48 protein-coding genes are annotated in these 54,918 nt (G+C 60.0%); 6 read left to right on the top strand and 42 right to left on the bottom strand.

Annotation, left to right across the window (positions count from 1 at the left end):
• From VGP39_RS07080 to rfbC, 31 genes are all read right to left on the bottom strand, one after another.
• Positions 1 to 764 (bottom strand): ABC transporter substrate-binding protein (locus VGP39_RS07080; protein WP_327567394.1); only part of this gene is annotated, 764 nt, incomplete at its 3' end.
• 242 nt (positions 765 to 1,006) lie between these two features.
• Positions 1,007 to 1,573, bottom strand: coding sequence for a sugar transferase (locus VGP39_RS07075; protein WP_327567393.1), 567 nt, complete (start codon positions 1,571 to 1,573; stop codon positions 1,007 to 1,009).
• 3 nt (positions 1,574 to 1,576) lie between these two features.
• Complete coding sequence (locus VGP39_RS07070) at positions 1,577 to 2,518, bottom strand: NAD-dependent epimerase/dehydratase family protein (protein WP_327567392.1); 942 nt, start codon at positions 2,516 to 2,518, stop codon at positions 1,577 to 1,579.
• Positions 2,519 to 2,653: 135 nt separating this feature from the next.
• Positions 2,654 to 3,874 carry a glycosyltransferase family 4 protein gene (locus VGP39_RS07065; protein WP_327567391.1) on the bottom strand — a complete coding sequence of 407 codons (1,221 nt, stop codon included), beginning with the start codon at positions 3,872 to 3,874 and terminating at the stop codon, positions 2,654 to 2,656.
• A gap of 49 nt (positions 3,875 to 3,923) precedes the next feature.
• Positions 3,924 to 5,006: a non-hydrolyzing UDP-N-acetylglucosamine 2-epimerase gene (gene wecB / locus VGP39_RS07060; RefSeq protein WP_327567390.1), complete on the bottom strand. Its 1,083-nt coding sequence runs from the start codon at positions 5,004 to 5,006 to the stop codon at positions 3,924 to 3,926.
• A 49-nt stretch (positions 5,007 to 5,055) separates the two neighbouring features.
• On the bottom strand, positions 5,056 to 6,321 hold the full coding sequence (locus VGP39_RS07055) for a class I SAM-dependent methyltransferase (RefSeq protein WP_327567389.1): 1,266 nt from the start codon (positions 6,319 to 6,321) through the stop codon (positions 5,056 to 5,058).
• Between the two features lie 106 nt (positions 6,322 to 6,427).
• Positions 6,428 to 7,453 carry a polysaccharide biosynthesis protein gene (locus tag VGP39_RS07050; RefSeq protein ID WP_327567388.1) on the bottom strand — a complete coding sequence of 342 codons (1,026 nt, stop codon included), beginning with the start codon at positions 7,451 to 7,453 and terminating at the stop codon, positions 6,428 to 6,430.
• Positions 7,453 to 8,319, bottom strand: coding sequence for an SDR family oxidoreductase (locus VGP39_RS07045; RefSeq protein WP_327567387.1), 867 nt, complete (start codon positions 8,317 to 8,319; stop codon positions 7,453 to 7,455). Before VGP39_RS07045 ends, VGP39_RS07050 begins: the two co-directional genes overlap by 1 nt.
• Before the next feature lie 27 nt (positions 8,320 to 8,346).
• A complete protein-coding gene (locus VGP39_RS07040; protein WP_327567386.1) occupies positions 8,347 to 9,132 on the bottom strand; it encodes an AglZ/HisF2 family acetamidino modification protein in 786 nt (261 codons plus the stop codon).
• 2 nt (positions 9,133 to 9,134) lie between these two features.
• Complete coding sequence (gene hisH, locus VGP39_RS07035; protein ID WP_327567385.1) at positions 9,135 to 9,749, bottom strand: imidazole glycerol phosphate synthase subunit HisH; 615 nt, start codon at positions 9,747 to 9,749, stop codon at positions 9,135 to 9,137.
• The gene (locus tag VGP39_RS07030) at positions 9,746 to 10,885 is read right to left on the bottom strand and encodes an N-acetyl sugar amidotransferase (RefSeq protein WP_327567384.1); all 1,140 of its coding nucleotides are present in this window, start codon (positions 10,883 to 10,885) and stop codon (positions 9,746 to 9,748) included. Before VGP39_RS07030 ends, hisH begins: the two co-directional genes overlap by 4 nt.
• 68 nt (positions 10,886 to 10,953) lie before the next feature.
• On the bottom strand, positions 10,954 to 11,808 hold the full coding sequence (locus VGP39_RS07025) for a hypothetical protein (RefSeq protein ID WP_327567383.1): 855 nt from the start codon (positions 11,806 to 11,808) through the stop codon (positions 10,954 to 10,956).
• 77 nt (positions 11,809 to 11,885) lie between these two features.
• A complete protein-coding gene (locus VGP39_RS07020) occupies positions 11,886 to 12,962 on the bottom strand; it encodes a glycosyltransferase family 2 protein (protein WP_327567382.1) in 1,077 nt (358 codons plus the stop codon).
• Positions 12,959 to 14,146, bottom strand: a complete 1,188-nt coding sequence (locus VGP39_RS07015; protein WP_327567381.1) for a hypothetical protein — start codon at positions 14,144 to 14,146, stop codon at positions 12,959 to 12,961. The genes VGP39_RS07020 and VGP39_RS07015 overlap by 4 nt, the downstream gene beginning before the upstream one ends.
• Positions 14,147 to 14,248: 102 nt before the next feature.
• Entirely contained in the window at positions 14,249 to 15,052 is an 804-nt protein-coding gene (locus VGP39_RS07010) for a 2OG-Fe(II) oxygenase (protein ID WP_327567380.1), read from the bottom strand.
• Between the two features lie 106 nt (positions 15,053 to 15,158).
• The gene (locus VGP39_RS07005; protein ID WP_327567379.1) at positions 15,159 to 15,881 is read right to left on the bottom strand and encodes a TylF/MycF/NovP-related O-methyltransferase; all 723 of its coding nucleotides are present in this window, start codon (positions 15,879 to 15,881) and stop codon (positions 15,159 to 15,161) included.
• Positions 15,882 to 16,064: 183 nt separating this feature from the next.
• Positions 16,065 to 16,895, bottom strand: a complete 831-nt coding sequence (locus VGP39_RS07000; protein ID WP_327567378.1) for an NAD(P)-dependent oxidoreductase — start codon at positions 16,893 to 16,895, stop codon at positions 16,065 to 16,067.
• Positions 16,892 to 17,962 carry a hypothetical protein gene (locus VGP39_RS06995; RefSeq protein ID WP_327567377.1) on the bottom strand — a complete coding sequence of 357 codons (1,071 nt, stop codon included), beginning with the start codon at positions 17,960 to 17,962 and terminating at the stop codon, positions 16,892 to 16,894. Before VGP39_RS06995 ends, VGP39_RS07000 begins: the two co-directional genes overlap by 4 nt.
• Before the next feature lie 65 nt (positions 17,963 to 18,027).
• Positions 18,028 to 19,269: a class I SAM-dependent methyltransferase gene (locus VGP39_RS06990; protein ID WP_327567376.1), complete on the bottom strand. Its 1,242-nt coding sequence runs from the start codon at positions 19,267 to 19,269 to the stop codon at positions 18,028 to 18,030.
• Positions 19,266 to 19,826: a dTDP-4-dehydrorhamnose 3,5-epimerase gene (locus VGP39_RS06985; RefSeq protein ID WP_327567375.1), complete on the bottom strand. Its 561-nt coding sequence runs from the start codon at positions 19,824 to 19,826 to the stop codon at positions 19,266 to 19,268. Before VGP39_RS06985 ends, VGP39_RS06990 begins: the two co-directional genes overlap by 4 nt.
• Entirely contained in the window at positions 19,823 to 20,947 is a 1,125-nt protein-coding gene (rfbG, locus tag VGP39_RS06980; RefSeq protein WP_327567374.1) for a CDP-glucose 4,6-dehydratase, read from the bottom strand. Before rfbG ends, VGP39_RS06985 begins: the two co-directional genes overlap by 4 nt.
• Positions 20,911 to 21,681 carry a glucose-1-phosphate cytidylyltransferase gene (rfbF, locus tag VGP39_RS06975; protein ID WP_327567373.1) on the bottom strand — a complete coding sequence of 257 codons (771 nt, stop codon included), beginning with the start codon at positions 21,679 to 21,681 and terminating at the stop codon, positions 20,911 to 20,913. The genes rfbG and rfbF overlap by 37 nt, the downstream gene beginning before the upstream one ends.
• 166 nt (positions 21,682 to 21,847) lie before the next feature.
• Positions 21,848 to 23,734 carry a sulfate adenylyltransferase subunit CysN gene (gene cysN, locus VGP39_RS06970; RefSeq protein WP_327567372.1) on the bottom strand — a complete coding sequence of 629 codons (1,887 nt, stop codon included), beginning with the start codon at positions 23,732 to 23,734 and terminating at the stop codon, positions 21,848 to 21,850.
• Positions 23,734 to 24,666 (bottom strand): sulfate adenylyltransferase subunit CysD, encoded by a 933-nt coding sequence (gene cysD / locus VGP39_RS06965; RefSeq protein WP_327567371.1) that lies wholly within the window; start codon positions 24,664 to 24,666, stop codon positions 23,734 to 23,736. Before cysD ends, cysN begins: the two co-directional genes overlap by 1 nt.
• Positions 24,666 to 25,520: a 3'(2'),5'-bisphosphate nucleotidase CysQ gene (cysQ, locus tag VGP39_RS06960; protein WP_327567370.1), complete on the bottom strand. Its 855-nt coding sequence runs from the start codon at positions 25,518 to 25,520 to the stop codon at positions 24,666 to 24,668. Before cysQ ends, cysD begins: the two co-directional genes overlap by 1 nt.
• A gap of 130 nt (positions 25,521 to 25,650) precedes the next feature.
• On the bottom strand, positions 25,651 to 26,463 hold the full coding sequence (locus tag VGP39_RS06955) for a sulfotransferase (RefSeq protein ID WP_327567369.1): 813 nt from the start codon (positions 26,461 to 26,463) through the stop codon (positions 25,651 to 25,653).
• 32 nt (positions 26,464 to 26,495) lie between these two features.
• Complete coding sequence (locus tag VGP39_RS06950) at positions 26,496 to 27,932, bottom strand: polysaccharide biosynthesis C-terminal domain-containing protein (protein WP_327567368.1); 1,437 nt, start codon at positions 27,930 to 27,932, stop codon at positions 26,496 to 26,498.
• Entirely contained in the window at positions 27,877 to 28,764 is an 888-nt protein-coding gene (gene rfbA, locus VGP39_RS06945; RefSeq protein ID WP_327567367.1) for a glucose-1-phosphate thymidylyltransferase RfbA, read from the bottom strand. The genes VGP39_RS06950 and rfbA overlap by 56 nt, the downstream gene beginning before the upstream one ends.
• 159 nt (positions 28,765 to 28,923) lie before the next feature.
• Complete coding sequence (gene rfbD / locus VGP39_RS06940) at positions 28,924 to 29,823, bottom strand: dTDP-4-dehydrorhamnose reductase (protein ID WP_327567366.1); 900 nt, start codon at positions 29,821 to 29,823, stop codon at positions 28,924 to 28,926.
• Positions 29,820 to 30,911: a dTDP-glucose 4,6-dehydratase gene (gene rfbB, locus VGP39_RS06935; protein ID WP_327567365.1), complete on the bottom strand. Its 1,092-nt coding sequence runs from the start codon at positions 30,909 to 30,911 to the stop codon at positions 29,820 to 29,822. The genes rfbD and rfbB overlap by 4 nt, the downstream gene beginning before the upstream one ends.
• A 29-nt stretch (positions 30,912 to 30,940) precedes the next feature.
• On the bottom strand, positions 30,941 to 31,504 hold the full coding sequence (gene rfbC / locus VGP39_RS06930; protein WP_327567364.1) for a dTDP-4-dehydrorhamnose 3,5-epimerase: 564 nt from the start codon (positions 31,502 to 31,504) through the stop codon (positions 30,941 to 30,943).
• A 173-nt stretch (positions 31,505 to 31,677) separates the two neighbouring features.
• On the opposite strand from rfbC, the gene VGP39_RS06925 reads away from it, so the two are divergent.
• Positions 31,678 to 33,357 (top strand): hypothetical protein, encoded by a 1,680-nt coding sequence (locus tag VGP39_RS06925; RefSeq protein WP_327567363.1) that lies wholly within the window; start codon positions 31,678 to 31,680, stop codon positions 33,355 to 33,357.
• A gap of 89 nt (positions 33,358 to 33,446) precedes the next feature.
• Complete coding sequence (locus VGP39_RS06920; RefSeq protein ID WP_327567362.1) at positions 33,447 to 34,400, top strand: hypothetical protein; 954 nt, start codon at positions 33,447 to 33,449, stop codon at positions 34,398 to 34,400.
• 9 nt (positions 34,401 to 34,409) lie between these two features.
• Here the strand turns inward: VGP39_RS06920 and purU are convergent, their stop codons facing one another.
• Positions 34,410 to 35,273: a formyltetrahydrofolate deformylase gene (purU, locus tag VGP39_RS06915; protein WP_327567361.1), complete on the bottom strand. Its 864-nt coding sequence runs from the start codon at positions 35,271 to 35,273 to the stop codon at positions 34,410 to 34,412.
• A gap of 256 nt (positions 35,274 to 35,529) precedes the next feature.
• Between purU and VGP39_RS06910 the strand changes: the two genes are divergently transcribed.
• On the top strand, positions 35,530 to 36,378 hold the full coding sequence (locus tag VGP39_RS06910) for a uroporphyrinogen-III synthase (RefSeq protein WP_327567360.1): 849 nt from the start codon (positions 35,530 to 35,532) through the stop codon (positions 36,376 to 36,378).
• 161 nt (positions 36,379 to 36,539) lie between these two features.
• Here VGP39_RS06910 and VGP39_RS06905 read toward each other — a convergent pair whose 3' ends face one another.
• The 3 genes from VGP39_RS06905 to VGP39_RS06895 all read right to left on the bottom strand — a co-directional run bounded on the left by VGP39_RS06905 (position 36,540) and on the right by VGP39_RS06895 (position 40,265).
• Complete coding sequence (locus VGP39_RS06905; protein ID WP_327567359.1) at positions 36,540 to 38,645, bottom strand: hypothetical protein; 2,106 nt, start codon at positions 38,643 to 38,645, stop codon at positions 36,540 to 36,542.
• Positions 38,642 to 39,337: a class I SAM-dependent methyltransferase gene (locus tag VGP39_RS06900; protein WP_327567358.1), complete on the bottom strand. Its 696-nt coding sequence runs from the start codon at positions 39,335 to 39,337 to the stop codon at positions 38,642 to 38,644. The genes VGP39_RS06905 and VGP39_RS06900 overlap by 4 nt, the downstream gene beginning before the upstream one ends.
• Before the next feature lie 157 nt (positions 39,338 to 39,494).
• Complete coding sequence (locus tag VGP39_RS06895) at positions 39,495 to 40,265, bottom strand: class I SAM-dependent methyltransferase (protein ID WP_327567357.1); 771 nt, start codon at positions 40,263 to 40,265, stop codon at positions 39,495 to 39,497.
• A gap of 360 nt (positions 40,266 to 40,625) precedes the next feature.
• On the opposite strand from VGP39_RS06895, the gene asnB reads away from it, so the two are divergent.
• Positions 40,626 to 42,581 carry an asparagine synthase (glutamine-hydrolyzing) gene (gene asnB, locus VGP39_RS06890; protein WP_327567356.1) on the top strand — a complete coding sequence of 652 codons (1,956 nt, stop codon included), beginning with the start codon at positions 40,626 to 40,628 and terminating at the stop codon, positions 42,579 to 42,581.
• A 5-nt stretch (positions 42,582 to 42,586) separates the two neighbouring features.
• Positions 42,587 to 43,486, top strand: coding sequence for a glycosyltransferase family 2 protein (locus VGP39_RS06885; protein ID WP_327567355.1), 900 nt, complete (start codon positions 42,587 to 42,589; stop codon positions 43,484 to 43,486).
• A gap of 26 nt (positions 43,487 to 43,512) precedes the next feature.
• Here VGP39_RS06885 and VGP39_RS06880 read toward each other — a convergent pair whose 3' ends face one another.
• From VGP39_RS06880 to VGP39_RS06860, 5 genes are all read right to left on the bottom strand, one after another.
• Positions 43,513 to 46,740, bottom strand: a complete 3,228-nt coding sequence (locus tag VGP39_RS06880; RefSeq protein ID WP_327567354.1) for a hypothetical protein — start codon at positions 46,738 to 46,740, stop codon at positions 43,513 to 43,515.
• An 88-nt stretch (positions 46,741 to 46,828) separates the two neighbouring features.
• Positions 46,829 to 49,396, bottom strand: coding sequence for a hypothetical protein (locus tag VGP39_RS06875; protein WP_327567353.1), 2,568 nt, complete (start codon positions 49,394 to 49,396; stop codon positions 46,829 to 46,831).
• Positions 49,397 to 49,398: 2 nt separating this feature from the next.
• The gene (locus tag VGP39_RS06870) at positions 49,399 to 50,148 is read right to left on the bottom strand and encodes a class I SAM-dependent methyltransferase (protein ID WP_327567352.1); all 750 of its coding nucleotides are present in this window, start codon (positions 50,146 to 50,148) and stop codon (positions 49,399 to 49,401) included.
• A gap of 15 nt (positions 50,149 to 50,163) precedes the next feature.
• On the bottom strand, positions 50,164 to 51,693 hold the full coding sequence (locus VGP39_RS06865) for a bifunctional class I SAM-dependent methyltransferase/glycosyltransferase family 2 protein (protein ID WP_327567351.1): 1,530 nt from the start codon (positions 51,691 to 51,693) through the stop codon (positions 50,164 to 50,166).
• A 254-nt stretch (positions 51,694 to 51,947) separates the two neighbouring features.
• Entirely contained in the window at positions 51,948 to 52,790 is an 843-nt protein-coding gene (locus VGP39_RS06860; protein ID WP_327567350.1) for an FkbM family methyltransferase, read from the bottom strand.
• A gap of 187 nt (positions 52,791 to 52,977) precedes the next feature.
• Here VGP39_RS06860 and VGP39_RS06855 point away from each other — a divergent pair, with 187 nt between their 5' ends.
• Positions 52,978 to 53,379, top strand: a complete 402-nt coding sequence (locus tag VGP39_RS06855; protein ID WP_327567349.1) for a hypothetical protein — start codon at positions 52,978 to 52,980, stop codon at positions 53,377 to 53,379.
• Between the two features lie 31 nt (positions 53,380 to 53,410).
• On the opposite strand, the gene VGP39_RS06850 is transcribed toward VGP39_RS06855, so the two are convergent.
• Positions 53,411 to 54,355, bottom strand: a complete 945-nt coding sequence (locus VGP39_RS06850) for a GDP-L-fucose synthase (RefSeq protein WP_327567348.1) — start codon at positions 54,353 to 54,355, stop codon at positions 53,411 to 53,413.
• Positions 54,336 to 54,918, bottom strand: a 583-nt coding sequence (locus tag VGP39_RS06845) for a GDP-mannose 4,6-dehydratase (RefSeq protein WP_327567347.1), incomplete at its 5' end; no start/stop codon positions are given. The genes VGP39_RS06845 and VGP39_RS06850, both read right to left, overlap by 20 nt.

Below are 54,918 nucleotides of genomic sequence, written 5' to 3'. Positions count from 1 at the left end.
ACGTCGCCGGGGCCGATCACCTTGATGCCAGCCTTGTCGAGCCCGCGCTCGGCATATTGCTTCATGAAGCTGCCGCCCTGCCCCGCCGGCACGAACACGAACATGGCGTCGGGCTTGGAATCCTTCATGCGCTGCAGGAACGGCGCGAAGTCGGGATTGGCCAGGGGCACCTTGACCTCCTCGACGATCTCGCCGCCGCCGGCGGTAAAATGCTCCTTGAAGAACAGCAGCGCGTCGTTGCCGGGCGCAAAATCGGAGGTCAGTGTCGCGACCTTCTTGATGCCGTTCTTGACGGCCCAGTCGCCGATGATGGTGGACGACTGCGCCAACGTGAACGAGGTGCGCACGATATAGGGCGAGCGCTCGGTGATGATCGAGGTGCCCGCCGCCATCACGATCTCAGGCACCTTGGCCTGGGTCGCCAGCGGCGCTGCGGCCAGTGCCGCCGGCGTAACGCCGAAGCCGGCGATAATGGCGACCTTGTCGTTGACGATCAGTTCCTGCGCGAGACGCTTGGTATTGTCGGGGACAGCACCGTCATCCTTCAGGATGATCTCGATCTTCCTGCCGGCGACGGTATCGCCTTTCTGCTGCATGTAGAGCTTGACCGCGTTGTCGATCTGCTTGCCGGTCGAGGCCTGGCCGCCGGTCATGGGCAGGATCAGGCCGATCTTCACCACCTCCTGCGCCTGCGCGCCGGCGGACGCCGCCACGAACGCGACGCCTGCAGCCAGCCGCAAGACCATTTGATTTCGAATGAACATGAACGTTCTCCCCTGATCGGATTGATCATTGAGCCGAGTCCCCGGCCCTTGCCGCCACCATAGCCGAAATCCGCGACGGTATATCAGCGCGGCATGGCGTCCGAGCCGCGTCAGTTTGTCAATCGCGACGTTGGCCTTGGGCCCGCGCCGCCGTGACGGCGATGGCTGCATGGTTGCCACGATATCCGCCGGGTATTTGATCCCAGCGATTTCGAAGGCAGCACTGGGTGTTATAGTACCGCTTACGTGCTATGGCGGACAACCTGATCGATGCCGACGCCCCGGCCGCGCAGGGTGGCCCAGATCAGCTTCAAATCCCCCGAGAAACTTTGTGACCGGACATATTGCGCATCGACTTTGGCGAGGCGATTGGCGTCCGACATATCGATACCGCTGACCTGCGCCAGTCCGGTGATGCCGGGCCGCACTGCAAGAACGCCCAGCTGGCGCCGCGCCTCGACAAGCTCGGTCTGGGACGGCAGGCATGGCCTCGGACCGACCAGGCTCATGTCGCCGGACAGCACGTTGTAGAGCTGCGGGAGTTCGTCGATCTTGAAGCGGCGAAGATGGTCGCCGAGCACGGTGACCGATGACGCCTGCACCTCGTGCGTCGGCAGGTTCGCGGTTCCCGAATACATCGTCCGCAACTTGTAACAGGTAAACGGACGCCCGTCTTTTCCGACCCGGACTTGCTTGAAGATCGCCGGGCCCGGGCTCTGCAGCCGGATGGCGGTGATGACGATCAGAAGTATCGGCCAGAAGAACAGCAGGAACAGGGCGCAAGCCGAGACGTCGAAGGCACGCTTCATCTTTCAATTGCTCCGATGAGCGTCAATCGTGGCCCTCACCATAGCGCGTATACCGGCTTTGGTCTCAACTTGAGGCGACCAGCCCGCTTTCTGAAGACTGGCCGAGCTTGCCACAAGTTCCCGGCCGATCCGGTCCCAAAGCGCGTGCCGCCCCGCGGCGATGACCATCGCCCTGACCGCCAGCGGTGGAACCGGAATAAGCCGCGGCGGTCGCCCAGCCGCTTCGCGCATCGTGGCGAGCATTTCGGCCAACGTAATCGGCTCGCGATCGCAGGCGATAAAAGTCTGATTCAGCGTCGTCGGGCTGTCGAGGCATATGGTGATCGCCTGCACCAGATTATCGATCGAAAGCAGCGAGCGTTGATTGGTGAAGGCGCCAAACGGAAGCGGCAGGGGTAGCGCCGCAATGCGCATGATCAAGGCAATATTGGCCTTGGCCCCCGGACCGTAGACGATCACGGGCCTCAGGATGGTAAAGGGTACGCCCGAGCGGCGGATTTCCTCCTCGGCCGCGAGCTTGGCCCGGTCATAGGCGGTGATCGGCCAGGGTTCGTCGAGTTCGGTGACGACATGGTCGGCCGCCGAGCCGGCCTGCGCGCCGATCGACGACATGAAGATCAAGCGGCTGATCGCCTGGCGGCGGCAGGCCTGCGCCAAGCTCGCCGTCGCGACACGATTGGCGCGCGCATAGTCGCCGCTGTCGGTATGGCTGCGATGGGCGATGGCGGCAAGATGCACGACGATATCCATGCCCTCAAGCAGCGGCGCCCAGTCGACCTCCTTTTCGAGATCGGGCAATTCCACCCATTCGAGACCGTCCCGGCTTGGGTTTCTGTTCGGTTTGCGCGAGGCCGCCCGAACAGTGTGGCCGGCTGCCACCAACGCGGAACTGACGGCCGAGCCGATAAAGCCCGAAGAGCCGGTGACCAGTATCCGAAATGACATCCTATGACCTGACCAGATTTAGTTTGCCGCCGCAGCGCCCGGGGGCAAGATTCGACCTATGATAGAGTTCCGGCGCGGGGCGGACAACCGCGCTCCCCGCGAACGAACCCCGCAATAAACCTGTTCCGACCACGATCATTCGCTAAGTCGGTTGCCGGACCAATCCGGCAGTGTGACGATCTGCCTGGCGGCCGTCTCAGGCGAAAACATCCGGCCGCCCAGCTGCCTGCCCCGCTCGGACATTGAATGGCGCAGCATATCGTCGTCCGCGAGTTCCTCCGCCAGACGTTTCAGCTCGCCGACCGAATTACCGACATAGACCCTGCCCACTCCCTCATCCTCAATAATGCGTTCGAGGTCCGTCCCACCGTTAACGCGGGCCAGCACCGGGAGTCCATACTGAACATAGGACACGAACTTCCCGGGAATATTATGCGTTTTGTGATCCGGGTGGAGCGCCACCAGCCCGACGTGACATTGCGCGAGCAGGCCGGGGATTTCCGACGAATCGATCTCGTCGAAAAACAGCACGTTGTTCAAATCGCGTGCGGTTTTTTCCGCCTCAAGCTTTGCGAATTCCGAGCCGCGGCCCACGAACAGGAACCCGATATCCCCGCGCTGACGCAGGCTCTGGATCAGCTCCATGAAAATGTCCATGCCCTGGGCGACGCCCATATTGCCGATGTAGACGAAGATCTTGCGGCCGCCCAGCGCGGTCCTTTCGATTGCGATGCTGCATCCGACATCGGGGGTAACCACGAGCCAGTTGTGCAGCACCTCGATGCGCCGGCGCGGCGATGCCCACCTCGACAGATAGGCGAGATTTGACGGCGTCTGCACGCCTATCACATCCGATACGGCGTACTGAAATGCCGCGATCGCCTTGAACACCAGATAGACCGGGCCTTTCCGGACGAGGCCGAGGTCGACCGCCCATTCGGGGAAGATGTCGCGCAGGATCAGGTAGGTTCGTGCGCCCGAATTGCGGCGCAGTTTCCAGATCAGCGGCCCAAAGAAGATCGGCGGCGAATACCAGGTGACGATATCCCACTTCGCCCGCCGCAACGGGCTCTTGCGGATGTTGCGATACATTGCGAACGGCAGCCACATCTCGGCGAGCGCGCGGCGGACAAACGACGGCGCGCGGGTCGGGGGCGCCGCGACGCGCAGCACTTCGATGCCGTCGAGCCGTTCCACCATCCAGGATTTATCCGACATGGACGTCGGAACGATGACGACGGGCCGATGGCCGAGTGCGGCGAACTGTTGCGCCAGATCCCGCAACTGAACCGCCGCGGAAGTCCGCAGCGGCGGATAATCCGTCGAGATCAGGGCGATCAACAGGCTGCGGCTCATGTCATGTTCACAATATCGGAACTCGGCAATGCGGCGCGAGAGGCGAAACCTAGAAGAAATTGGTGATCTTGGTCCGGATCGCGTTCACGACGACGGCGGATGGTGAATAATCTTCCTCGAATTCGTAGCGGGCGCTCCAGGGCAGGCTGATCGCCAGCGTCACCGCCTCGACGATATTTTCCGCTTCCATGCCCGACACGATGGTGGCGCCGCTCTCCAGCGTCTCCATGCGCTCCGTCGCCATCCGCAGGCTCACATTGGGGACCTTGTAGAACAGGCCTTCCTCGGCGGCGGTGCCGGAATCGGACAGCACGCAGAACGACTGCTTGAGCAGCTGGTTGAAGTCGTAAAAGCCGAGCGGCAGCATGATCCGGATGTTGGGCGGGACGTCTATACCCTTCAGCTTGCTGGTGGTGCGCGGATGCATCGGGAAAATGATCTCGCGCTTCAGGCGCTGGTTCAACACGCCGAGCGCCTTGAAAATATTCGCCAGGTTCTCGGGATTGTCGACGTTCTCGCTGCGATGCGCCGTCACCAGGATATAGTTCTTCGGCTCCAGTTTGAGCCGGTCAAGGATGTCGCTGGCCTCGATTTCCGGCGCGAAGGCGCGCATCGCCTCGAAGGTGGTGTTGCCGGTGACGATGATTTTTGCCGGGTGAATGCCTTCGCGAAGCAGGTTTTCGCGGTGATAGCGGTTGTACGGCAGCAGGATGCTGCTGATGTGATCGATCAGGATGCGGTTGCGCTGCTCCGGCATGCGGCGGTCCCATGCCCGAAGTCCGGCTTCCATGTGGAAAATCTTGATGCCGCGATGCGCCGCCGGCAGCACGCTGAGGCCGCTGTAGGTGTCGCCGAGGATCAGCAACGCATCCGGCTTGACCTTTTCCATCAGCGCGTCCGACTTGAGGATGACGTCGGCGACTTCCGGCCCGTAGCCGGAGGTGTCGATGTCCAGCTCATAGTCGGGCTTGCGCAGCTTCAGGTCCTTGAAAAAGAAATCGCGAAGCTCGGGGGTGAAATTCTGCCCGGTGTGGACCATCACGTGGTCGAAATTCAGCTCGTCGAGCTTCTTCAGCGTCGCCCACATCTTGATCATTTCCGGGCGCGTACCGAAAATCGACATCACCTTCATTTGCATGTTCCGTGCTGGCTTTGTTGAATCGTCGCCCGTTGACTGGGTATCACGGCGCGCGCGGGGGAAAAATCGAAACCTCGGGCAGAGGAAGGATCATCCGGCCGCCTTTGGCCAGATAATTGCCGTTCTTCTTGCGGATTTCGTTGAAGAAACTCCAGGCGAAAATCAGCAGGTAATCCGGCGGGTCGTCGCGATCGAGAATCGAGCCCGGAAAAATCTCGAAATGCGATTTTGGCGTATAAAACCCCGCTTTGGCCGGGGCATCGTCGATCATGTAGTCGAGGTGATCGCGGTTGATGCCGCAATATTGGATCATGGTATTGGCCCGGCCCGAAGCGCCGTAGCCGGCGATCCGCTTTCCGCGGCTGCGCAGCTCGCCGAGCAGTTCGACCAGTCTGTCGCGGTGGCCGGCAACGGTGCTTGAGAATTGCAGGAAGGTCTCGTAGCGATCGAACCCACGCGCCCGTTCCTCGGCCTCCAGCGCCTTGACGGCCGGCGATACCGATCCGCTGTGCTTGCTGCCCTTCTTGCACGTGTAAAACCGGATCGAGCCTGCATGGATCGGGATCGGCTTGAGGTCGAACACCATCATGTCATAACGGGCGAGATGACTGATCACCGACAGCAGCGAATAGTAGTAAAGGTGCTCGTGATAGATCATGTCGTATTGCAACTCGTCGATCACCTTGCCGAGGTAGTGCACCTCGAAGGCGAACACGCCATCCGGGGCCAGCGCTTGGGCGACCGCGCGCGTGGTGCCCTGGATGTCGGGGATGTGGGCGTAGACGTTGTTGGCCATGATCAGGTCGACCTTGCCGTAGTCGGCAACGACCTTCCGGGCAACCTCCTCGGTGAAGTAATTGTTGATCACCTTGACACGGGGATCGGCGATAGTGCTGACGACGTTCGTGGCCGGGTCGACGCCGATCACGGTGCGAATGCCCCGATCGGCCAGCGGCCTTAGCAACACGCCGTCGTTGCATCCGAATTCCAGCACCGTGGCCTTGGCCGGATCGAGAAACCGTTCGCTCACCTCGGCGGCATATTCCCTGAAATGGTCGCGAAGGGTGCCGATCGAGGACGAGAAATAGAAATAACCTTCCTTGAATATGACGTCGGCCGGAACCTTGTCGGTAACCTGCACTGCGTAGCAATCCTTGCAGAAGTGCAGCCGCATCGGAAACGTCCGCTCGGTGGCGAACTGCTCCGGCTTGAGGAACGCGCCGGCCAGGCCAACCTCGCCGAAATCCATCACCAGCCCCAGCCGCTTGCTGTCGCAGAACGCGCAGACAGGCTCATCTGAGCCACGCATTTCCATGTAAGTTCCCCTATCCGGCGTTTCCGGACCGGGTCCGGACAGATTCCCGGCAACCGCCGGGCTGCCTGCGGGCTAGCACACTGGCGATGACTGAAAAACCCTAGATTTCCACCGTCTCTCCCCGCAGGTGACGCTGGATGAAATCGAGCTTGAGCAGCAGTTGCTTCATCCCCTCCACGCTCAGCCGCTCGGTATTATGCGAGGTGTAGTCGTCGAGATCGGATATCTGCTTCTCGCCCTGGGTGAAATACATCGCATAGTTGAGGTCGCGATTGTCGGCCGGGATGCGGTAATATTGCTGCATGTCCTCGACCCGCGCCATTTCCTCGCGGGAGACCAGGGATTCGTAGAGTTTCTCGCCATGACGGGTGCCGACGATCTGCACCGGATTGTCGGCGTTGAACATCTCCTTCAGCGCCTGCACCAGAACCGCGATGGTCGCGGCGGGAGATTTCTGCACGAAGATGTCGCCCTGGCGGCCGTGACCATAGGCGTGCAGTACCAGATCCACGGAGTCGTCGAGCGACATCATGAACCGGGTCATGTCGGGGTCGGTAATGGTCAGCGGCTTGCCGGCCTTGATCTGTGACACGAACAGCGGAATCACCGAGCCGCGCGACGCCATCACGTTGCCATAACGCGTCGCGCACAGCAGCGTCTCGCTTGCAGACAGCGTGCGCGCCTTGGCCACCATGACTTTTTCCGCCAGCGCCTTGGTCTGGCCCATGGCGTTGATCGGATACACCGCCTTGTCGGTGCTCAGCACCACGACCTTTTCGACCCTGTTTGCGATCGCCGCGCTCATGACATTCTCGGTGCCGAGGATATTGGTTCGCACCGCCTCGAGCGGATAGAACTCGCAGGACGGCACCTGCTTCAGCGCGGCGGCATGAAATACATAATGCGCGCCCTTCAGGGCCTGGTGGATGCTGTCATAGGCGCGGACGTCGCCGATATAGAATTTGAGCTTGGCGTTGTTGAACGCCGAGCGCATCTCCTCCTGCTTCTTCTCGTCGCGGCTGAAGATGCGGATCTCGGCCACATCGGTTGCAAGAAAGCCCTTCAGGATATGCTGCCCGAATGATCCGGTGCCGCCGGTGATTGCTACAACCTTGTCCGTAAACATTACGCCCCCGTCGAACCAAATCGGTCGCGATACATCAAGTCGACAAGTGTCGGCCAGTCCGGCGCAACATAACCGGTGGCTTTCTCGAACCGATCCGCGACCAGCGAACGATCCGGACTTGGCCGGTCGTCGGGTATCAGTTCGATCGTCTTGCCGTAGCGCTCGGCCACCAGCCGCAGCAGATCGAATTTCGAAATCGGCCGGGTAGCCACGTGATAGACGCCATGCAAATCCGGACGCGGGATCACGACATCCCTGATGAGGTCAGCGAGCACGATGGTGGGAAATCCTGAGAAAATCGCCCGGGTGTAGCAGCGGCACTGGTCCTGCTGCGACAGAAACCACTCTAACAGCCCAGTGCCGGATTGCAATTCATGGCCGATGATCGAGGTTCTCAAGGTGATGGCGTGCGGTTCCGCAACCTCGCCCAGCAGTTTGGATATTCCGTAGATATCCTCCGCATCGGGCGCATCGTCTTCGCTGTAGCCGCCCCGCGATCCTGAGAAAACGCCGTCCGAGCCGATCTGAACGAGACGGGCTCCGGAACGCCGGCACAGATGCGACAGGCGCCGGGGCAGCACCGAATAGACAGCAATCGACCGCATCGGATCGGCGGGCGCCGGCCGTCCGACGGCGACGCAGTTGACCACCACGTCCGGAGCTGTGGCATCGAACAACCGCGCGAGCTGTTCCGGATTTTCGATATCGCCCACCACGGTCAGGCGCGATGAATGCTCAGGCGCAAACAGCCCGCGAGCAGCGTCTTGCCGTATGGTGCCCTCGACCCGCGCATGCGGCGCCTTCGACAATCCGCGAAATACGGCGTTGCCCAGCAGACCCGTCGCACCGAGAACCAGGATTTTCACTGCGCTATCCGCCCCATAGGTCTGGCATCAGGCGACCTGCTTGCTGACGTGGTGAAGCAGCTGGTCCCGCTCCTTGATGCTGGGATAGTTGACCAGCACCGCGCGGTAAACGCCCTTGAATACGAACAGGCTGCCGGCGGCGGCGCCGATCACGCCGAAATTGCGAATCAGTTCCTCGATATGCGCAAGCGATCCCGCACCGCCGAGTATCGTGACCGGCACCTTCGCCGCCGAATTGATCTGCCGCGCCAGCTCCAGGTCGTAACCCTTCATCTGGCCATCCCTCTCGATCGCATTGACGACGATCTCGCCGGCGCCGAGTTTTTCCACTTCCGCAGCCACCTGCGACATCAGCCGGCCGGTATTGACCGTCCCGTTGTGGGTCCAGACCTCGTAGATGGTGCTGCGCGGACGCGGCTTGACGTCGAGCACAACGACGACGCTCTGATTGCCGACCGCCTCCGCGGCCTCGGCAATCAACCGCGGGTTGGCCACCGCCGCCGAACTGATCGCCACCTTTTCGACCCCGAGCCCGATGATGGTCTTGACCTGTTCCACGGTCTTGACCCCGCCGCCGTAGCACAACGGCATCCGCGACTCGAAGGCGAGATTTTCAAGCATCTTATAATCGGGGCCGTGACCGCGTACCGTCGCATCGATATCATACACGGCGAGTTCGTCGACCGCCTTCTCGTTGAAAATCTTGACCACGTTGATGGGGTCGCCGACGTATTTCGGACTGGAGAATCCGACCGTCTTGACGAGGCCTTTGTCCTGGACGAGCAGGCAGGGGATGATCCGGGGGCGCAGCACGATCAGAGCTCGGCGAAGTTTTTCAACAACCGGACGCCGTAGTTGTGGCTCTTCTCCGGATGGAATTGCACGCCGTAAATATTGTTCGAGCGGACCGCGCAGCCGAATGCGATGCCGTATTCCGAGGTCGCCAGCACATTCTCGCTCGAAGCGCAGTCGAAATAATACGAGTGAAGAAAGTAAAAGCGGGAGTCCTGCTCGAGCCCGCTGAACAGCCTGGCGCCACTCTTCGGGGTCACGTCGTTCCACCCCATATGCGGCAGGCGGGGCGGCTGACGCAGGGTCTTTTCGTCGAAGCGGCGAACCCGTCCATCGATCCAGCCCAGTCCCGAAAGCTTCCCCTCCTCGCTGGAGGGTGCCAGAATCTGCATGCCGACGCAAACGCCGAGAACCGGCATGCCCTGCTTGAGAACCAGATCGTCGATCGTCTCACGCATCCCCGAGGCATCCAGCAATTCCATCGCGTGATCGAAGGCTCCGACGCCAGGCAGGATAAGTTTGGTCGCGGCGCTGAAATCGGAGTGGCTTGTCGCGATCGCCGCTGCAATGTTCAGCCTCTTGTACAGGTTGGCGAACGCCTGAACATTGCCGAGCCCGTAATTGATGATGGTGATCATCGGAAGATTCGGTTGTCCAGTCCGAGCAGATTGAAAATCTTTGTGCCGAGCGTAATCAGGAAAAGGTTGTTCTTATAGTCCCTGAAGGACTTGTTCTCTCCGCGGAAGATCTCCTGGAACTCGGCTACCGTCCAGCCGAGCTTGGTCGCGACGTATTCGAATTCGTGCGCCATGGTCTCTTCGTCGAGTTCGGGCGTGGCAAGGTGCGCCAAGGCCTGGTCGCGCGTCAACTGGCCGGTCAGGATCTCGCTCGACAGGTAGGCGCGCCGCTTGTCGTAGCCGAACTTCTTCGGGGTCCAGTAGGATTCGTAGAAGCGCGTGAAACGGGATTCGTAATGCTTCTGCGGATAAGGCTGCCAGCCGAATTTCTCGCTGAGCGTGCGAACGGCGTCCTGCTTGATATAGGGCACGTAATCGAGCAGCTTGATGACGCGCATGCCCTTTATCCAGCGGTAGTAGATCCGGTATTTCAGTATATCGCAGGTCGGGAACGTCTTCAGGGGCCGGGTGCCGAACTTGCCATGAATGTCGCGGACATGGACCATGTCGGTCGAATAATAGGTCCACTCCAGCGACTCGCGCACGCATTCGGTGGAATTGTTGCCGCCGGTGATGACGTATTTGAAACCATTCGCGGCGGCGAAATTGTACATCGCCGAGAACAGCGCCAGATCCTGCGGCTGGTCCTGAAAGGAAACCTGCGACTTGAAGAACGCGCGCTGCAGATCCTTCATTTCCTCCCAGTTGACCACCTCGGTGACCAGATCGAGGCCGAGGCCGTGAATGATCTTCTCGATGTTGCTGACTCCGAGGTCCGAGTTCCAGCCGGTGTCGCAGTGGAACATCAGGGGCCGCAGGCCGAATTTTTCCCTAGCGACATAGGTGACATAGGAACTGTCGAGGCCGCCGCTGATGCCGATGATACAGTCGTGGTCGCGCCCTTTGCCATCCGCCTTGATCTTCTCGATCACCGGCATGATCCGCTTCAGGCCGCGCTCGTCAGAGTGCCAGTTCGGCAGGATATTGCTGTGGTAGTTGCAGCAATACTGGCACCAGCCGCGCGCGTCGAACTGCAGCGTCGAGTCGCTGGTGTCCATCACGCAGTTGGTGCAGATTTGATACTTTCGGGCAGTCATTTCATCAAAAACGTTCGAGAACCTCAGGGAGCGCGCATGGTTGGCTGCAAGGATCATTCCGTCCTGGCCTAGCCTGGCCTCGCACCGGTCACCCCCTTTAGTCCGTCTCGCATGGCAGATAAATACGCCTTGAGGTAATCAGGGCGATTTTCAACCCGAAATAGGAGAACGATCCTGTTGAAGAGGACCGAGGCGATCTGTTGCAGGGAAAAGACCAAGGGAACGTGACGCTTCCGCAGAAGCAGAAAGCTGTTCCGTATCTGATAGTAACATCGAGTGGAACTGTGGACAAGGATGGTCAAAGGCCCGAACTTGAAGTGGCGGCTGCCGATGCTGTGACGCATGATCGCAGTTGGAACCACATAGATCGGAATCTGCTTGCTGCGGCATCGCAGACACCATTCGGCATCGACGAAATCGATGAACAGACCATCGTCGAAGGAACCGGCGAGGTCGAACGCCTGCCGGGTCGCAACCGTTCCCGAGGAGATTACGATATCGACGGGGTAGCGGTTGGGCGAATCGACCTGGTGCACCGGTATCGGCAATCCGTACCGACCGACGCGCACCGACGGCAACGCGATGTCGGTGACATCATCGACACACAGCGGCGCGACAATTTCCGGAGTTCCAACCGCAATGGCCGCAACCAGGCGATTCAGGAATCCCGGACCGATTTTCGAATCCTGATCGAAAAACGCCAGAATGGTTGCGCCCGCCGCGAGCGCCGCGGCCACGCCGACGTTCTGGGCATGGGCGATACCGGAATTGTAACCGAGGGCGATCAGGGTGCACCCATCGGGCAAGCTCTCGCGGACCAGGTAAGGCACTTCGGTATTGTCGACGAGAATGACTTTCGCGCCGTCCCCCAGAACGTGATTGCAAAGCCCGGCCAACTGCGCGACGTCCGGCCGGTAGCACACGATAATACAGCAGGTCATGCCAGCGCCTCGTCGTCACGAGGCAACGCGTCGATCTTCACGTCGGACCCGGGACACATTCAACGTGACCGCGTTTTCAAACGGTAATACATGTTCCACAATCTGGGAACCGCGGACCGCAGCGGAGATGCATTGAGCGCCTCCACGGCGGCGACCTTCGGCGAACGGCGGAGTTTTCCGGCCGCGGATGGCGCGGCATTGGCCAGCGAGGTTTCGATACGCTCAATGATGCCCCGGTCGATCCGGCGGCCGGCCTGGGACGCTTCAACCAGCGCAAAGATGTAGATGTTGCGATGGTAGGTCAGCATGAAGCCGGCGCCATATTCGTCAAAGACGCAACGCGCTTCGGGATCGGCCTGAATGTAAGTCTTCAGAAAGCCCGAGAACTGCTCCAGCCCGGTCAAGATCGAAGGCCACGCCGACAGCGTCGATCCCGACTCGCTATTCGGATGGATTCGAACCGAAAAGTGTTCACCGAGGTCGGCAGCCTTGTACGATCGGCTGAACAGCGACAGCCAAAGGGCATCGTCGGCAAAGAACAATTTCTCGAACCTCGGCAGGCCTCCGATGCGGTCGTAGTCGGCCGAACGCATGACAAACCCGGTGCCAAAGGTGTCGCGCCGGAACGTGAAACGGGTCTTCAGATATTGCGCGGCGGTTTCCCGCTGCGGCACGGGGATGCAACTGCGAATGGTCTTGCCTTCCGAGTTGATGAACCGCGAGCCGGTCTGGTAAAGCGCGGCGTCGGGATAGCGGCCGATCAGCGCCTTTACGGTCGCTAGGAAATCGGGATCGAGCATGTCGTCATGACCGATCAGGGTCATGTATTCGTGTTTCTCGACATCCTTGACGCGGCCCCAGCTTTCGACGATCGACAGCGGCTCCGCCGAGGCGTACAGCCGGATCCGGCTGTCGCTTTTGGTGCTCAGCCAGGCAACCGTGTTATCCGTGCTCTGGTTGTCGAGCACGATCAGATCGAAATGCGGATAGCTTTGCGCGAGCACGCTCTCGACGCATTCCTCAACATAAGGCCAGCCGTTTCGGACCGCCAAAACGACACTGAACCTTGTCACGCTATTCCGTCGCTCGGCATTGGGTGTCGCGTCGGCCGCAGGTGCTGCGGCTTGCAGGATCATTGTGAGGATTCCTGTAGCCGAGAAAAAGCCCCGGCGCCATCGACCCGGTCGGAAGGTGCCGCCGGCTGCCGGGTCGGCAGGAACAGCGGCCAAACCAACTGAAGAATCAGGCCTGAGAACGCAATCATGTTCTGAAAAGTGCAGAACACGATGAACATGTTGAGCTGGGCCAGGCACGGCTCGCGGTAGGCTGAGCGGCGTATCAGTTGCAGATACACGACGATCAACGCGGCAAACAGCGTGAACAACAGGGTCGGCCCGATCCATCCCGCATAGACATAGGAGCGGCCGAACATCGTTGCGACATTGAGGCCGCGGGAAACCTCCGGCGTCTTGACGCGCTCGGCACCGAGCGACGGCAGGATTCGCTTGGAAACGAAGTCGGGCAACATTTCGCTGACCGCAAATTCAGCAAGAGTCCTCCGCTCCAGACTTGGCGCATCGACGGCTGTCTGCAAGTTCGCCAGCGGCGACGTCATGTAGACATAGGCCCACAGATAGGTCTTCGGAATCCAGGACTCCTGGAACGCCTGGCTCGGCCTGCCGACCTTTTCAATCGCCGATTCATCCCCTTCGCGCAAATTCCCGAACACGCCGAACAGATGCAGAATCAGGAGCGCGAAAGCCACGATCAGCGAGCCGCGCAGGAGGCCAAGCCGGCCGCGCTTGATGAAGATCACGAACGCCCAGGCCACCATGCAGATCATCACCGGGCCGCGGTAGAAGATCAGGATGAAATAAACGATCGGAAGCAATGCTTCGGCCAGATAGCGCAGCCGCTTCGAATACAGATAATCGGAGAACCGGATCGTCGAAAACACGCTGCCGAAGGTTACCGTGAACACGTGCAGATGCGGAACGCCCAGATCTTCGCCAGCATAGTCGAATTTCCCGGCGATCACCAGGATCAGGGGAATGCCGCCGGTATAGATCAGATCGGCGGCAGCGCCGGCCAGCACCAGCAATACGGTGTATTTCGGCAATCGACCGGGCTGATAGCCTCCGGTCTCCCGCATCACGCCCGAGACTGCGAAGGCTAACAGAATTGATACAAGAAAAGTCAGCCCGAAAAATGCCAACAGATCGGATGATAGCGCCGGATAAGCTTCAGACCAGCGCAATTGATAAACGGCGAGCACCCCTCCGAACGACAGAATGTAGATGACGAATGGGTTTTTGAGCATGGTTTCTAGCGCGAACACCCGATGTCAGCGGGTGTCGCGCGGCTCCTCTCGACGTTGCAAGCCTCATATCGCCGCCGGACGGCCGCATCGCGGCGTCGACCGCTAGGCGACGCTGTCCTTGGCCGCCTTTTCATACTCGCTGCGAAGACTCATCGAGTATGGCGAATTCTCGGGTTTGTACAATGTGAAGTGCGGCGCATTCCATTCGGCGTCGTCCTTGCGCGCGGTGTAGTAGAACGCGCTGAAGACCCGCCGGAATACGCCCGGAGGCGTCTTCAACGGCTCGGGCTGGCCGTGATTCGAATCGTCGGCGACCTCGAACACGATCAGGCGGTTGAATTTCGGCTCGATGCTGTGGACCTTCCGGGTCATGTCCTTCGACCAGAGCTCGAGGTTGCCACCCCACTCCGGTTTCCAGTCGGGCGCCAGATACAGCAGCGCATTGAGACGCCGATGCGCCTGCAGCTTGTGATGCCAGTTGAAGTCGGCGTGGATCTTGAGGAACTCGCCCGGGCCGGTCGCCATGGCGCCGCCACCGATGAAATACGGATCGGCGAGCAGACAGTCGATACCGGACAGCGTCTCCAGGAACAGCAGGAACTGTCTGGAGATCGTGGCATTGGCCAACAGTCGCAACGGAAGCGACATGGAAGCGGTATCCTCCACGAACTTCCTCAATACGTTGGCGTTGGCGTGGGTTTTCCATTTCACCGACGCATCGTTCGGATCCGGATAGCCGTTGGCGACGGCGGTTGCGATGTCCTGCGGCAGGAAATTGTCGATCACCGCATGCGGAAACGGGTCGGCATTGCGAAATTCATCGCGACGCTCGACTGCGAGCCGAGCGAAACTGTCGTCGTCGAGGAACGTCGCGAGCCGCTCGCACATGTCCTTGGAACCGGTCATGATGGCCTCTTATTCGCCTGGACACTGATGCTTTAGCCACGGCAGTATGATGCGTCAACATACTGGCCGTCATAGCTGCTTTTGTGCCCGGAAACGCCGGATACCCTCAAATCCTGAAGTAGCCGACGGAACCTTCGTAGGGGAAGCGCTTGAGCTCGACTTTATTGAGGTCCAGCACCTCCTTGAGGGCCTGGGTCTCGCCGGCGAAGTTCCGATAGCAAACCTCGTCGAGAACCACGATGGCCCCCTTGGGCATCAGCGGCAGGAAGGTTTCGAGCGCAACCTTGGTCGGCTGATACAGATCGGTGTCGAGGATCAGCATGGCGACACAAAGCTCCGGCTTGTCCTTGACGAATTCAGGCACGGTCTTCACGATATCGCCTTTGACCAGTTCGCAGCGGGGAATGCGATTGACCGGCCGGATCAAATCATTGAGCAGGATGCTCTGTTCGAGGATCGAAGCATCGGTTTCGGAAAACATCTGCTCGTTGATATCGGCGGGATCGAACTTGCCGTCGATGCTGCGGAAACCTTCGAACGTGTCAAATCCATAGAGCGACCGGTTGATCGCATAAGGCTCCAGCAGCAGCGAAAGCTGCAAATACAGCATCAGCGAATTTCCCTTGTAGACGCCGCATTCGATGATGGCGCCGGGAATGTCCATCACCATTTTAAAGAGTTCGACCCGCGACAGCATCGAGGCGGTCTGGATGCGGTTGGCAAACAGAAACGGCGCGTCGGCGATGTATTCGGGTTTGCAGCGGGCGATCAGTTCCGAACGCTCGCGATTGTAAGCCTGTTCTTGTTCGGTCAGCCTGCGTTTGGTCATTGTCTGCAATCCTAAGGGCGATACCCGGTTAACGAGCATGTTTTTTCGCGCGCGACGCAGGCCAATTGGTTTTGCCGAATTTCAGCGAGAGGGGTCAACCGGTCGGGGCCCCCTTTATCAAGTTTTGCACCGCACCGTTACTGGTTTTTTGCCCGGGAGCGCCAGCATTTGCCACCCGCGCCGTTAACGCCGGGCATCGGCGGAGTCGCCCCAGAACGCCATCGGTTCATAGTCGGGATAAGGTAATTCGCCGTATTTGGCCTGAATCTTCCAGCCGTTTTGCCCGATCCAGCCCTCGACCAGGCGGCGAACCGAAACCGGTTGTCCGGAGCACAGGTTGATTGGCCCGGGATCGCCGGGATTGATCGCCAGATCGACCAGACGCCGCGCCACCTCGCTCACCGGCAGATAGTCGCGCAGTTGTTCTCCTCCCGACATCGGGAATTCGCTGTGACCGGCGGCGACCGCCGCTTTCAGCGCCGCAAACAGCGACGTGGCGGGCTGGTCATCCCCGTACATGTAAAACAGCCGCGCCCATGTCAGCTTGTAGGGATGAACCGCCTTCAGGTACTGCAGCTGCTTGCGCAGCACGTCCTTGGCAAATCCATAAGGATTGGTCGGCCGCGTCTCAAGATTTGCAGCGAGAGCGCCCGACTGCCGGCCGTATTCAAAGCAGGTCCCGGCGGTGACCAGCGCCGGCAGGCCGCCTCGGATAACGTTGCTCAGGAAACCGTATTGCCGTGGCAGCTCGGATTCGAAGTGATGAAGGGAACGATAGTTTGGCAGCCCGTTCCAGGCGAGATGCAACAGCACGTCCGGATTTGCAAGGGCGACGAACGGATTCTCTGGCGGACGCGCCATATCGAGCGCGATCCATCGAACATTTGCTTCTGCCGGTCGCTCCCGGACGACGTCCGGCCGCTCCGTCGCGATCACCTCGACGTCCCGGCGCGCCAACTCACCGAGCACGTGACGGCCGATAAAACCCCGCGCCCCGGTGACGGCCACTTTCATCGGGTGAACTCCACCACTTCTTCGACAAATCCGCGTCTCATCCAGTAGGGCATCCGGCTTGTCCGGACGGCTGTTGCCTCTCTGATCAGCTGCGCGACGGTGAATTCATTGGCCTCGTGGTTGATCGAAAGGAACTTTCCTGCCCGGCTCCGGATTGCCGACCAGTATTGATCGGCCGCGGCACGACCAATTTCCGTCAGCGAGTCGACATTGACAACGAGATCATAACGCTCCGTTCCATCGATGAAAAATCCCGGCGGCATGATCTTGATTTGGTGCTCCGCGGCGTTCTCGCCGAACAGCGAGACGGCTTCCTCGCCGAGGGCTCGGCCGAGGAAATATCCCTGCGCCAGCGAACTGACGGGAATGTCGATGATGGTGTAATTTCGAATGCCGAACTGCCGCGCATAGAATGCTGTGCGGCCAAGTCCGCCGCCGATTTCAAGGACTTTCGGATTGGGCATGCCCTCGACAAGTTTCGAGATGCGCCACGCCTGGTAAAGTGCCTGCGGCACCCGGTACGAGACGATGCCGCGGTTGGAGATCAAGCCGTATTCGGCGGGAAACGGGTTTGGAACCGGGATCTTGAATCCTACCGCTCGATCGATCTGATCAAGCAGCTCATCGGCGTGGATGGGGACGATGCGCCAGATGTAGTAATTTTCGGGAAGCTCCATGTTTCGCGTGCCGAGAGCTTCGGCCAATGCGGCAAGCGCGTCCAGCGCAAGGCCCGGCGAACGGCGATCTTCAATCCGCTGGCCTCCGATCCGCAACGATTTCGCGGTGCTGTCGAAGCCAAAGAAAATATCCGAGCTTGCCGGGTTACGAAGAATTCGCTCGATCCGCGGCCGGTCCTTCGCAGCGAAGGCTTCGCTGATGTCGGCATGCCGATCCAGAAAAATATCCGACCATTGACCGGAAGGATTTTCGCGCCGAAGCGAATAGCTTTGGATCAGCCGGTCGATCAGGCGCTCGTCATTGCAGCTCTCGCCTAGCGTGTATCCGCCTTTGGCATTCAGGGAATATGGCCTTCGTTGATAGCGGTAGCGAAAGGTCGGTGCCTTCATCGCGCTTCGTAGCACCTGAAGAACCCGGGGAAAGTGTTTTTCGAGAGTCTGGCTAATGCGCTCCTTCATGCGCCCCCCGGATCGGAAATCTCGAGTTCAGGAACCGCGGTCACATAGCGTGCTTCTGAAATGCCGGCATGCCTCAACTGCTGCATCACTTCCGCCTTCAAGTTCCAGGGCAGGATGATCACGTAGTCGGGCGCGTCCCGATACAGCACCTCCTCGCTGAGGATCGGGATGCGGCTGCCCGGCAGAAATTTCCCCTGCTTGGCCGGATTGCGGTCGACCACGTATGAAATGAGGTCGCGGCGGATGCCCGCGAAATTCAGCAGCGTATTGCCCTTGGCTGCGGCGCCGTAGCCGGCCACGCGTCTGCCGCGACGTTTCGCATCGATCAGGAACGACACGAAATCGTCCTTGACCTTTTCGGCGCGCGACTGCAAGCCGTGATAACCTTTTGCCGTCGACAGCCCCGCTTCGGATTCCCGTGCGAGCAGAGCCGCTACACGCGCGCTGACCGGACGCCGGCCGGACGCCGCGCGCTGCGCGAACACGCGCAGACTTCCCCCGTGGGTCGCAATCTCCTCGACATCGAACACCGCAAGGCCATTGGCCTTGAATATTTCCTCGACCGCCGTCAGCGACAAATAGGAGAAATGCTCGTGATAGATGGTGTCGAACTGATTTTCGGCGAGCAGCCGCAAAAGGTGCGGAAACTCGAAGGTCGCAGCGCCATCAGGCTTTAACAGGTTGGTGAAGCCAACGAGAAAGCCGTTGATGTCGGGCACATGCGCCAGAACGTTGTTGGCGGCCATCAGGTCCGCTTGCCTGCCCTCCGCCGCCAGACGCGAAGCGAATTCGGCGCCGAAAAACGCCTCGACGGTGTCGACCCCTTTTTGCCGCGCGGCGCGCGCCGTGCTTGCCGTCGGCTCGATTCCCGTGCAGGGAATGCCGCGCGCCTTGACATATTGCAGCAGATATCCGTCGTTGGACGCGATCTCCACGACATGGCTGGCGGAATTGAGCCGGAAACGTTCGACCATCTCGGCGACATAGCGCTCGGCGTGCTCAAGCCATGTCGTCGAGAAGCTCGAGAAATAGGCGTATTCGCTGGAGAACAGCTCGTCGGCATGGGTGAAATCCAGCGTCTGCACCAGCCAGCATTTTTCGCAGACCATGATCCGGAGCGGATAGGTTTTCTCGGGCGCGAACAACATCTCCGGGGTCAAATAGGCGTTTGACGGCGGGGAACTGCCGAGATCGATCAATTCCAGACCGAGCGGTGCTGAGCAATGCCGGCAACTCATGCCAAGATTCCCTGAAAGGCCGGCGACAACATCGGATGGCCGCGATCGCGGGTCGACAGTTCGGCGACGGCCTGTGGCCACTGGATGGCAACGCGCGGCTCTTCGGGATGAAGCGCGCCCTCGCTGGCCGCATGATAGGCGCAGGTATGAAAGTAGATCAGTTCGCAGTCTTCCATGAGCGCCTGAAATCCGTGAGCAAATCCTTCCGGAATGAGCAGCGCCTGGCCGTTCTGCGCCGACAAGCGCGCGCCGAACCATTTCAGGAATGTCGGCGAGCCGCGGCGTAAATCCACCGCGACATCCCACACCTCGCCGCGAATGCAATTGACGAGCTTCATCTCGGCATGCGGCGGAAACTGGAAGTGCATGCCGCGAACCGCGCCGGGGCGGCGGGTCAATGTCTGATTGATCTGTGCTATCGGCTTGCTCCAGCCGGCCGGCGCCAGTTCCTCGGCGCAAAACAAGCGCGCCAGGAAACCGCGCTGGTCCGATTGCCTTGAGCGTTCGACAATCTTCAGACCGGCGATCGGCGTGTCAACGATCCGAAACCGGCTCATGATGGCGAACCCGGTGCAGCATCCGCCTCAAAATCCGCGATATCCCGCGCGCAAAGCTCGCGCGCGTCGCTGCCTTCGTGCTGACGGCGATACCAGTTCATGGTCCGCTGCACGGCGGTCTGCAGCGACCAGCGCGGCGCGATGCCCAGCACATGCTGTGCCTTCGCGGTTTCGAGCGCGAGCCAGCCGGCTTCATGCGGGCCCTCGTCCCCCTCGCCCCAGCTGACTTCGCCGCTGCCGTAGCATTGCTGTGCCAGCAGCACCACGTCGCGCACGCTGGCCGCCTCGTCGGTGCGCGGACCGAAATTATACGCCCCGGCCAGTCCAGGGTCCGCCCATAGCCGCTCGGCGAGCTTGAGGTAGCCGGCGAGAGGCTCCAACACGTGTTGCCAAGGACGAAACGCCTGGGGACGGCGGATGGCAAGAGGCTGCCCCTTGCTCCAGGCCCGAACCGCATCCGGGATCAGGCGATCCTCGGACCAATCGCCGCCCCCGATGACGTTACCGGCCCGCGCCGAAGCCACGGCGACGCCTTTGTCCGCGAGATAGGCGTCGCGATAACTTGCGATCACGATCTCGGCCGCGGCCTTGCTGGCGCTGTAGGGATCATGCCCGCCGAGCGCATCGGTTTCGCGGTACGGGTAATGCTGCTCGATATTGCGGTAGACCTTGTCGGTGGTGATCGCGACCACGACCCGCGCCGTATCGATGGCGCGGACGGCTTCCAGAAGGTTCGCGGTGCCCTGAACGTTGCTGCCGAATGTCAGCAGCGGGTCGCTGTAGCTTGTCCGCACCAGCGCCTGCGCGGCCAAATGAAGCACGACTTCTGGAGACGTCGCCCGGACTTGCCGCGTGAGTTCGCCGGCGTCGCGAATGTCGATGAAGCGGCTGTCGATCAGCCCGTCGATTCCGGCAAGGCCGGCGATGCTCGGCGTGGTGGCGGGCGGCAGGCCGATGCCCATCACCCTTGCGCCGAGCCGGTCGAGCCAGAGCGCCAGCCACGCCCCTTTGAAGCCGGTGTGACCGGTAAGGAGGACGCGCTTGCCCGCCCAGAACGACGGATCTGGATTGGCCCGGCTGCGCATCACCAGACTTTCCACGGCGCCTTGCCGCTCGCCCACAGCTCCTCCAGCAGGTTCTTTTCCCGAAGCGTGTCCATCGGCTGCCAGAAACCAAGGTGCTGGTAAGACATCAACTCGCCGCGCGCGGCAAGCTCGGTCAACGGAAAACTCTCCCAGCTCACGTGATCGCCCTCAATGAAGTCGATGCATGCCGGCGAAAGCACGAAAAACCCTCCATTGATGAACCCGCCGTCGCCGCGCGGCTTCTCCGCAAAGCCGGTCACCCGATCTCCCGTCTGCTCGAGCGCGCCATACTTCCCCGGCGGCTTGACGGCCGTGACGGTTGCGAGCTTGCCGTGGCCGGCATGAAAATCGATCAACGCCCGGATGTCGACATCGCTCAAGCCGTCGCCGTAGGTCAGGCAGAAAGCCTTCTCGTCCTTCACATAGTCGCCGACGCGCTTCAGGCGGCCGCCGGTCATCGTCTCGTCGCCGGTGTCGATCAGGGTGACCCGCCATGGCTCGGCCTTGCCCTGGTGAACATCCATCCGGTTTCGCTCCATGTCGAAGGTGACATCGGACATATGCAGGAAGTAGTTGGCGAAATACTCCTTGATCACATAGCCCTTGTAGCCGCAGCAGATCACGAAGTCGTTCACGCCGTGCGCCGAATACAGCTTCATGATGTGCCACAGGATCGGACGGCCCCCGATCTCGATCATGGGCTTCGGCTTGACGGAAGTTTCCTCGGATATTCGTGTGCCGAGTCCGCCGGCGAGAATGACCGCTTTCACAGATCGCATCCGCTCGTTTTTGAAGAAGATTTGTCCCGCCAGCCCGTCATTTTGCGGTTCGGGCAATCTACAGGCGCACTACGTCCGCACCAAGATAAATCACCACAAGAGGTAAATTTGCCAGAATTGCCAGAGCCTTATCATGATTTCGTCGCGGCGACAGGGGCTAGAACGGAGTTATGATTTCCCGCGCGATCAGGGCCTTGATGACGCGGTCGGCCATTTGGTCGGGTTTTTCCTCAAGCGTCCGCAAGTGGATTTCCGGGGTTTTTGGCGCCTCGTAGGGCGCATCGAAACCGGTGAAATTCTTGATCGTGCCCGCCTTGGCCTTGGCGTACAGGCCCTTGGTGTCGCGCCGCATGCATTCCTCGATCGGCGTGTCGACGAAGACCTCGATGAATTCACCCTCGCCAACCAGATTTCGCACGCCGATCCGCTCGGCACGGTAGGGCGAAATGAACGAGCACAGCACGATCAGACCGGCCTCGGTCATCAGCTTCGCCACCTCGCCGCAACGCCGGATATTTTCCACCCGGTCGGCTTCGGTGAACCCGAGGTCGCGGTTGAGACCATGCCGCACATTGTCGCCGTCGAGCATCATCGTATGGTGGCCCATGGTATGAAGCCGCTGCTCGACGATATTGGCGACAGTCGATTTGCCGGCGCCGGACACGCCGGTGAACCACACGATCGCCGCGCGCTGACGCTTCAGCACCGCCCGCTCGGCCTTGCCCACCAGCAGCGGCTGCCAATGCAGGTTGGTGCCGCGCCGCAGGCCGAAATCGATCATCCCGGCGCCGACCGTATGATTGGTGAAGCGGTCGATAATGATGAAGCTGCCGGTTCTGCGATTTTGCGCGTAGGGATCGAAGGCCACCGGCGTGCCGGTCGCCAGATTGCAGACCCCGATGTCGTTCAGCGCGAGCGTATGCGTCGCCAGATGCTCGCGCGTGTTGACGTCGATCTTGTACTTGATGCCGGTCACGGTGATCGCGGTGGTCTTGGTTCCAATCCGCGCCAGATAGGACCGGCCCGGCACCAGCGCATGGTCGCTCATCCAGATCACGTGGGCGGCGAACTGATCCGACACCTCGGGGCGCGAGGCCGGATCCACCAGGACATCGCCGCGCGCGACGTCGATATCATCAGCCAATGTCACGGTAATCGCGTCGCCCGGCTGCGCGGAAGCCTGCGCTCCCTCATAAGTCAGCAGTTCCTTGACGCGCGAGGTCTTGCCCGATGAAGCCACCATGACCGCATCGCCCGCGGCGATCGTGCCGGACACCACCGTTCCGGCGTAGCCGCGGAAATCGAGGTTCGGCCGGTTCACCCACTGCACCGGAAAGCGGAACGGCCTGTCGGCGCTCTCGCTTTCGACGCCGATCGATTCCAGGTAATCCAGCAACAGCGGGCCCCGATACCAGGGCATGTTGCCCGATCTGGTGATGTTGTCGCCAAATCTGGCCGAGATCGGGATCGCCACGACAGAGGCGAAACCCAGTTGCGAGGCGAAAGTCGCGTAGTCTGCGGCAATGCGCTCGAAGGTTTCCCTGGCGTAGCCGACCAGATCCATCTTGTTCACCGCCACCACGACATGACGGATGCCCAGCAGCGAACAGATCAGCGAGTGGCGGCGCGTCTGAATCAGCACGCCCTTGCGCGCGTCGACGAGAATGATGGCCAGTTCGGCGTTCGAGGCTCCGGTCGCCATGTTGCGGGTATATTGTTCGTGCCCGGGCGTGTCGGCGACGATGAAGGAACGCTTCGGTGTGGTGAAGAAGCGGTAGGCCACGTCGATGGTGATGCCCTGCTCGCGCTCGGCCTCCAGCCCGTCGACCAGCAGGGCAAAATCGATGGCATCCTCGACCGTGCCATGACGCTCCGAATCTTTCGCGAGCGCCACGAGCTGATCCTCTAAGATCAGTTTGGAATCATGCAGCAGCCGGCCGATCAAGGTGGATTTGCCGTCGTCGACCGATCCGCAGGTGATGAAGCGCAGCAGGTCCTTGGCCGCCATGCCTTCCACGGCCGCCTCGGTGTGAGCCAGAGCCATCAGAAATAACCCTCGCGTTTCTTTTTCTCCATCGACGACGCCTCGTCGCTATCGATCAGGCGGCCCTGCCGTTCCGACACCCGTGCCGTCCGCATCTCCGCGACAATGTCCTCCAGCGAGTTGGCGTCGGACTCAATGGCGCCGGTCAGGGGATAGCAGCCAAGGGTGCGAAACCTGACCAGCCGCAGCTGCGGCCGTTCACCGGGCTCAAGCGGCAAGCGCTCGTCATCGACCAGGATCCATGTGCCGCCGCGCATCACCACCGGACGCTGCCTCGCGAAGTAGAGCGGCACGACCGGTATGTTCTCCAGCATGATGTAGTGCCAGATATCCAGCTCGGTCCAGTTCGACAGCGGAAACACGCGGATGGTCTCGCCGGCATTGATTCGCGTGTTGAACAAGTTCCACAATTCCGGCCGCTGATTGCGGGGATCCCAGACGTGGCCCGGCGAGCGGAAAGAAAAGATTCGTTCCTTGGCCCGGCTTTTCTCCTCGTCACGCCGGGCGCCGCCAAAGGCGGCGTCGAAGCCATGAAGATCGAGCGCCTGTTTCAACGCTTCTGTTTTCATGACGTGGGTATGGAGCGATGAGCCGGAGGCAATCGGACTGACACCACGATCGACGCCGTCCTGATTGACGTAGACGATCAGATCGGCGCCTATTCTCCTTGCGGTCTGATCGCGGAAAGCGATCATTTCGCGGAATTTCCAGGTCGTATCGACATGCATCAGAGGAAACGGCAGGGGCGCCGGATAGAACGCCTTGATCGCCAGATGCAGCATGACGCTCGAATCTTTTCCGATCGAGTAGAGCATCACCGGGCTTCTGAACTCCGCGACAACTTCCCGCATGATCTCGATCGACTCGGCCTCCAGTCGCCTCAGATGCTTGGGCAGTATTTTGCGCAGGCCCTTTGATGCGCCGGATTCCATCAGTTCAGATTCCGCAACATGGCGCGCGCGCGATCTGAATCGCAGCAATGCCGCGTGCCCCAGGCGATGAAGGACTCATTGCGAAAACCGGCCTCGTATTTGCCGTATCGGAGCGGCAGGCCGTCGACGCGCACCACGCACCCGCCGGCGGCGGCCAGAACGGCGTGCCCGGCGGCGGTGTCCCATTCCATGGTCGGAGCAAGCCGCGGATAAACGTCGGCCTCGCCTTCTGCGATCATGCAAAATTTCAGCGACGATCCGGCCGAGCGCAGTTCGCCGATCGGCCGCATGTCGAGCCAGCCTTTGGTCGCGGGATCGAGGTGCGAGTGGCTGGCGACCGCGCGCAAACGGTCAGAGGGCGCGGCGTCGGTGGTCAACGCGCGCATCGCGTGCAGCCCGGGCACAGAATCCTCCGGCCGGACATCGGCGCGAAATGCCGATGCGCCGGCAAGGTACAGACGATTCAACGCCGGCGCATACACCGCGCCGGCGACAGGTTCGCCATGATCGATCAGCGCGATGTTGACCGTGAACTCGTCACGGCCGGAGGTAAACTCCCGCGTACCGTCGAGCGGGTCGACCAGGATGAAGCGGCCGGCGCCCGCGAAGACGTGCGTCTCGCACGCTTCCTCGGTGACAACCGGCACGCCGGAAAGCAGGCCGGCAAGCCGCGCGCATATGATGCGATCGGCATCGAGATCGGCCTGGGTGACCGGCGAGCCGTCAGGCTTGTGCTGCACGTCGGCCTGCGAGCCGCGAACGGCCATGATCGCCCGTCCCGCCTCTACTGCGATAGAGCCGAAGGCAATGGCGATGTCGTTGCGGGCCGTCTGATCCATGTATTTGGGAACCATATTCGCGCCCGGAAAGGGCTTTCGAAAAACGCCCATTCCATACGCAACTCGGCCTGCCACCGCAAGTCTCGCTCATTGGCTGACGCGCGCGCTTGCCTCCTTGATTGGAACACACCGGACAATGCCGGCGTCATATCGGATCGCTGTAGCCGCGCTCGCTGAGGTCGGCGCGATGGTCGACGGCAAATTGCCGGAGTTCGGGATCGGATGCGTAGGAATTCGCGCGATCGGCCTTGATGCCCGCGATGACCTCGCGGAGGCGTTTATCCGATACCTCCAGCCCGCAGAAATCGGCGCTTTCGCGCAAATATTTGAACGGGCTTTCGAGCACATCCTCATAACGCAACGCCAGCGAACGATCGCTCGGCAGTTGCGCGATCATCGCTCGCGCTTGCGCGGTGTATTCTTTCCACAGCGAGAATCCACCATCCAGAAAGGTGCAGCGCGGCGACTCGACAAACCCGCCGCCTTTGGGGCGCAAGAAAACCAGCGGGCGGTATCGGTTGAACTTTTCCGCGGCCTCATCGAGGTTTCTCGCCTCCCTGACGCGCAGGCTCTGCGCGACATCGACGCCGTGTCGCTCGATGGAAACGACCTTGGCTTGCGGATAGATGCGCAGCCACAACGGCAGGGTGAAGGTATTGCGCGGATCCTTCCAGCCCCACGGCGAATCGAGCGATCGCATTCCGCCGGCCAGATACTTGCGCACCCCGAGAAACTGGATGCTGCGCGGACTATCGAGCAGCGTGCGAACGTAGCTTTCAACCCACGGCAGGCCGTTTTCGTGCTTCCAAAGATGGCGAATTGCTGCAGGCTCGTCCCAGCGCGCACCGCATTGTCCGAGCAGCCAGGTATTTATCTCCTGGAAGAACAGTGCTTCATTGTTTTCGTCTTTCCGCGTTCCGGCGAACAGGCCGATTTCTTCCAGAAGCCGTCCCAGCATGCTGGTTCCAGAGCGATGCATTCCCATGAAAATTATCGGCTGGCGCACGGGGGTGTCCTCAAGGCGGCATAATCGAGAATATTGATGTGCAGTTTTTTCCTGACCATTATCCAGGAAACGACGTTCATGAAGGCAAGCGAGAGCGCCGTGCTGGCAGCCGCTCCAACGGCGCCATAGGAAGGAACCAGAATGAGATTGCCCAGCAAATTGAGGGCCGCCGAGGCTGCTACATTATTGCGCATCAACTTTTCATGGCCGGTCATCAACAGCAGAGTACCGACCGGGCCCGTCGCCAGATTGACAAACTGGCCGAGCGCCAAAATCCGCAGCGCCCAGGCGCCTTCCTTGAACTGCGGTCCGAACAGCTGCAATATCAAATCAGGAACCAGCACAAGCACGAGAAGCGCCGGTGCCGCCACAACCGACGTCCAGAACGCGCTCTGTTGCGCGAGCCGCCGTAAGGCGGCGACGTTGGCCTCGGCATGCAACGCGGCGAACTGCGGGGCGACCACGACATTTATCGCGCCAAGCACGAAAGCGGTGAGAAGCGCGATCCGCATGGAAATACCGTAGATGCCGACTTCCTTGGCATCGGCCCATATCCCCAGGACCAGAATATCGGTCCATCCCATGACCAGGTTCATGCTGGTGACCAGCAGCACGGGCATGCTGGTCCGCAGCAAACGGCGCGTATCGAAGGCGCCGGGCTCGCGCCAGATTCCGGGCAGGCGCCAGCTCCAGACCGCGACGGCGTGGACCATCGCAACAACTGCGACGACGACATAGGTCACGAAAATGCTGTGCAGGGTCGCCGCCTCCAGCAACCAGAGAGCGATGCTGCCCGCGAGCAACAGCAGCGGCGGCACCACGGCGTGCGCGAACGTGCCGATACTGCTGGCGCCAATTCCCTTGAGAAACTCCGCCTGAATGATCAGCAGGGCAAACGGGGCCAAAGCAAAAACCAGCAAAGGCAATTCCGCTCGAAGTTCCGCCGCCCTGTCTCCGCCCAGCGGCAGATGCGAAACGATCAGCCAGACCGGCAGCGCAAGCACAATCCCCGCCGCAAGGGCGAGCCCCATGCTTCTTCGATACAACGCGGCGAGCGTGCCCCGGTCGCCCCGGCTATAGGCAATGGACGCAAAACGCAGACCCGCATTCTCAAGCCCGAGGCGCGAAATCGTCGCGCCGATATCGACAACGGTAATGGCCAGAAAATAAAGGCCGACGCCGGCGACGCCTATCAGTCTGGCCAGCAAGATGCTGAACAGAAAAGAGAGTCCAACCCCCATGATCTGCACGGCAAAGGCCGTCGCAATTCGAAACGCGCGGCCTTCGAAGAAACTGCCAAAACTTCTCATCGTCATCATTGTTGCTTCGGTCCCGTGATGGGGACAACCAAACGCAATCGAACGCCTATATCTGCGACCCGGCAGCCTTCTCTTCGGCGATCGCGAGGAGATAGCGGCCATATTCCGACTTTCCAAGCTCGCGTCCGAGCCGCTCCAGGTCGTCGCGGCTGATGAACCCCATCCGGTAGGCGATTTCCTCGGGGCAGCTGACCCGGAATCCCTGCCGCTTTTCAAGCGTCCGCATGAACTCGGAGGCGTCAAGCATCGAATCCGGCGTTCCGGTGTCGAGCCAGGCAAAACCGCGCCCAAGGCGTTCGACGCGCAGTTCTCCGATGCGCAGATACGCAGAGACCGCGTCGGTGATCTCGAGCTCGCCGCGCGCCGATGGTTTCAAGGATGCGGCGATCTCGACAATGCGCTGATCGAAGAAATACAGTCCCGTCACAGCCCATTTGGATTTTGGCGCCTTCGGTTTCTCGACGATCGAGAGCGGGCGGGCTTGCGCATCCAGTTCGACGACGCCGTAGCGCTCCGGGTCCGAGACCTGATAGGCGAACACAGTGGCGCCCGCCGGCCGGGCGCACGCGGCCGCCAACGCTTCCGGCATTCCGTGGCCGAAGAAGATGTTGTCGCCGAGGATCAGCGCGGAATTGCCGCCGCGTACAAAATCAGCGCCTATGATATAGGCTTGCGCCAGCCCTTCCGGACGCGGCTGTTCGCGGTAGCTGATCTTGATGCCGAGCCGGTCGCCGTTGCCGAGCAGTTGCTTGAAGTTCGGCAAATCCTCCGGCGTGGAGATCAGCAGTATGTCCCGAATGCCCGCCAGCATCAGCGTGCTGAGCGGATAGTAAACCATCGGCTTGTCGTAAACCGGCAGCAATTGCTTCGACACCGCGCGCGTCATCGGATAGAGGCGCGTGCCGCTGCCGCCTGCCAGAATGATTCCCTTCATACGACAACTCCGGCCGCAAGATTTCTATGATCAGGATGACCCATGCATGAGCGGCTCTTCAACGCCGCGCAACTTCTCATGACGCGGTTCGCTCCATGGGCTTTCGCATCGCATACACCGGCAATGTTGGCAATTGCGCCGGCGGGATCGAAGGCGGCATTAAGGTGATCGACCCTGCGCCGGTTGAGCCAGACGGGCGACGCAGTCCTGCACCCCCGCCCGCCAATCTGGTAGCTCGAGACCGAGCGCCAAGCGCAACTTGTCGCAATTCAGGCGGGAGTTGGCCGGTCGGCGCGTCGGAGTTGGGTAGGCCGACGTTGCAATCGCAGTGACGTCGGGCACCGGCAGCCCGTATTCTGCCGCGCACCGGAAAACCTCGCGGGCAAAGCCAAACCAGGTGGTCTCGCCTGCTCCTGCGGCGTGATAGATGCCCCAGCGCACGCCGGCGGGATCGGCCGCGATGCGGGCAGTGGCGGCTATCACGATCCTGGCCAGATCTGGGGCATAGGTTGGCGAACCCGACTGGTCATCGACAACGCTGATGCCCGGCTGCGTAGCCGCCAGCCGCAGCATGGTTTTCACGAAATTGGCGCCCCAGCGGCTGTGCAGCCACGCGGTACGCAAGATCAGATGCTGCTCGCATGCCTTGGCGACACGCCGCTCGCCCTCGAGCTTGGTATGTCCGTAGACATTGGTGGGGCCGGTGGGGTCGTCTTCGACGTAAGCGCCGGTCTTGGTTCCGTCGAATACATAGTCCGTCGAAATGTGGATGATCGGAATCGAATGCGCCGCGCACGCTCTCGCAACATGTTCCGCGCCCAGCGCGTTGATGGCGCGAGCAAGGGCCGGCTCGGTTTCCGCGTTGTCGACCGCGGTATAGGCGGCAGTATTGACGACAATATTCGGGCGTTCCCGCGCGACCACCGCAGCCACCGATTTCGGTTCGGCAAGATCGAGTTCCGGGCGGCCGATCGCTATCAGCTGAACGCCGGCGCCGTCGGCCGCTTGCCGGAGGCCGCGTGCCAACTGGCCCTCACGGCCGGTGACGAGCAGCTTCACTTAGCATCCCGTTTGACGGCGGCGAGCGGCCGTTCCCGTTTGCCGTCGAGGCCGAGCCGCTCTCCGGCATAGACGCCACGCCGTACCGATTCCCACCACGCCCTGTTGTCGAGATACCAGCGCACCGTCTTTTCGATGCCGGTGTCGAATGTTTCCTTCGCGCTCCATCCGAGCTCCGTTTCCAGCCGGCTCGCATCAATTGCATAGCGCTGGTCATGTCCCGGCCGATCGGTGACGAAGCAAACGTGACGCCGATGGCTGAAGCCCGCGGGATTGAACCGATCCATGAGTTCGCAAATGCGCTCGACGACACCGAGATTGGTCTGCTCGTTGCGTCCCCCGACGTTGTATTTCTCGCCAACCTGCCCGCGGCGCAAGATCAGAAACAGGGCCCGGACGTGATCATCGACGTAGAGCCAGTCGCGCACATTCGAGCCGTTGCCATAGACCGGCAGCGGCTTGCCATCCAACGCGTTCAGGATCATCAGCGGAATGAGTTTTTCGGGAAACTGATACGGCCCGTAATTGTTGGAGCAGTTTGAAATGATGGTCGGCAGCCCGTAGGTCCGGTGCCAGGCCAAGATCAGGTGATCGGACGCGGCCTTGCTCGCCGAATACGGCGAGCTTGGATCGTAGGCCGTTTCTTCCGTGAACATGCCTTCGGCCCCGAGCGAGCCGTATACTTCGTCGGTCGAGACGTGAAGAAATCGAAACGTGTCGCGCCGTTTAGCGGACAAATTCTCAAAATACCGGCGCGCCGCTTCGAGCAACACGTAAGTGCCGGTGATGTTGGTCTCGATGAACGCTGCCGAGCCGGTGATCGAGCGGTCGACATGGGTTTCGGCGGCCAGATGGATGACGCCGTCGGGCTGAAAGTCGGCAAACGCCGCCGCCATCCGGACCGGATCGCAGATATCGGCTTTCAGCAGCGCGTAGTTGGAATCATGCGAGACCGGCGCGACCGAGGCGAGATTCGAGGCATAGGTGAGCTTGTCGACATTGAGAACCTGAACGCGCTCTTCACCGACCAGATACCGGACGATTGCCGATCCAATAAAACCGGCGCCGCCGGTCACCAACACGCGCATGACGATCCCCTTGTCGACATTCGCACCGGTCACGTCCCGAAAACGAACGCAGGAGCCAATTCCTTCAAAGCCGGTTGCCTGCGGTCCTTGTCTGAAAGCCTAGCCTTGTCGGGATCGATCGGCCATCTGATGCCAAGGGCGGCGTCGTCCCATTTGAGGCCCCGATCACAATCCGGGGCGTAGTAATCGGTCACCTTGTAGATCACCTCGGTATCGGGCTCAAGCGTACAATATCCATGAGCAAACCCGGCCGGAATCCATATCTGCCTCCAGTTTTCGGCGCTTACGATCGCGTTCACATGTTGCCCGAACGTCGGCGAGCCGACCCGGATATCGACCGCGACGTCGAAGATAGAGCCTCGCGTCACGCGCACGAGCTTGCCCTGCGCGCGCGGGGGCGCCTGAAAATGCAGACCGCGCAGCGTGCCAACCTCTGCAGAGAGCGAATGGTTGTCCTGAACGAATTCGGTTGCGATGCCTGCAGTGCCGAAGTCCCGGCGGCTATAGGTTTCGGAGAAGAAGCCTCGGGCATCGCGGTGAATTTGCGGAATGACGAGTTTGACGTCGGCAATGTTCAGGGGCCGTATCTCCACAATGGAGTCCTCGCGCGTCGATCATGCAAATCGCGTTGCCGGGTTAGCCCGGCAATTTGGCATCGGGCATCGGCGTTAGCAAGCCGGAGCCGAGTTAGCTCGCTTGCGACAAAGAGAGCGGAAGGTAAACGGCGTCAACCATTTTACGGCGCGGCCGCCATGTGGCATCAAGCATGCCGGAACCCGCGGAACCGGATCATGACGTGCCGTTTTACAGATCTAAAAGCCTCGAAAATCTCGAGCGGCTGGAACGGCTCGACAGGCGCGGGAACGACGTATTGCTGAACCCAGCCGACACCCAAACGCCGGCGGCTTTGCCCGCCGCCTTCCCCGCATCGCGAATGCTGCTCGCGCTGCTGGTTTCCGGCGCGCTCGTGATCGGCTCCTTTGTTTGGCAGGGCCATTACGGTTTCAATCTCGGCGACGAAGGGTACCTCTGGTACGGCGTACAGCGCGTACAGGCGGGCGAATTGCCGATCCTCGATTTCATGTCATACGACCCGGGCCGCTACTATTGGTCGGCCGCCCTGATGGGGTTGCTGCGCGACGACGGAATCATGGCGCTGCGGACAGCGGTAGCCGTGTTCCAGTTGCTCGGCCTTTTCGTCGCGTTACTGCTGCTCTCGCAAGGCAAATCAAGGCCCGACGCCACGCTGCTGGTATTGGCGGCGATCACGCTCCTTGCGTGGATGTTTCCCCGGCACAAGCTGTTCGACATATCGCTGTCGATCCTGTTGATCGGGATTCTGACGCTTCTCGTTCAGCGCCCGTCGCAGCGGCGGTTTTTCCTTGCGGGTGCGGGCGTGGGGCTGGCCGCGATTTTCGGCCGAAATCATGGAGTATATGGGGTCGCCGGCATTCTGGGCGTCACCGTCTATCTTGCGTGCCGGCAGCGAAGTGTCGCAGATCTGATATCGGGTCTCGCATATTGCGGGGGCGGCATGGCCGCCGGCTATCTCCCGATGCTTGTTCTGGTCGCCGTTCCGGGATTCGCGGGGGCTTTCTGGGAAAGCATTCGCTCCCTGTTCGAGTGGGGCGCAACCAATCTTGCGGTGCCGGTGCCGTGGCCGTGGCTGGTGCCGGTCACAGAATTGCCGCTGGCGACCGCGGTCGCAGATGTTCTAACCGGGGTGCTCTTTATTGCCATACTAGGTTTCGGCGTTTGCAGCCTGTTGTGGATCGTCCGGCAGGCGCTGCGGCAAAGGCCGGTAGCGCCGGAATTCGTGGCCTGTTCGGTGTTGGCGCTTCCCTACGCGCATTTTGCTTTCTCACGCGCAGACGTCAGCCATCTCGCGCAGGCAATCTTTCCTTTTCTAATCGGCGCTTTCGTCCTTGTGAAAGCCTGGCCGCGCAAGGCGCGATTGATCGCCGCTCTGGTGATGGCAAGCGCAAGCCTGGTCATCATGCTTCCGCTGCATCCCGGGTGGGAGTGCCGCATCAATCGATGCGCGACGGCCGACGTCTCGGGAAGCGTCCTGACCTTCGATCTGGATACGGCAAATTCTCTGACGATATTGAACCGTGCAGTCGAGCTATATGCTCCGAACGGCCGCAGTTTCCTCGCCGCGCCGATGTGGCCGGGCGCCTACCCCGTGTTCAAACGCAAGTCGCCGACGTGGGAGACCTATGCCTTGTTCCCGCGCAACAGCGAATTCGAGCGGCAGGAAATCGAGCGCATAAAACTCGCCAAGCCCGGTTTTGTGGTGATCGTGAACATCCCCCTGGATGGACGCGACGAGCGGCGCTTCCGCAACACCCATCCTTTGATCGAGCGGTTCGTTCGCGATAACTTCGATCCGGTGATCATGGGCGATTGGCCGCCGCAAGTATATCAATTTTATAAGAGCCGGTGACTTGCAATTATCGGAAAGATCGCGATACAGCTTTAAATACTTGCGCCGGTATTGCTTTTGAGGAGCAGCCTCGTCAGGAAACAGAAATTGTGACAGCAGAATCAGCAGCAACTCGGTCCGGTGACTCGGCAGAGCGCAAAAGCGTCGAGCCCGGAACCGGTTTGCATCAGACGGGAACTGGCGGAAAATATCCGGTAACCGGCACTTCCGGCTTCGGGGAGCTTGTTGGCGTAATTCTGGACAACCTCAAGCTCCTGGTGGTCGGTCCTGTCATTGCCGCCCTTGTCGCATTCGCGGCCGCAAGCGTGCTGCCCAAGTGGTACACCAGCGTGGCCTATCTGGCGGTAGATGAGACCGGCGCACGGGTGGCCGATGCGCGCATGCGCTCGGTGCCGGTACTCGACAAGGTGCTCGCCGAATTCCATGCGCCGGGGGACACGCTCGAAGCACGCCGCCGATATCTTGACCGTAACCTGCGGATGGTGGTGGCGGCGGGCGAGACACAAAAGACATCCGGCTTGTTCCGACTGGAATATTCCGACCGCGATCCCCGTCTTGCGAAAAAGGTCACTTCGCTTTTCATAGACGCCTGGCTGGCGTCGACCCAGCCCCGGCCGGACAGGCGCGCGGAACTCGAGGCCGAGATCGAGCGCACCGATCTGCAGACGACGTCGGTTACGCAATTGATAGATCGGCTGCAGAAGGATTCGTCCTCCCTGATTTCGCAGAGCCCTCAAGGCGAACTTGCGACGACTATTCTAGGGCTGACCGCAAAGCGCGATCAAAATCTGGCGAACCTCATCACCTTGAGAGGCTTGTTGAAAGGGGTCTCTCGCGACGTGCTTTTCGGCCTTCCCGATTTACCGGAGGAGCCAAGCTGGCCGAACTGGAAAATCGTCGTCCCCGTGACGTACTTCGTGACGGTCCTGCTCCTGCTCATGTTCGTGATCTTGCGGCATTTTTCGGCCGGGCGCGTACTCGTACCGTCATCCTCTCCCAAGGGGTTTTTTAGGCCGTCAGCGCGCAAGCGAACCGGCGAATAAGCCGCACCGTCAATCCATGAACACCACGGTCTTGCGGCCGTTGGGGATCACCCGGTCCTCGAGATGATGGCGCATCGCGCGCGCCAGCACGCGGCGTTCGATGTCGCGCCCTTTCCGGATCAGATCGTCAGGCGTATCGCGATGGCTGATGCGCTCGACATCCTGATCGATGATCGGGCCTTCGTCGAGTGCGCTGGTGACGTAATGTGCGGTAGCGCCGATCAGCTTGACGCCGCGCTCGTGCGCCTGATGGTACGGCCGCGCGCCCTTGAAGCCCGGCAGGAACGAGTGATGGATGTTGATGCAACGCCCCGACAGTTTTTCGGACATCTCATCCGAGAGAATCTGCATATAGCGCGCCAGCACCACAAGATCGGTCTTGGTCTGCTCGACCAGATCCAAGACCGCGGTCTCCTGCTCGCGCTTGGTCTGCTTGGTCACGGGCAAGTAGTAAAACGGAATGTCACCGAAATCGAGATTGCTATAGGTCTCGCGCGGATGATTGGAGACGATCGCGGTGGCAATCATCTCCAATTCGCCGGTGCGCCAGCGGTAGAGAATATCGGCAAGACAGTGATCGGATTTGGAGACCAGCAGCATCACGCGCTGACGTGTGGAGCGATCCCGCATTCGCCAGTCCATCTTGAAGCGGTCCGCAATGGCGCCGAAACCGGTTTGCAGCGCCGACAGACCGACCGCCAGATCGGCGGCATTGAAGACGACCCGCATAAAGAACTGACCGGTCTCGACGTCGTTAAACTGCTGCGCGTCGAGGATGTTCTGGCCGTTGCGGGCAAGGAAGGTCGAAACCGCAGATACGATGCCGGGGCGATCGGGACAGGACAGGGTCAACACGAATTGATGAGGGGACATGAGGCGGCTTGTTGTACTTTCTGGGGCGAATGGAGCGCGATTTTTCCGCCCTGCTCTATCACCGGCGAGGCCCTTGCGCCAATCCTGTCTGGAGCGTCAGAATGAACAAACAACAGGCGATCCGCATTAGCCGTCGTTGCGAGCGAGGCGAAGCAATCCATAGCCGGAGAGGCTGGATTGCTTCGTCGTGGAGTTTATATCGGGCCGGCCAAAGGCCGGACCCGTTGGCTCCTCGCAATGACGAGAGAGCAAGATCATGGCTGACCGACTGAACGGCTACCGCATCCTGATTCTCGAAACCCGCGAGGAAGCGCAGTTTTCGCGCCTGCTTGTTGAGCAAGGCGCCGAGGTGCTGCAGTGCCCGATGTTCGCGATCCACGACGCGCCCGATCCCGCGCCGGTCGAGGCGTGGCTCACGCGCTTCATAGACAAGCGTTGCGATGATCTGGTGTTGATGACCGGCGAAGGCCTGCGTCGCCTGCTGAAGGTGGCGCGCCGGATGGGTGCCGAGCAGGCATTCATCGCCGCGGCCGGCAGGGCGCGCAAATTTGCCCGCGGCCCAAAGCCCGGGCGGGCGCTGCGCGAAATCGGGCTGGAGCCGCAGGTCACCACCGAGAAGCCGACCTCCGAAGGCGTCGCCGAAATGCTGTCGCGCGTCGACCTGAAGGGGCACCGCGTCGGATTGCAGCTCTATCCCGACAGGAATCACAGCGTATTGATCGGCGCGATCGTGGCGCAAGGCGCCGAAGTCGACACTGTGCTGCCTTATGTCTACGATGCACAGGCCGCCGACGCCAATATCATCACCGCGATCGATGAGATGGCGCAAGGGCGCATCGACGCGATCGCGCTGACGAGTTCGGGGCAAGTCCGCCGCCTCGTCGAGGTCGCCCGCGCGCATGGCTGTGAAGCCCGCCTGCGCGAGGGGCTGGCGCGCACGCCGATCGCCTCGGTCGGACCTGTCGTGTCGGATGAACTGAAATCCCATGGCCTGCGCGCGGACATCATGCCCGCCCACGACGCCTTCTTCATGAAGCCATTGATAGCGGCGATGTCGGCCAGCTTGAGCAAGGCCGCGCCGCGCGCTACGGTGAGTTCGTCGTGACTTGTTTCGAGCGCGATTGCGGGTGAATACACCTGGAGCGGTTAAGTCCGGCTCGATCCCTAAAGCGGGTAAAAATCATTCTCGCGCCTTCCTATGTCCCGTAGCCATTCTTCTGCAGCGGGTTCATTTCCAAAAATGCCGGGCGCGACAGGCAGCGCCATTTAGGGGTTGCGCTCCGGTTTGGGCCGTCCCGACGCTAACAACGGCTGGACTTTGTCCGCGACAACCGTCTTGAGGATGTCGAAGCTTGTCCCAACAAAGCTAGCTCCAAGCATAAAAGCGGCGAGGCTGGCCACCCATGCGTAGCGCGCTGTAGAAACCTGCAACAGCGCATGCGTTCCAAAATACGCGTTCAGACTAAGTGCGATCATGGTTTCGGCGCGATAAACCGCTGCCAAGCGGCCCGGGATAAGGAACAATAGGGACAGTCCCAGCGCCACCCAGCCGAGCGCAATGGTATGTTCCGGCTTAATCCAGGTACTATCCCAAACTGCCAAAACGGCCAGCGGAAGAAGCGTTTGGGCGGCGAGCTCGGCTTTCAGTTGCGCTTGGTGGGGATAGGGCTCGAGAATCGAGGCCGGAATCATGTTGCGGATTTGAAGCTCCAATGGTCCGGCAAGAGGTGGCTCGGAGCGAATGCGGATGGTCGCCGGCCTCAAGGCTTCAACATTACCCATATCGCGCCAAAGCGCGTAAAAATGCGCGACGACGTGACGTAGATAGGCCGCGGGATGCGCGCGAATGCTGGACAAGGCAAATTGCAAATAGAATGCATTCTCCTCCTGAACGCTCAGAGAGCGGGAGCTTACCACGGGCGCAAGCGTTCCCCACAGCAGTGTATTGTATTCCTGAACGGTATAGTCGACATAACGATCCAGAGCTGTGGCCGAATTGATTTCCATCAGGCCGGCCGGCCGCTTCCGAACCACCGGCAGTGCGGCGTCCAGCAACGCCCGTGTAAGTTCCGACTGGGGCATGAAACTATCGTCCAGCATCCAGGCAACCTGACCGAACAGCGCGTAACCTGCAAAACTCTCCGGCGCGAAGCTTCCGCTACGCCAGTAGCTGTTAACGGCCATGGTCCCGTAGGTCAGGAGGCCGGCAGCTATGATCGGGATGGAGAAGCGCCATCGTGCCCGCTTGGGAAGGAATCGGATGAGCAGCAACGCCGGTATGACCAGCACAATGCCGACAGACTTTGCCAGCGTCGCAACCGCGATACCGATCATCGCAGCTATCAGCGCGGAAATCCCCGGTCGCCACGCAAGTGCGCCCAGCGAGCCTGCGAAAAGTGTAATGCCGGCAGTGAACAACGCTTCCGTCAGGATCTGGTCCGCAAACTCCGTCGCGGCCCCCTGCAGCAGGAACATCAGCACTAGGACGGGACCCAGCCACCGTTTCCCGAGGTACGACGCGAGCAGCCAGGCTCCGGCGAAATAGCATGCAATGATTGCTGCAAGCTGCACCCAGGCCAGATGGTCGAGACCGATCAATTTACTGGTCACTACCAGGAAGGACGCGTAGCCGGAATTTCGAATGGGCGAATAGCCGCCGGTCAAAAGCCTTTGAAGGTATGAGTACGAGTCGGAATAGTTGACGATATGGTAGCCGGCGTAACCGAACGAATAGGTAGAAACGAACAGGGCAACCGGGACCGCCACGGCAACAAACAATCGCTCCGGCGTAACACCTGCCGGCAAGCAAGCGAACAGCAGGATGAGTGCCGGTATCAGGCAGAGCCAGGCGAGGTCGATCGGAATTTTCGAAAGGATCCCGGTGCTCTCGACGTAGCGCAAGTTTCCGAAAATGACTTCTGGCGCTGCTCCGGATTCGAGTACCACCATGCGCCAATATCGGTGCGCGCCGGCGTTCCCGAGCTGGAAACTGAGCTTGCCGTCACGCTCCTCCGCTCGATCTGCAACCTGCCACTCCTGGCCATCGTCGCTTGTTTCAATGGCGGCCTTCCGAATCCGATACTGCGTCCACACTTCGCTCAAGTAAGTGTGGACGATCCGGGCGAGCGCTCGCGGCGAAGCGAAGCGCAGTTGCGCAAAGGCGTCGCCGTCCGGAGCGCGAGTGACGAAGTCACCTGCTCCCAGCAAGGTATCTACCGTCCGGCCTGCGAATTCAGGAGGCGTCGACGAGCCGGAAAGCTCCGGGACCGCACGCTGGTCCGGCGCAACCGATAGCGTCGCAACCGCCAACCCCAAAACCAAAGCGAGAACTAGGATGGCAACGATCGTGAGCGGATTGAGCCTTGCGGTCAACCTTGCGTCTTCCGGATCGTCAACAGCAGGTTGCTCGAGATGCCCCATAAGCGAACCGTGTCGATCTCAACATCCGCGAGTGCCAGATCGCGGCACATCCGACGGAGGTCGCCGGCGCCAACGAGGTTCAAATTCTCCTCACGGCTAAGCATATCATGACCAAGCCTTCGCAAGATCGCGCGAAACGCCGGTGCCGGCAGCCAATGAACGAACGGCAATACAGTATGGACTTCTACCGGAAACCAGCGGTTGGGCGTCGTAATGAACACCGCACGACGTGCAACTCGAGAAAGTTCTCTGATAAATTGTAGCTGGTTCTCGCGGGATCCGACGTGCTCCAGTACGGCGCTGGAGTGAACCACGTCGAACGTACCGTCCGCGAAAGGCAAATCCCGGCCATCCGCCTTGCGGAATGTAATGCCGGGATAGAGCTCCTCCAAGAATTGTGCGTCGTCGATGCCCACCGCGGTGATATTCGATTTGTGCGGATACCACGCTTCAAGATAATTCGAGAAATCGTAGACCTGATCGGAGGTCGCGCCAACGTCCAGGATCTTGTCCTGCGGCTGGGGCCGCGCGCTGAGCAGAAAACGATCATACATGGCATGACGCATGCGGGCCGTGACCCGCTGCGGCGCCGATCCCGGCCGCGCGACGTTATACTGCGCATTTGTTGCAGTTGAAATTATCAAGGGTGAAACTCCTGTCGTGCCTAAAGCCCGTATAGCAGGTCAAAGGATCGCAACTGCTGCGCGTGACACCGCGTGTTGCCGCCCCCGAGCCCGAAACGCAACCCCGAAGCCATGAACTGCGCCGTTGCAAAACAGCTGGCCGCCGTGATACCGGCGGTCATGACTTGGTCGCGACGAGCGTCCAGCTCATGCCGTTGGTGTGCGACAGCACGGGATTCTGCACCGGCAGACCCGCAATAAGTTTGCGAACCTCATCCGCGGTCCAATAGTTAGCTATTGATGGGATGAGCTGGTCGAGAACGATCAATTCGAGCTGCCGAAACGAATGCTTTCGCAGCATCAGCTCGTAGTTCCGTTTGTGTGGAAGGGCGAGATACGCTTTCAAGGCCACCGTCATGGTGACCGCGATCCACCGCGTCATGAAGTGCGGCAATCGTGAAGTGATGAGCTTGCGGAACGGATCGATGACGCTGAGATAGAATTCGTTTCCTTCGCGCGCGTAGAGCCAGAGGATGAGCGTCCCGCCCGGCTTGAGCGCATGCACCAGGTTTTCGACTGCCTTGCGCGGCTCGGCAAGATGGTGAACGACACCTATGGAAAACGCGATGTCGACCGTTGCGTTCTCGGCGAGATCGTAGATCGACTGAAACCGTACTTCGCAGTTGGAAAATCCCGCGAGGTTCTTGCGCGCCGCGGCCACGGTACGCTCGTCGTAATCAATGGCAATGGCGGAGGACGCTCCAGCAGACAGCGCCCAGAATGAGTTGCGTCCCATTCCGCAACCCGCATCCAGGAACCGCTTGCCTTTGAAATTCTCCTCGCGGAATGGCGCGATCCAGCGCTGAAATTGTTCGCGGTGCTGCGGAACAATTTCGGGGTATGCTTCCCATTCGTAGCCGAATTGGTGTTGTGTTCCGGTAGCGTCCATCGCGTGCTCCCTGCCGGGGCGAGTTCTACTCTGCATGCCGGGCTGACGCAATCAGAACGGAATACAAGTGGAACCGAGCGGATCAACTTGCCAAATGCGGACGCCCACACGGGCATTTCTTGCGGTTTCCGCGAGGCAGCTTGATCGCGCAAGGCGTATCCGGGGGCCGATCCGGGCCGCGGTTGCATTTCGCGCCGCTAGGGATTGAATCGGGTATCTGATTCCTACCCATTTCTAGAGCCTATACAGCGATACGTCAAACTATCGCAAGCGATCTGGCCGTGTTAAAGCGCGTTTTTGCTTCAAGGCCGACTCCTTGAGCGTTGGGCGAACTGCGAAATCTGGGCACAAGGCGCATCGATGTGCGGCATTGCAGGCGTGGTGAACTACAACCGGCCGCCGGAACCCGGCGCGGTGGCGATGATGTTGCAGCGTCTCGTCCATCGCGGGCCGGACGGCGACGGCTTGTGGCGGGATGACTTCGCCTGCCTCGGACACCGGCGCCTGTCGGTTCTTGACCTGTCGGCAAATGCCGGCCAACCGATGATCGATGACAGCGGCCGCTTCGTCATCACCTTTAATGGCGAAATCTATAATTTCCGTGCGCTGCGACACGAATTGCTCGCAGCCGGTGAGCGCTTTGAAACGACTGGCGATACCGAGGTGCTGCTCAAGCTATTTCGGCGCATGGGCCCCGCCTGTCTCGACCAGCTCAACGGCATGTTTGCCTTTGTGGTGTGGGACCGGGAAGCCAGAACGTTATTCGCCGCGCGCGACAGGATGGGAGAAAAGCCGTTCTACTATGTGAATCTACCGAAAGGCGGCATTGCATTCGCTTCGGAAATCGAGGCGTTGGAAGTTCATCCGGATACAGGCGATGAAATTGATCCCTGCTCGCTGGGTCGATATCTCACCGCCGGCTATACTTTCGACGAGCGCACTATCCTAGCCTCGGTGCGTCGACTTCCTCCGGCATGCTATCTGCAGTTGAAAGCCGGATCTCCTGCAGTCATACGCGAATACTGGAGTCTCGCCGCTGCATTCGGGCGTCGCTACACGGGCCCGCAAAAACAAGCCGAAGCCGAGTTGCGCAACCTGGTCGATGACTCGACCCGGCTGCGCCTCGAATCCGACGTGCCGCTGGGCGCATTTCTTTCAGGAGGGATCGACAGCGCGGGCGTCGTTGACGCCATGAGGCAGGCGATCGTGCCGGCCAACATCCGCGCCTATACGATCGGTTTTCGGGAGCGCTCATACTCCGAGGTTACCGAGGCGCATGAGAGTGCGCGCGTTCTCGGCGTGGCGCTGCGCGTGCGGGAGGTTTACCCCGACGTCCTGACCGATCTTCCACGAATTTTCCGCCACGCCGGCGAACCCTTCGCAGATACGTCGATCATCCCGACCTACTATCTCGCGCAGTTCGCGCGTGAAGAGGTAACGGTGGCGCTTTCCGGCGACGGAGGCGATGAGTTGTTCGGCGGCTACGAGACTTACGTGGCCGATCGACTGCACGGGCTGTTGTCGCGCCTTCCCCGACCGGTGCTATCGGCGCTCGCCAAAACCGCGGAAACCGTCATGCCAGTCACCCGGAACAAGGTGTCGCTGGACTACAAAATCCGCCAGTTTTTCAACAATGCGCATCTCGACTTCCGCGCCGCGCACTGGTCGTGGCGGACGATGTTCGATGAGGCCGGCCGCCGCCAGATCCTTGCAGCGGATTGGGCCGACCTCGCCGCGTCGGCGGACGGCTTCGATGTTATAGACCGGCGTTTCAACGAGGTGGCCGGCGCTCATCCGATCGATCAGGCGATGTATGTGGACATGAAGACCTGGCTGCCCGACGCCATCCTGGTCAAGGTGGATCGCGCCACGATGGCCAGTTCGCTCGAAAGCCGCGCCCCCTATCTGGACCATCGGCTTGTCGAATTCGCTGCATCGTTGCCGACGGAATGGAAATTGAAGGGACTTACCAAGAAGTACATTCTCAAACGCGCCCTCGCCGCCAGGCTCCCGCATAGCCTGCTCGCTCGCAGGAAGAAAGGTTTCAATGCGCCGGTTTCGCACTGGATGGTCGGGCCTCTCAAGTCGTTGCTGATGGATGCAGTTTCGAGCCGCGCCGGCCGGGCCGTTATCCGTGTTTCGGAGGCCGAGCGCCTGATGTCAGAGCACGTTCAGGGCATTGCGGATCATGGGTTCCGCCTTTTCAATCTGTTATCGCTCAGCCTCTGGCTGAATCGCACCAGGGACGCGCAGTTGCCACAACGCGCCGCCACGCCGGTCAGCCTTTTGGAAAATGCAACCAGCCTGAGAGGTTGAAAGTTATGCTTTCAGTCGTCATTCCCGCATTCGATGAAGAGGATGCCATCGGTCAAACGGTTCGGACGGTGAAAGAAACGTTGGCTGCGTCCGACATTGCGACATTCGAAATCATTGTCGTCGATGACGGCTCGGCCGACCGTACGCATGAGATCGCCGCGGCAGAGGGTGCTTGCGTGATCCGCCATCTGCACAATCTGGGATATGGCCGGTCGCTCAAGGACGGAATCGAGTTAGCACGTTATCCCGCAATCGTGATCACCGATGCAGACGGCACCTATCCGATCAAGGACATTCCTCGCCTGTTCGCGCTTTATGGCGAAGGCTATCACATGGTGGTTGGAAGCCGCACCGGCAAAAATTATCGAGAGTCGGTCCTCAAGTCGCCGCTGCGCTGGATACTGCAACACTTGGTCGAATATACCGCCTCGCGGCGAATCCCGGACATCAATTCGGGGCTGCGCATCTTTAGCCGCGATCATGCGCGCGCGTATCTCGATCGGTTGTGCGACACCTTCAGCTTCACGACCAGCTTGACTCTGGCATTCATGATGAACGGGCTGTACGTGGTTTATGTGCCGATCGATTATTACAAGCGGATCGGGAAAACCAAGGTTCGACTGCTGAGCGACTCGCTTCGCACGCTGCAATACATTGCGGAGGCGGCGGTCTATTACAATCCATTGCGCGTTTTCATGTTGCTTAGCGCGTCTCTCATTGCCGCTGCTGCAGTTCTGATCGGCCTCAATGTCTTCCTGCAAACGCTCGCACTGTTTTATATCGCGGTGGGCTGTATCATCGTATCGATCCAGACATTTGCATCGGGCCTCATCGCCACATTGCTGAAGCAAATCTTGCAGCAGCAGCAAATCGGAACGCCGGTCGCTTCAGAGCGCAGAGATTGACGACTTGTCGCGCCGAAGCCTCGCCGCTAATTTCGGCAACGGCCCGTTTCGATGGCTTGCCTGAACCCCGATATACAGGGCCAAGGCTCCGCCTTGGTGACGTAGAACCATAATTCGCCATGGCGGGCAGTGAGCTTGTCGCCCCACCGCATAAGTTGAAAACGCCAGCTTGGGACACTGGAACGCTCCAGAACTTCGGCGGGTACGATGAATAGCGCTAAACTCTCGGCGCCCTTTTCCAGGCGCGGCGCGAAAACAAAGCCAAACGGCAAGGGCGGGGCCACCGGATGAATCAGATTTTGATAACCTTCCATGTTGCTTCGCGAAACGATGGCGTCAAAATCCGTCCAATGAAGCGAAGGAATGTCGCTGCGCAACGGCTGGCCGTCCGCGACAATGAGGAAACCGATCATCCGTCGGCCGCCCAAGACGAAGGCCTCGCCTGGTTTCTGAGACAAGGGACTGGCAGCAGTTTCGCTGATAGAAATAAAACGATGGGCCATCCAGGGAACGGCAACGAACAGCAGGCCCGCCACCGTTAGGCCGAGCCTCGCGTAGCGCAAGCGTAAGTGAGCGGGCGACACGCGTGGCACCGACCCGGCTGGATTGCCCATTGCCATGGCGAAGAATAGCGCAATCAAGGGATAGCTTGCCGCGAGCGTTCGCGCCCCGTCGTCGAAGTAAATGATCGAAACCGACGCCGCGATGCTGGCCCAAACAAGCGCCCAGAATGTAAGTTCGAGAGCCGTCATTCGCCGCGCTGCGAAGAACAGGCCGATCAAGCAAATCGCCGTCAATGACTTGCGCCATAACCACCAAGGTTCTGGAATGGTACTATAATAACCCTTCCAGATCAGATCGGGGAGCCGAGTGACGAATGCTTGGGCGCCGCTGGCAAGTCGATAAAAGAACACGCTGGGGTGTGCCCTGAAATTATCCCAGGCCATTGCATAGAGCTTGTTTGCGCGGGCCCCTTCCTGCCCTTCCAAAGGTTTGCCTTCCGAGGCGAGCTTCTCGAGGCATCCCTCCCATGTAGTGCCGATGGTAAGTCCGCAAAGCTGGTAAGAAAAATTGCTGGCGCCTTCTTCTGCCCCGTAGGCATTCTTCAGCAGCGAATTCACTCCAAAAATGCCAAGCACGATAAGGCATGCCAGCGCGAGCACCCTGAGCCTTGACGCGGCACCCTGTCCAAATTGCCACACCAGCCACAGCAGCAGAGCCGGAATAGTGAACATACTACCCATTCGGGTCATCAGCGCGACCGTCGTGAGCGCAAAAGCCATCAGGGCAGGTTTTGCGGAACGACTGCGGAAGGCTTCGATGAAAAAAGGGATTGACAGCAGCGCCCAGAACAATCCCAGCGGCTCGGTCAGCGTGGTCGGTACGAAGTAGCGCGCGTAAATATAAATGAGCGCGAAAAACGTTATGCCGGCCCAAATGCCGCGCCAGGCCACGATAGCGGTGACGGCGAAACAGGTTGCGGCTGCGAGCAGGCAAGCCTGCAGTACCAGCATCAGTGGCAGGGAAAAGTTGCTAAAAATCAGCAGAACGGATCGAAAGGCGGCTGCGAGCGGACGTCGCAGCGCGACCTCGTTCCAAAATCCGCCCTGTACCTGATCATGGGCGCTACCTAAATAATACGCCGCGTCCATGAACGGAATTAAGCCGCCGATATTGGAGTAGTTCAAATCGCCGGGTCTGGAAAGTCCAATCCACATGGCGCTGCCGCTCAAAATAAAAGCGCAAGCGGCAATCGCGAATAGGCATAGAGCCAGAAAACGTTTTGGCAGCGGTTCGTTCGATTGGATTGCTTTCGCGTGATGCGCTTTCGGTCTGACAAGCCAGCTTACCGATGCTCCAATTCCGGCTAACGTCAGCAGCAAATAGCCGAGATATGGTTCGTTGAGAGCGGCCCATCTGGCGATCGGCGACCAACGAATCGGTGCCGTGGTTGGCAGCGCCCAACCTTCCGTCAAAGCGTAGAGGCTGGCGGCCGCGTAGATGGCGGAACCGATCAGACCGAACAAGCAAAACCCGAGCAGGATCAGGCTGGGTATCCTGGCAGGCACTGCTGTGAGCGCTCGTGCGTAACGACTTGGCAGCGGCTTGTACAAAAACCGGCCGAGCAGTGCGAGTATGAATGCCAGTACCAATGTGAGCCCGTCGCGAGGTCGCGCGGGGTAACTCATCGTCACCGTCGTTTCGGGCCCATTTTTTACCTCCGTCGGCAGCGAGAAGATTACGGACGTTTCCCAGTGGCTGAAGCCCGTCGTTGTGCCTTCCCTGATCGCTTGGTGCTGGCTATGAGGGGGTTCTACCTTGCGGCCGTTAATGTACAAGTCGAGAATAGACCTGAACGGCTGCTGCGCGTTGTCTCCCAAGGGAGGCTGTCTCCACCACGTCGCACGGCCGCCTTGCGGGACCTCCAGGAGCAGCGAACGGGATGCTGGCCCGGCCTCTGGCGCGAACGGCCCTGCGATCTTGATCTCTGTTTGAAAAGCTCCGAACTCAAGTATCAGGGCGACCAGTGTCAGCAGGGCGAGCGGCCAGAACACCAGCCTGGCGCCGATCTGCATGAAGCGATCGATACGGCGTCGATCCGCGTCGGCGGCGAAAATATTCCGGAGGCTTGGCCGGCCGAGGCGGCGCGGAATCCTGCCCTGCACGGCTGTGAGCGCTCGTGCAAAAAAATCTGCCCGCGGCCTGTATAGAAACCCGCCGAGCAGCGCAGTTAAGAGTGCCAATGCAAACGTCAGCCCCCGGCGAGGCCGTGCGGGGTAGCTGAGCGCGACCGTCGTTTCAGGCCCATTTCTTACATCGGGCGGCAGCGCGAAGATTACGACGTTTTCCCAATGGCTGAAGCCGCTCGTCGTGTTTTCCCTGATCGCCTGATGCCCGCCATGCGGGGGTCCGACCGTGCGGCCATCGATGCGCAATTCGAGAACAGACCTAAGCGGCTGCTGGGCGTCGTCTCCCAATGGACGCTGTCTCCACCGCGTCGCAAGGCTGCCTTTCGGGATCTCCAGTATCAGCGAATGGTATGGCGGCCCGGCCTCTTGCGCAAACGGCCCTGCGATCTTGATTTCTGTCCGGTAAACTCCGAGCTCGAGTGCCACCGCGATCAGCGTCAGCAAAGCGAGCGGCCAGAATGCCAGCCTGGCGCCGATCCGCATGAAGCGACCGATACCGCGTCCATCCGCATCGACCGCGAAAATATTCGGGAGCCTCAGCCATTTGGCGTTGGGGGCGCGCACAATCACCTCTCGCCCAAAGCAGCTTCCGATACCACGTTCGCAGAACTCCCCTTTTGGGTCTTATCAGTTTGCTGGACCTTGGCCGGCATCATGGCCACGGCTCCGCTTTGGTGACGTAGAACCAGTACTCGCCTGGTCCATTCGGCTTGTAGCCCCAACGCTTGAGATGGAAATGCCAGGCCGGGACATCGCCGCGCTCGATTACTTCAGGCGGCACGATGTACTGGTACAGGCTGGTGCTATCGCGCTCCAGGCGCGGCGCAAATACGAAACCAAATGGCAAAGGCGGCAATATCGGATTGATCAGGTTCTGATAATATTCCAGACCGCTTTGAGCTACGGTGGCATTGAATTCGGCCAGATGAAGCGAAGGAACGTCGCTGCGGAGCGGCATGTCATCGGAAACCACGAGGAAGCCGGACATTCGCCGGCCGCCTAATACAAATACTTGGTCTTTTCTCGCAAACGGAGTGGCCTCGACCAAGGCCTGAATCGAGGAGAAGCGGTGGGCCGCCCAGGGAACGCAAACAAACAGCAGCGCCGCCGCAACTAACAGACCGCATCCAAATCCTGCCGGCGCGAAGCGCGGCGACAGCTTCGCCGGCGCCAGTGCGGTGCTACTCATCCCCAGGGCAAAGAACATCGCGATCATTGGATGGCTCGCGGCAAGAGCACGTGCGCCATCGTCAAAATAGATAAAGCAGGACGAAGCCAGGATGCTGGCCCAGACAAGAGCCCAGAAACGGAGTTCCACGGCCTCCATCTTTCGCACCGCGAGGAAAAGCCCAATCAGGATTGTCGCCGCCACCGCGTAGCCAAATAGCCAGTGAGGCCCATCAGCCGGTCCGTATCCGGTCCAAAGCAATCCGGGAAGTTCCGTGACGAAAGCCTTCGCACTATCGGCTAGTCGCCGAAAAAAGACTTCAGGCTGGGCTCGGAAATTCTCCCAAGCCATGGCGTATAGCTGACTGGCACGGGCGTCTTCGGCCACCGTCTCAAGAGGCTTGCCTTCGGAAGCGAGCTTTTTCATGCAACCGTCAAATATCGTTCCCATCGTCAGTCCGCACAGCACGTAAGGAAAATTACCCGTGGCGGGATTCGGCCCTGTCCCGTAGGTTCTTTGCAGCACGGAACTGAACGCAAAAACGCTGAGCATGATGCAGATCGCCGTCGCGAAAATCCTGAATTTCGCGATCCTGTTCTGGCCGAATTGCCAAACCAGCCACAGCAGCAGCGCGGGCAGCGTGAACATGCTGCCCATTCGAGTGATCAGCGCGACCGATGTCAGGGCAAAGGCAACCAGTGCCGCGGCAACCGAACGATCACAGAAAGCTCTGATGAAGAATGGGATCGACAGTAGCGCCCAAAACATCCCAAGCGGCTCGGTATTGGTCGTCAGCACAAAGAAGCGGTCGTAAATATACGTCAGTGAAAAAAACGCCATTGCAGCCCAGGCGCCGCGCCACACCATGATTGCATAGGTTGCGAAACAAATTGCACCCGCCATCATGCAAGACTGCAATATCAGCATAACCGGCAGCGAAAAATTGCCGAACACCAGAAGGACCGATCTGAACGCCGCAGCCAGAGGACGCCGCAGCGCCTGCGTGTTCCAGACGCCATCTTTCACCTGATCGAACGCAGAGGTGAGATAGTTGGCGGCGTCTGAAAATGGAATCAAACCGCCAAGGTTAAGGCGATTCGGATCACCTGGCCGGACGACTCCGGCCCATACTGCGCTGAGGCAAAATACGAATGCACACGCAGTGATCGGGAATCCGGCCCACAGGAAAAGCCGCCGTAGTGACTTTTCATTTGATTCCGCCGACACCTGCTGGACCGGACTCCGTCCGGTGACCCAGGTCGTTATGGTCCCAAGCCCGGCCAGTATCAAAATCAGATAGGGCAAATCGGGCTCGTTATTAGCGGCCCAATGCGCGATCGCCGACCAGCGAATAAGCGCCGTAGTCGGTAACGCCCAGCCGGTCGCCAACGCATAGAGGCTGCAGCTGACAAAAATCGCAGAAGCTGCCAGACCTGCCCAGCAAAACCCGGACAATACCAGATAAGCACCAGTAAGTATGGACGCGCCATGGCGGTATGCGAAAGCTTTGAGGAACACAAACCAAGACAGCAATGCGCTCGCGGCGACCAACGCAAATGTCACCCAAAGCCAAGGGCGTACGGCATAGCGAAACGTTGCTATCGCGTCGGGGCCATTTTTCACCCCTTCCGGGAGCGAGAAGATCACCCAATTGTCCCAGTGGCTGAAGCCCGCGGTTTTTCCTTCCCGGATCGCGCCATGGACAGTGTGAGGAGGCCCCATCTCGCGGCCGTTTACGCGCAATTCGAGGAAGGATTGGGTTGGATTGGCGGGACCATCTCCAAGCGAGGGCTGCATCCACCAGGGCGCCGGCTCCTCCTGCGGCAGCTCAAGCTTGAGCGAAGCCTGCGGCGGATTAGTCTCCGGCTCGAACGGTCCGGCGAATGTCAGCTCTGTGCGCCAGACGCCGAGCTGAAGCACCAGCGCCATCACGGTCAGCGCGGCAAGCGGCCAAAATATCAACTTGGCCCCCAACGCAAACCAGTCCAGCAGGCGGGGACCGAATACAGGGATGCGAATGGAAATCGTTCGAGTTCGGAATAAATCCGACATCGCTAGACGCGCTCCAGAACAACAATCATTCGGAACGCGAGATGTCTTCGAATAAACTGTGGCACTTTTCGTTCAAACGCCAGCATTGCGCCTACCGCCGCGCCCGGAATCAAGGACCATTTCTGGAATCCGCCGCTCATCGGGTAGGCAAACAGGCTCTGCCAGTCGACGCTTCGGACGCGCAATGACGGGATCGTCCGCTCGACACGTCCGCGGGCCGGTGCGGTGGCAAATAGCAGGGTGGGAATTGCCTGATTGGCATCAAACGGATCCCGGTCGGGATTCATCGCCACCGGCGCGAATGGATCGGCGTTCATGTCCACAGGTTCTTCGTGACAGTGATGGTAGAACCTGCGCGCGAGCGCCGTCATCGCCGGTTCGATCATCACCACTCGTCCGCCAACCTGCAGTATGCGCGATGCCTCGTTGAGGAATTCGATCGGGCGCTCCAGATGGTGCATGACGTCGAGCATCACGACGCCGGCAAAGAAGCCATCCCGGAATGGCAGTCGATGCGCATCCGCCACCACATCGATGCCGGGAAACTTCAGGATGTCGGTGGATACCACATCCGGCCTCGACTGCTTCAAGTGGGCGGTTCCCCCGCCGATGTCGAGAACGCGGCCTTCAGGGCAATTTTCGAGGAGTTGCCGGTGAAAGTCACGGTACAGCAGGCGGATCGCCTTCTTCTTTTCCCAATGAGCGCGGTGAATAACCTGACGCTGGTCCAAATAATTCGCGCTCCCCATCATGGCAAAGATCCGCTATCAGACGGCTTTGAGTTTGCGATAGGCGAACCAGACCATCTTCAAAAGCAGCCATCCGTCGCGAAACCGCGAGATCTGGGTCTCGCCGAAGGTGCGTGCTTTATAGTGGATCGGCGTCTCGACGATCTTGAGGTTTTGTTTGGCCGCGCCGAAAATCAAGTCGAAATCGCCGAACGGATCGAAGTTGCCGAAATAAGTGCGCTCCCGCGCCAGCACTTCGTAGTCTTTTCGCAGCAACACCTTGGTGCCGCACAGCGTATCCGTCAGCCTCGTATTCACGAGATAGCTGAACAGGTAGGCGAAGCAGCGGTTGGCGATGAAGTTGAGCGGCCGCATCGCCTGATTTTCCATCGGATAGATCAGGCGAGTGCCGTTAACGAATTCGGCCTTCCCGCTCTCGATTATCGCATGATATTTCGGCAGCACTTCCGGTGGCATCGTCAGGTCCGCATCGAGAATCATCAGCACCTCGCCGGTCGCGGCCGCAAAGCCCTTGCGGACTGCATCGCCCTTGCCCTTGCCCTCCTGCTTCAGGACCTTGATCTCCCAAACTCCCTTGTAGGCGTCGCGGACGCGCATGCATTCTTCAAACGTGCCGTCGCTGGAATTGCCCTCGACGAAGAGAATTTCCTGCGCGCTGCCGAATCTGGGCATTCGCAATATGGCACTCTCGATGTTGCCCCTTTCATTGCGGCAGGGAATGACGATGCTGACGGAAAATTTCCGGTCGGGAAACTGACGGACCGGACGGCCGACCAGATAGGTCCGCAGGCACAGCTGCCTGATCCCGGGAAGCGGCGCGATGAATCGATTGACGAACGGACCCACTCCGAACCAACGCGCCGGAATGAGCTGCCGCTGCTCATGACTGATCACTTCGAAATCAGCAAGATCCATCAGATTCAGAAAATCGACGGTGGCGATATAGTTGATCTTCGGCTGCTTGCGCCTGAGCCCGAGCAGCTCGGCGAGCTTCAGGATCGGCTCCCACAAGTGAGAATAGTAGGCGATGATGATGCGCGTGGATGGCGTGCACAAATGATGCACGCGCCGCAATGTGCCATCGATGTCCTCGAACATGCCGATGGTGTCCGCGATCACGATATAGTCGAACGGGCCCTCGATCGCGGACAGCGTCGCCGCATCTTCCGCATCACCCAGCACGAAGTCCAAGTCTGGATGTAGCTCCTTGGCCCTCGCAATGGTCTTGGCGGCGAAATCAACACCGACGCCGCGGGACGGCTGCAAGGCGGCCAGCAGTTCTCCACGCCCGCAGCCCAGCTCCAATATGCGTTTGCCAGGAGGAACGAGAAATTGCATGAACCTGCGGTCGCCTTCGCGATAGGCGGCATTGAAGTTGTTGCGACGATCTGGCTCGGCCAGACTGACTTCGGCATATTCCAGAAATTCGCGTTTCCGCAAATTGCCGAAATGCGGTGAAACGGCGGATGGCCCGGGATTCGCGACAGTCTCGGTGAACTCGGGACTTGCATCCATATCTGAAAGCTCAATCAAATTCTTTGCGTTCATCGCATCCTGCCACGCCAGTTTCCGGCCTTATAGACTGAAGCGTCTTCGAACTGAACCGGATTCCCACCCGGTTGTGCGAGCGATATTTTGTCAGAAGTTCCAGCAAATCAAGAATTCCGGCGCCACCCCGGCGAAAGCCCTGCCATATCGCTCAACAGGCGGTGTTTTTGACGACAGTGACGACGGCAGCCAGCTATTCCAGGCAAGAAGTACAGCCGGTATGGCCGCAGGAGATTAGCACACATTGCACGGGATCAGGGAACGCGCGCGATCACGTTCATGCTTTCGCCGCCCGTCACCAGCTCCTGCAATTCCTTGGCGGCCGAAGGCAGCCGCTTGTGCGTCCGCTCATCATAAATGACATAGCCGTTCGGAAGAAAATAGGAGAGCAACTGATCCAGCGAGGCGCCGCGTTCCTCGAGCGCATAGGGCGCCAATTCCATTACGAAGATCGGGCGCGTATCGCGAAGCAGCGAGCTGGCGCCCCGAAGTACATCACACTCGAATCCGTCCACATCAAGCTTGACCAATTGTACCTTCCGGTCGGCATGCTCGGATAGAATGCCGTCGAGGCTACGCGCCTGCGCCATGTCCGTCTTCATTTCACGGCCAAGATGCTTGGCGTGCAGCCCGTCCTCCGCGACGAGGGGCCAACTCGAATAGATGGCGTTCGGGACGCTGACGCCATCATCGGCAGTGAGAAAGTAGTGGAACAGTTCCACCCGAGAGGCAAGCGATGGATTGAGGTCGAGGTTGCGTCGAAGCTTGCGGAACGCAAAATCGGTTGGTTCGAAAGCCAGAACCCGTCCGGCAGGACCGACCAGTCGGGCAAGATGGAGCGTATGGGCTCCAATGTTGGCGCCGATATCGAGCACCAGAGATGCCGGCGCGACGAGCTTGCTCAATGCGGACCCGGTCTGACGCTCATAAAAATTGCCGAGATAGATCCCAAGGTCGATCCCCTCCGAAAGGTTGAGATCGTATTTAATGCCGTCTCTGAGGACGATTTCATGGTCGCTTCGACCCAAAAGCGTACGTCCCGCGTGGATCGCATGATAGATCATGCGCGCGGCTCTGATTTTGTGGGCAGTTTTCATCAATGAGTTCCGGCGCGTGGGGCAGCGAAAGGCGAATACCCCTACCGCATGAAGCGTGTCCAGTAAATTGAAGCATGTCCCGCAAAATAATGGCTTTTCTGGCATCGCTACCGGCATACCCGCCCTCAAACGGTTGAAAGCCGCCCAGTTGCGGGCTAGGATCGGAAGAACAATGCAGGTCTCTTGAATGCGTATCTTTTTGAAGGGTGTCGGCGCTTTTGTGATCGTTCTGGTTTCTTTTTTTGGAACGCTGTTTTTACTGGAATACCTTGCTCCGTTGTGCCCGCAAGGAGCCGCGACTGACTTCAAGCCTCCTTTTCAGAGGGTCGGATCCGGTTTTGCCTATTTCGTAGCGGTGCCGGCGCTGGAAGATCGCGCCGACTCGGGCGCGACGCCAACCCGATCAGCTTTTCTGGTGTGCGAGAACGGCTACCGTTTAGGGCCGCCGCATACCGTTCATGGCGACATCACGACTAAAGGACAAGGACGATTTTCTCATTGGCTTACCGGCTTCATTTTCTCCACGTCAGACAACAGTGACCCCAACACCAATGGAAAGCGTTATTGGGCCGTCCCGTATATCAAATAGAGGCGTTGCTTGATAAAAGCCGCGGTTGTCATCATCGAGATTCGCTCAGAAAAGCCTGATAGGCGAGTTTAATTCCGTCCGTCAGTGACGTGCGCGCGCGCCAGCCCAATCCGGCAAGACGACTGACATCGAGCAATTTGCGTGGCGTGCCGTCCGGCCTGGAAGCGTCGAAGCTGATGTCCCCGGTATAGCCGACCGCCGCGGCGACCAGGCGGGCGAATTCGGCGATGGTGACATCCTCGCCGGTACCGATGTTGACCAGTTCCTGATCCGAATAGTTCTTCATCAAATGAATGCAGGCATCCGCCATGTCGTCGACATACAGGAATTCGCGTCGCGGGGTGCCGGTGCCCCAGACCACGACATTTGACAGGCCGGCGATCTTGGCTTCGTGAAACCGGCGGATCAATGCCGCGACGACGTGGCTGTATTCAGGATGATAATTGTCGCGGGGGCCGTACAGGTTGGTCGGCATCACGTTGATGAAGTCGGAGCCGTACTGGCTGCGATAGGCTTCGACCATCTTGATGCCGGCGATCTTGGCGATCGCATAAGGCTCGTTCGTGGACTCCAGCGGCCCCGTCAGCATGGCATCCTCGCGCAGCGGCTGGGCTGCGAGCTTGGGATAGATGCACGACGAGCCGAGAAACATCAGCTTCTCGGTGCCGCTGACATGCGCGGCATGGATGACGTTGGTAGCGATCGCGAGATTGTCGTAGAGGAACTCGGCGCGCAGCGTATTGTTGGCGACGATGCCGCCGACCTTTGCTGCAGCCAGAAATACCACCTGCGGCCGCCTCGCAGCGAACCAGCGGTTCACCGCGGCCTGGTCGCGCAGATCGACCTCGCTGCGCGGGGCCGTCACCAGCTTCACGTCTTCCGACCCCAGCCGCCGCAGCAGCGCGCCGCCCACCATTCCACCATGCCCGGCAACAAAGACGGTCTTGCCCGTCAGTTCAAACTGGGTTCTTGCCATTGGCGGCCTCCCGCCGGGCAATCGCAAGATCGCCCGCCACCATTTCCCTGACCAATTCCGCAAAGCTCGTCTTCGGCGTCCAGCCGAGCTTTGCGCGGGCCTTGGCGGCATCGCCGATCAGTTCATCGACTTCGGTCGGACGAAAATACTGCGGATCGATGCGAACGACCGTGTTGCCGGATTTCTTGTCGACGCCGGTTTCTTCGACGCCCTTGCCGCGCCACTCGACGTGGCGCCCGACTTCCGCGAACGCGATCTCGACGAATTCCCGCACCGATCGCGTCTCGCCGGTCGCCAGCACAAAATCGTCAGGCGCGTCAGCCTGCAGGATCTTGTGCATGCCCTCGACATAGTCCCTGGCATGTCCCCAGTCGCGCCGGGCATCCATGTTGCCGAGGTAAAGGCACTCCTCCAGCCCGGTCTCGATCCGCGCGACGCTGCGCGTGACCTTTCGCGTCACGAAGGTTTCGCCGCGGATCGGACTCTCGTGATTGAACAGGATGCCGTTGGAGGCATACATGCCGTAGGCTTCGCGGTAATTGACGGTGATCCAATAGCCATAA

This window comes from Bradyrhizobium sp., assembly GCF_036009065.1.
Taxonomy (GTDB): domain Bacteria; phylum Pseudomonadota; class Alphaproteobacteria; order Rhizobiales; family Xanthobacteraceae; genus Bradyrhizobium.
Note: the sequence above shows the minus strand (reverse complement) of the source record. Positions and strands in the feature narration are given on the sequence as shown.

Excerpts from the sequence above, each read along its gene's own strand:
- VGP39_RS06925 (WP_327567363.1), top strand. The coding sequence starts at position 31,678 with ATGCCGGAACCCGCGGAACCGGATCATGACGTGCCGTTTTACAGATCT.
- VGP39_RS07055 (WP_327567389.1), bottom strand. The coding sequence starts at position 6,321 with ATGCGTGGCTCAGATGAGCCTGTCTGCGCGTTCTGCGACAGCAAGCGG.
- VGP39_RS07030 (WP_327567384.1), bottom strand. The coding sequence starts at position 10,885 with ATGACTGCCCGAAAGTATCAAATCTGCACCAACTGCGTGATGGACACC.
- VGP39_RS06995 (WP_327567377.1), bottom strand. The coding sequence starts at position 17,962 with ATGAAGGCACCGACCTTTCGCTACCGCTATCAACGAAGGCCATATTCC.
- VGP39_RS06895 (WP_327567357.1), bottom strand. The coding sequence starts at position 40,265 with ATGGACGCTACCGGAACACAACACCAATTCGGCTACGAATGGGAAGCA.
- VGP39_RS07075 (WP_327567393.1), bottom strand. The coding sequence starts at position 1,573 with ATGAAGCGTGCCTTCGACGTCTCGGCTTGCGCCCTGTTCCTGCTGTTC.
- VGP39_RS06985 (WP_327567375.1), bottom strand. The coding sequence starts at position 19,826 with ATGAGCCGGTTTCGGATCGTTGACACGCCGATCGCCGGTCTGAAGATT.
- VGP39_RS06910 (WP_327567360.1), top strand. The coding sequence starts at position 35,530 with ATGGCTGACCGACTGAACGGCTACCGCATCCTGATTCTCGAAACCCGC.
- VGP39_RS06850 (WP_327567348.1), bottom strand. The coding sequence starts at position 54,355 with ATGGCAAGAACCCAGTTTGAACTGACGGGCAAGACCGTCTTTGTTGCC.
- cysQ (WP_327567370.1), bottom strand. The coding sequence starts at position 25,520 with ATGGTTCCCAAATACATGGATCAGACGGCCCGCAACGACATCGCCATT.
- VGP39_RS06955 (WP_327567369.1), bottom strand. The coding sequence starts at position 26,463 with ATGCTGGGACGGCTTCTGGAAGAAATCGGCCTGTTCGCCGGAACGCGG.
- VGP39_RS07020 (WP_327567382.1), bottom strand. The coding sequence starts at position 12,962 with ATGATCCTGCAAGCCGCAGCACCTGCGGCCGACGCGACACCCAATGCC.
- VGP39_RS07065 (WP_327567391.1), bottom strand. The coding sequence starts at position 3,874 with ATGAGCCGCAGCCTGTTGATCGCCCTGATCTCGACGGATTATCCGCCG.
- VGP39_RS06870 (WP_327567352.1), bottom strand. The coding sequence starts at position 50,148 with ATGATGGGGAGCGCGAATTATTTGGACCAGCGTCAGGTTATTCACCGC.
- VGP39_RS06990 (WP_327567376.1), bottom strand. The coding sequence starts at position 19,269 with ATGAGTTGCCGGCATTGCTCAGCACCGCTCGGTCTGGAATTGATCGAT.
- purU (WP_327567361.1), bottom strand. The coding sequence starts at position 35,273 with ATGTCCCCTCATCAATTCGTGTTGACCCTGTCCTGTCCCGATCGCCCC.
- VGP39_RS06865 (WP_327567351.1), bottom strand. The coding sequence starts at position 51,693 with ATGAACGCAAAGAATTTGATTGAGCTTTCAGATATGGATGCAAGTCCC.
- VGP39_RS07005 (WP_327567379.1), bottom strand. The coding sequence starts at position 15,881 with ATGACCAAACGCAGGCTGACCGAACAAGAACAGGCTTACAATCGCGAG.
- VGP39_RS07050 (WP_327567388.1), bottom strand. The coding sequence starts at position 7,453 with ATGTTTACGGACAAGGTTGTAGCAATCACCGGCGGCACCGGATCATTC.
- hisH (WP_327567385.1), bottom strand. The coding sequence starts at position 9,749 with ATGATCACCATCATCAATTACGGGCTCGGCAATGTTCAGGCGTTCGCC.
- VGP39_RS06855 (WP_327567349.1), top strand. The coding sequence starts at position 52,978 with ATGCGTATCTTTTTGAAGGGTGTCGGCGCTTTTGTGATCGTTCTGGTT.
- asnB (WP_327567356.1), top strand. The coding sequence starts at position 40,626 with ATGTGCGGCATTGCAGGCGTGGTGAACTACAACCGGCCGCCGGAACCC.
- wecB (WP_327567390.1), bottom strand. The coding sequence starts at position 5,006 with ATGAAGGTGATGTCGATTTTCGGTACGCGCCCGGAAATGATCAAGATG.
- VGP39_RS07015 (WP_327567381.1), bottom strand. The coding sequence starts at position 14,146 with ATGCTCAAAAACCCATTCGTCATCTACATTCTGTCGTTCGGAGGGGTG.
- VGP39_RS07010 (WP_327567380.1), bottom strand. The coding sequence starts at position 15,052 with ATGACCGGTTCCAAGGACATGTGCGAGCGGCTCGCGACGTTCCTCGAC.
- cysD (WP_327567371.1), bottom strand. The coding sequence starts at position 24,666 with ATGGAATCCGGCGCATCAAAGGGCCTGCGCAAAATACTGCCCAAGCAT.
- VGP39_RS06950 (WP_327567368.1), bottom strand. The coding sequence starts at position 27,932 with ATGGCCGCTATCTCCTCGCGATCGCCGAAGAGAAGGCTGCCGGGTCGC.
- cysN (WP_327567372.1), bottom strand. The coding sequence starts at position 23,734 with ATGGCTCTGGCTCACACCGAGGCGGCCGTGGAAGGCATGGCGGCCAAG.
- VGP39_RS06860 (WP_327567350.1), bottom strand. The coding sequence starts at position 52,790 with ATGAAAACTGCCCACAAAATCAGAGCCGCGCGCATGATCTATCATGCG.
- VGP39_RS07000 (WP_327567378.1), bottom strand. The coding sequence starts at position 16,895 with ATGAAAGTGGCCGTCACCGGGGCGCGGGGTTTTATCGGCCGTCACGTG.
- rfbB (WP_327567365.1), bottom strand. The coding sequence starts at position 30,911 with ATGCGCGTGTTGGTGACCGGCGGCGCCGGTTTTATTGGATCGGCAATC.
- VGP39_RS06885 (WP_327567355.1), top strand. The coding sequence starts at position 42,587 with ATGCTTTCAGTCGTCATTCCCGCATTCGATGAAGAGGATGCCATCGGT.
- VGP39_RS06875 (WP_327567353.1), bottom strand. The coding sequence starts at position 49,396 with ATGTCGGATTTATTCCGAACTCGAACGATTTCCATTCGCATCCCTGTA.
- VGP39_RS07070 (WP_327567392.1), bottom strand. The coding sequence starts at position 2,518 with ATGTCATTTCGGATACTGGTCACCGGCTCTTCGGGCTTTATCGGCTCG.
- rfbA (WP_327567367.1), bottom strand. The coding sequence starts at position 28,764 with ATGAAGGGAATCATTCTGGCAGGCGGCAGCGGCACGCGCCTCTATCCG.